General features: G+C 38.0%; 53 protein-coding genes and 2 pseudogenes. 28 read left to right on the forward strand and 27 right to left on the reverse strand.

Annotation, left to right across the window (positions count from 1 at the left end; all coding sequences use genetic code 11):
- Window positions 1–266: 266 nt before the first annotated feature.
- The 10 genes from GAB14E_RS18310 to GAB14E_RS18270 all read right to left on the reverse strand — a co-directional run bounded on the left by GAB14E_RS18310 (window position 267) and on the right by GAB14E_RS18270 (window position 9231).
- Window positions 267–608: a hypothetical protein gene (locus GAB14E_RS18310; RefSeq protein WP_033081010.1), complete on the reverse strand. Its 342-nt coding sequence runs from the start codon at window positions 606–608 to the stop codon at window positions 267–269.
- A 103-nt stretch (window positions 609–711) separates the two neighbouring features.
- Entirely contained in the window at window positions 712–1224 is a 513-nt protein-coding gene (locus tag GAB14E_RS18305; RefSeq protein WP_156115660.1) for a hypothetical protein, read from the reverse strand.
- Between the two features lie 129 nt (window positions 1225–1353).
- Window positions 1354–1881, reverse strand: coding sequence for a hypothetical protein (locus GAB14E_RS18300; protein ID WP_033081012.1), 528 nt, complete (start codon window positions 1879–1881; stop codon window positions 1354–1356).
- Between the two features lie 403 nt (window positions 1882–2284).
- Window positions 2285–3184: a DNA-binding transcriptional regulator OxyR gene (oxyR, locus tag GAB14E_RS18295; RefSeq protein WP_052093472.1), complete on the reverse strand. Its 900-nt coding sequence runs from the start codon at window positions 3182–3184 to the stop codon at window positions 2285–2287.
- A 68-nt stretch (window positions 3185–3252) separates the two neighbouring features.
- Window positions 3253–3870 (reverse strand): LysE family translocator, encoded by a 618-nt coding sequence (locus GAB14E_RS18290; protein ID WP_033081013.1) that lies wholly within the window; start codon window positions 3868–3870, stop codon window positions 3253–3255.
- A 271-nt stretch (window positions 3871–4141) separates the two neighbouring features.
- A complete protein-coding gene (locus tag GAB14E_RS25450) occupies window positions 4142–4267 on the reverse strand; it encodes a hypothetical protein (RefSeq protein ID WP_269429098.1) in 126 nt (41 codons plus the stop codon).
- 170 nt (window positions 4268–4437) lie between these two features.
- Window positions 4438–5919, reverse strand: a complete 1482-nt coding sequence (locus GAB14E_RS18285; protein WP_033081014.1) for a Na+/H+ antiporter NhaC family protein — start codon at window positions 5917–5919, stop codon at window positions 4438–4440.
- 183 nt (window positions 5920–6102) lie between these two features.
- On the reverse strand, window positions 6103–6294 hold the full coding sequence (locus GAB14E_RS18280) for a hypothetical protein (RefSeq protein WP_033081015.1): 192 nt from the start codon (window positions 6292–6294) through the stop codon (window positions 6103–6105).
- Window positions 6295–6551: 257 nt separating this feature from the next.
- Window positions 6552–7727, reverse strand: a complete 1176-nt coding sequence (locus tag GAB14E_RS18275; RefSeq protein ID WP_033081016.1) for an anhydro-N-acetylmuramic acid kinase — start codon at window positions 7725–7727, stop codon at window positions 6552–6554.
- Window positions 7720–9231 carry a peptidoglycan DD-metalloendopeptidase family protein gene (locus GAB14E_RS18270; protein WP_033081017.1) on the reverse strand — a complete coding sequence of 504 codons (1512 nt, stop codon included), beginning with the start codon at window positions 9229–9231 and terminating at the stop codon, window positions 7720–7722. Before GAB14E_RS18270 ends, GAB14E_RS18275 begins: the two co-directional genes overlap by 8 nt.
- A gap of 387 nt (window positions 9232–9618) precedes the next feature.
- On the opposite strand from GAB14E_RS18270, the gene tyrS reads away from it, so the two are divergent.
- The 12 genes from tyrS to GAB14E_RS24430 all read left to right on the forward strand — a co-directional run bounded on the left by tyrS (window position 9619) and on the right by GAB14E_RS24430 (window position 18301).
- Window positions 9619–10818 (forward strand): tyrosine--tRNA ligase, encoded by a 1200-nt coding sequence (gene tyrS / locus GAB14E_RS18265; RefSeq protein WP_033081018.1) that lies wholly within the window; start codon window positions 9619–9621, stop codon window positions 10816–10818.
- Between the two features lie 196 nt (window positions 10819–11014).
- Window positions 11015–11461 carry a hypothetical protein gene (locus GAB14E_RS18260; RefSeq protein WP_033081019.1) on the forward strand — a complete coding sequence of 149 codons (447 nt, stop codon included), beginning with the start codon at window positions 11015–11017 and terminating at the stop codon, window positions 11459–11461.
- Window positions 11458–12378, forward strand: a complete 921-nt coding sequence (locus tag GAB14E_RS18255) for a histone deacetylase family protein (RefSeq protein WP_033081020.1) — start codon at window positions 11458–11460, stop codon at window positions 12376–12378. The genes GAB14E_RS18260 and GAB14E_RS18255 overlap by 4 nt, the downstream gene beginning before the upstream one ends.
- Window positions 12379–12795: 417 nt before the next feature.
- On the forward strand, window positions 12796–13797 hold the full coding sequence (glsA, locus tag GAB14E_RS18250; RefSeq protein ID WP_033081021.1) for a glutaminase A: 1002 nt from the start codon (window positions 12796–12798) through the stop codon (window positions 13795–13797).
- Window positions 13798–14080: 283 nt separating this feature from the next.
- Window positions 14081–15484, forward strand: coding sequence for a nitrous oxide reductase family maturation protein NosD (locus tag GAB14E_RS18245; RefSeq protein WP_081967714.1), 1404 nt, complete (start codon window positions 14081–14083; stop codon window positions 15482–15484).
- Window positions 15485–15487: 3 nt separating this feature from the next.
- Window positions 15488–16444 carry an ABC transporter ATP-binding protein gene (locus GAB14E_RS18240; protein ID WP_033081023.1) on the forward strand — a complete coding sequence of 319 codons (957 nt, stop codon included), beginning with the start codon at window positions 15488–15490 and terminating at the stop codon, window positions 16442–16444.
- Entirely contained in the window at window positions 16444–17262 is an 819-nt protein-coding gene (locus tag GAB14E_RS18235; RefSeq protein WP_033081024.1) for an ABC transporter permease, read from the forward strand. Before GAB14E_RS18240 ends, GAB14E_RS18235 begins: the two co-directional genes overlap by 1 nt.
- The gene (locus GAB14E_RS18230) at window positions 17262–17765 is read left to right on the forward strand and encodes a nitrous oxide reductase accessory protein NosL (RefSeq protein ID WP_052093473.1); all 504 of its coding nucleotides are present in this window, start codon (window positions 17262–17264) and stop codon (window positions 17763–17765) included. Before GAB14E_RS18235 ends, GAB14E_RS18230 begins: the two co-directional genes overlap by 1 nt.
- On the forward strand, window positions 17759–17899 hold the full coding sequence (locus GAB14E_RS25455; RefSeq protein ID WP_081967707.1) for a nitrous oxide reductase accessory protein NosL: 141 nt from the start codon (window positions 17759–17761) through the stop codon (window positions 17897–17899). Before GAB14E_RS18230 ends, GAB14E_RS25455 begins: the two co-directional genes overlap by 7 nt.
- The gene (locus GAB14E_RS24420) at window positions 17893–18033 is read left to right on the forward strand and encodes a nitrous oxide reductase accessory protein NosL (RefSeq protein WP_081967708.1); all 141 of its coding nucleotides are present in this window, start codon (window positions 17893–17895) and stop codon (window positions 18031–18033) included. The genes GAB14E_RS25455 and GAB14E_RS24420 overlap by 7 nt, the downstream gene beginning before the upstream one ends.
- The gene (locus GAB14E_RS24425) at window positions 18027–18167 is read left to right on the forward strand and encodes a nitrous oxide reductase accessory protein NosL (protein ID WP_081967709.1); all 141 of its coding nucleotides are present in this window, start codon (window positions 18027–18029) and stop codon (window positions 18165–18167) included. The genes GAB14E_RS24420 and GAB14E_RS24425 overlap by 7 nt, the downstream gene beginning before the upstream one ends.
- Window positions 18161–18301 carry a nitrous oxide reductase accessory protein NosL gene (locus GAB14E_RS24430; RefSeq protein WP_081967710.1) on the forward strand — a complete coding sequence of 47 codons (141 nt, stop codon included), beginning with the start codon at window positions 18161–18163 and terminating at the stop codon, window positions 18299–18301. Before GAB14E_RS24425 ends, GAB14E_RS24430 begins: the two co-directional genes overlap by 7 nt.
- A 98-nt stretch (window positions 18302–18399) precedes the next feature.
- Here GAB14E_RS24430 and GAB14E_RS18225 read toward each other — a convergent pair whose 3' ends face one another.
- Entirely contained in the window at window positions 18400–19284 is an 885-nt protein-coding gene (locus GAB14E_RS18225; RefSeq protein ID WP_081967711.1) for a TraB/GumN family protein, read from the reverse strand.
- 253 nt (window positions 19285–19537) lie between these two features.
- Between GAB14E_RS18225 and GAB14E_RS18220 the strand changes: the two genes are divergently transcribed.
- From GAB14E_RS18220 to GAB14E_RS18205, 4 genes are all read left to right on the forward strand, one after another.
- Window positions 19538–20095, forward strand: a complete 558-nt coding sequence (locus tag GAB14E_RS18220) for a DUF4136 domain-containing protein (RefSeq protein WP_033081025.1) — start codon at window positions 19538–19540, stop codon at window positions 20093–20095.
- A gap of 100 nt (window positions 20096–20195) precedes the next feature.
- Window positions 20196–20519 carry a ribonuclease E inhibitor RraB gene (locus GAB14E_RS18215; RefSeq protein WP_033081026.1) on the forward strand — a complete coding sequence of 108 codons (324 nt, stop codon included), beginning with the start codon at window positions 20196–20198 and terminating at the stop codon, window positions 20517–20519.
- A gap of 125 nt (window positions 20520–20644) precedes the next feature.
- The gene (locus GAB14E_RS18210; RefSeq protein ID WP_231561981.1) at window positions 20645–21199 is read left to right on the forward strand and encodes a lysophospholipid acyltransferase family protein; all 555 of its coding nucleotides are present in this window, start codon (window positions 20645–20647) and stop codon (window positions 21197–21199) included.
- A 290-nt stretch (window positions 21200–21489) separates the two neighbouring features.
- Complete coding sequence (locus tag GAB14E_RS18205; RefSeq protein ID WP_033081028.1) at window positions 21490–22086, forward strand: outer membrane beta-barrel protein; 597 nt, start codon at window positions 21490–21492, stop codon at window positions 22084–22086.
- A 51-nt stretch (window positions 22087–22137) separates the two neighbouring features.
- Here the strand turns inward: GAB14E_RS18205 and GAB14E_RS18200 are convergent, their stop codons facing one another.
- From GAB14E_RS18200 to GAB14E_RS25460, 8 genes and pseudogenes are all read right to left on the reverse strand, one after another.
- Window positions 22138–22797, reverse strand: coding sequence for a trimeric intracellular cation channel family protein (locus GAB14E_RS18200; protein ID WP_033081029.1), 660 nt, complete (start codon window positions 22795–22797; stop codon window positions 22138–22140).
- Between the two features lie 151 nt (window positions 22798–22948).
- Complete coding sequence (locus GAB14E_RS18195) at window positions 22949–23914, reverse strand: cobalamin biosynthesis protein CobD/CbiB (protein ID WP_033081030.1); 966 nt, start codon at window positions 23912–23914, stop codon at window positions 22949–22951.
- Between the two features lie 30 nt (window positions 23915–23944).
- A complete protein-coding gene (mtnN, locus tag GAB14E_RS18190) occupies window positions 23945–24673 on the reverse strand; it encodes a 5'-methylthioadenosine/S-adenosylhomocysteine nucleosidase (protein ID WP_033081031.1) in 729 nt (242 codons plus the stop codon).
- 130 nt (window positions 24674–24803) lie between these two features.
- A complete protein-coding gene (locus tag GAB14E_RS18185) occupies window positions 24804–25553 on the reverse strand; it encodes a pantothenate kinase (protein ID WP_033081032.1) in 750 nt (249 codons plus the stop codon).
- The gene (gene birA, locus GAB14E_RS18180; RefSeq protein WP_033081033.1) at window positions 25550–26551 is read right to left on the reverse strand and encodes a bifunctional biotin--[acetyl-CoA-carboxylase] ligase/biotin operon repressor BirA; all 1002 of its coding nucleotides are present in this window, start codon (window positions 26549–26551) and stop codon (window positions 25550–25552) included. Before birA ends, GAB14E_RS18185 begins: the two co-directional genes overlap by 4 nt.
- Entirely contained in the window at window positions 26544–27677 is a 1134-nt protein-coding gene (gene murB / locus GAB14E_RS18175) for a UDP-N-acetylmuramate dehydrogenase (protein ID WP_231561982.1), read from the reverse strand. The genes birA and murB overlap by 8 nt, the downstream gene beginning before the upstream one ends.
- A 123-nt stretch (window positions 27678–27800) precedes the next feature.
- Window positions 27801–28457 (reverse strand): nitroreductase family protein, encoded by a 657-nt coding sequence (locus tag GAB14E_RS18170; protein ID WP_033081034.1) that lies wholly within the window; start codon window positions 28455–28457, stop codon window positions 27801–27803.
- A gap of 122 nt (window positions 28458–28579) precedes the next feature.
- Window positions 28580–28884, reverse strand: a pseudogene (locus tag GAB14E_RS25460) (oxidoreductase); the annotation flags it as partial.
- A 251-nt stretch (window positions 28885–29135) separates the two neighbouring features.
- Between GAB14E_RS25460 and GAB14E_RS18165 the strand changes: the two are divergent.
- From GAB14E_RS18165 to GAB14E_RS18155, 4 genes are all read left to right on the forward strand, one after another.
- Entirely contained in the window at window positions 29136–29516 is a 381-nt protein-coding gene (locus GAB14E_RS18165; protein WP_033081035.1) for a hypothetical protein, read from the forward strand.
- An 84-nt stretch (window positions 29517–29600) separates the two neighbouring features.
- Entirely contained in the window at window positions 29601–30263 is a 663-nt protein-coding gene (gene pspA, locus GAB14E_RS18160) for a phage shock protein PspA (protein ID WP_033081036.1), read from the forward strand.
- An 84-nt stretch (window positions 30264–30347) separates the two neighbouring features.
- Window positions 30348–30578 carry a PspC domain-containing protein gene (locus GAB14E_RS0122545; RefSeq protein WP_052093474.1) on the forward strand — a complete coding sequence of 77 codons (231 nt, stop codon included), beginning with the start codon at window positions 30348–30350 and terminating at the stop codon, window positions 30576–30578.
- A 38-nt stretch (window positions 30579–30616) separates the two neighbouring features.
- Window positions 30617–30958, forward strand: a complete 342-nt coding sequence (locus GAB14E_RS18155; protein ID WP_033081037.1) for a hypothetical protein — start codon at window positions 30617–30619, stop codon at window positions 30956–30958.
- A gap of 90 nt (window positions 30959–31048) precedes the next feature.
- Here the strand turns inward: GAB14E_RS18155 and GAB14E_RS18150 are convergent, their stop codons facing one another.
- Window positions 31049–31786, reverse strand: a complete 738-nt coding sequence (locus tag GAB14E_RS18150; RefSeq protein WP_033081038.1) for an enoyl-CoA hydratase-related protein — start codon at window positions 31784–31786, stop codon at window positions 31049–31051.
- Between the two features lie 92 nt (window positions 31787–31878).
- Here GAB14E_RS18150 and GAB14E_RS18145 point away from each other — a divergent pair, with 92 nt between their 5' ends.
- From GAB14E_RS18145 to GAB14E_RS18130, 4 genes are all read left to right on the forward strand, one after another.
- Window positions 31879–32322: a copper chaperone PCu(A)C gene (locus tag GAB14E_RS18145; protein ID WP_052093475.1), complete on the forward strand. Its 444-nt coding sequence runs from the start codon at window positions 31879–31881 to the stop codon at window positions 32320–32322.
- 34 nt (window positions 32323–32356) lie between these two features.
- Window positions 32357–33352, forward strand: a complete 996-nt coding sequence (locus tag GAB14E_RS18140; protein WP_033081039.1) for a DUF2333 family protein — start codon at window positions 32357–32359, stop codon at window positions 33350–33352.
- 4 nt (window positions 33353–33356) lie between these two features.
- Window positions 33357–34112: a TIGR04219 family outer membrane beta-barrel protein gene (locus tag GAB14E_RS18135; protein ID WP_033081040.1), complete on the forward strand. Its 756-nt coding sequence runs from the start codon at window positions 33357–33359 to the stop codon at window positions 34110–34112.
- A 248-nt stretch (window positions 34113–34360) separates the two neighbouring features.
- Window positions 34361–34903 (forward strand): PEP-CTERM sorting domain-containing protein, encoded by a 543-nt coding sequence (locus tag GAB14E_RS18130; protein WP_033081041.1) that lies wholly within the window; start codon window positions 34361–34363, stop codon window positions 34901–34903.
- Window positions 34904–35005: 102 nt separating this feature from the next.
- On the opposite strand, the gene GAB14E_RS18125 is transcribed toward GAB14E_RS18130, so the two are convergent.
- On the reverse strand, window positions 35006–35662 hold the full coding sequence (locus tag GAB14E_RS18125) for a lytic transglycosylase domain-containing protein (RefSeq protein WP_033081042.1): 657 nt from the start codon (window positions 35660–35662) through the stop codon (window positions 35006–35008).
- Between the two features lie 149 nt (window positions 35663–35811).
- Here GAB14E_RS18125 and GAB14E_RS18120 point away from each other — a divergent pair, with 149 nt between their 5' ends.
- Genes GAB14E_RS18120 through GAB14E_RS18110 form a run of 3 tightly spaced genes read left to right on the forward strand, consistent with a single transcriptional unit; the run spans window position 35812 to window position 40164 of the window.
- Complete coding sequence (locus GAB14E_RS18120; RefSeq protein ID WP_033081043.1) at window positions 35812–37656, forward strand: assimilatory sulfite reductase (NADPH) flavoprotein subunit; 1845 nt, start codon at window positions 35812–35814, stop codon at window positions 37654–37656.
- Window positions 37656–39410, forward strand: coding sequence for an assimilatory sulfite reductase (NADPH) hemoprotein subunit (gene cysI / locus GAB14E_RS18115; RefSeq protein ID WP_033081044.1), 1755 nt, complete (start codon window positions 37656–37658; stop codon window positions 39408–39410). Before GAB14E_RS18120 ends, cysI begins: the two co-directional genes overlap by 1 nt.
- On the forward strand, window positions 39403–40164 hold the full coding sequence (locus tag GAB14E_RS18110) for a phosphoadenylyl-sulfate reductase (RefSeq protein WP_033081045.1): 762 nt from the start codon (window positions 39403–39405) through the stop codon (window positions 40162–40164). Before cysI ends, GAB14E_RS18110 begins: the two co-directional genes overlap by 8 nt.
- Before the next feature lie 413 nt (window positions 40165–40577).
- On the opposite strand, the gene GAB14E_RS18105 is transcribed toward GAB14E_RS18110, so the two are convergent.
- On the reverse strand, window positions 40578–41486 hold the full coding sequence (locus GAB14E_RS18105) for a hypothetical protein (RefSeq protein ID WP_033081046.1): 909 nt from the start codon (window positions 41484–41486) through the stop codon (window positions 40578–40580).
- Between the two features lie 575 nt (window positions 41487–42061).
- Window positions 42062–43036 carry a transposase gene (locus GAB14E_RS18100; RefSeq protein WP_033081047.1) on the reverse strand — a complete coding sequence of 325 codons (975 nt, stop codon included), beginning with the start codon at window positions 43034–43036 and terminating at the stop codon, window positions 42062–42064.
- A gap of 268 nt (window positions 43037–43304) precedes the next feature.
- Between GAB14E_RS18100 and GAB14E_RS24710 the strand changes: the two are divergent.
- Window positions 43305–43451, forward strand: a pseudogene (locus tag GAB14E_RS24710) (phosphoadenosine phosphosulfate reductase); the annotation flags it as partial.
- Between the two features lie 697 nt (window positions 43452–44148).
- Here GAB14E_RS24710 and GAB14E_RS18095 read toward each other — a convergent pair.
- The 4 genes from GAB14E_RS18095 to tuf form a co-directional block, all read right to left on the reverse strand.
- The gene (locus tag GAB14E_RS18095; RefSeq protein ID WP_033081048.1) at window positions 44149–44595 is read right to left on the reverse strand and encodes a hypothetical protein; all 447 of its coding nucleotides are present in this window, start codon (window positions 44593–44595) and stop codon (window positions 44149–44151) included.
- Between the two features lies 1 nt (window position 44596).
- Window positions 44597–45040 (reverse strand): hypothetical protein, encoded by a 444-nt coding sequence (locus GAB14E_RS18090; RefSeq protein ID WP_033081049.1) that lies wholly within the window; start codon window positions 45038–45040, stop codon window positions 44597–44599.
- Between the two features lie 207 nt (window positions 45041–45247).
- Entirely contained in the window at window positions 45248–46225 is a 978-nt protein-coding gene (epmA, locus tag GAB14E_RS18085; protein ID WP_033081050.1) for an elongation factor P--(R)-beta-lysine ligase, read from the reverse strand.
- A 317-nt stretch (window positions 46226–46542) separates the two neighbouring features.
- The coding region (gene tuf / locus GAB14E_RS18080; protein ID WP_033081051.1) for an elongation factor Tu at window positions 46543–47607 on the reverse strand (1065 nt) is incomplete at its 5' end.

Below are 47607 nucleotides of genomic sequence, written 5' to 3' on the forward strand. Positions count from 1 at the left end.
GTTTCTGCACCTTCAAGTGAATTAAACTTGACTAAAACCGTAGTTTTTTGAATTTGTAAATGTTTCACAGAATAATTTTCACATTCTAGTGCCATTACAGGGCTGGCTAAGGTAATAAATAAAATAATTGTATATATTTTGTTTTTCATTTTCATTTTCATTTTCCATAAATATTTTAAAACGCCCGTTTAATGGGCAAATAATAGTTGGTTAAAATAGCGACGCAGGAGCAAAACCAACTGTTATTTGTCCTGTTAAAACGCTTGTTATGTGGTAGTTGGACTCGGTAGTTGCCTTACTGCTAGTCCATTACTCTCAAATTCAATTGACCCATTCTCTGTAAAATCAAAAACAACCTTCCACCTTTTATTTGGTAAACCTTCGAAAATTACTTCCCAAGTTAATAGCGGATTCACGTGTTTTTTGTAGTCTAGATTAACTTTTAAGTTAGTCGCCCAATTACATACTAACTCTTGAATCGGAGAATTAGCTGGTGCGATGCGAATTATGAGCGTTGGGTCGGTGAATTGGGTATCCCAATAATAGCCAAAATAATTAGCGTCTCCCCATCTAAGTTCATTAACCTGTGTTTCGGATAACTCAAGCATTCGTATCTACCACATAACGCCACGTTAAGCGGCAAAAAATTGTTGGCTAAAATTGTGAACGGAGTGAAACAGCCAACTGTTTTTTGTCCGTTTGAACGCCTTGTTAGGCATCGATTTCATCTTCACTATCGTCTATCTGATCTAACGCATAATCGAGTTCAAATTTGACTTCACTCTCAATACGTATGGCAAGCAATATAACCATTACTACTAGTTTTTCTTTGATAGATAACCGCGAATATTTGTCAGCTAGCCCAGTAGGTCGGTCTGGGTTATTAGAAATAATGTCCTGAATACCATCACGATCCTCTGCTACAAAACTATCATAAAAACTTTTAACATCCGATGAATCGAGTTTGAAATTAGCTCTATGAGCAAATTTGTTTCTTATACTTGTTATAGAATTTATAGGTTTATATATTTCTTCATCTAAACCCATTGCAACGGCAAGTTTTACTTTATTAGAAAAATCTATACTCATCTTATCTAGGTAGTCATGATTAGGAACGACTAGCGATAAAAAATGATCTACATATTGCTCAATAAGGATATGTGCTCTTACAACTGCACCAAGCTCATCTTCATTTAATAAAATATTCAACATTTTATCGAGCAACGCCGATTCTCCTCAAGATGCCTAACGCCTCATTAAGAGGCTAAAAATAGTTGGTTAAAATAAGCGACGAAGGAGCAAAACCAACTGTTTTTTGTCCTTTTAAATGACTTGTTATATGCACAATGCCACCTAATAACTTTCTGATATATATTGAATTAGTTTATTTAAATTTATTCTTCGAGCTTTATAATCAGTTAATTCACCGCACCGTTCTGGGTAAAAATACTCCGTTATTGATTCTGGAGTATCTTGAACCATAGCCAAAGAACCAAATAGATTAATATAGCTATTTTCTCTCTTTGAATAATCAATATTGATCTTCCAAAAAGATCTTCCGTAGGAAGTACCAACATATTTTCCTTGAGAATCTTTTTTAACAAAAAGTACACTACTAGTATTAAGTTCATAAACTCTTTGGTCATGAAATTCTGACGACCAATGCACCGTAATGTATTTCTCGTTATATTTACCCTTGACACTTTTTATAACTTTGAACTTAGCCTGACCAGTTCCTAAATCAGTTATTTTAATTTCTTGAGCGATTCCGTAAACAATAAACTCTGAATCATGAATTAACTCACTCCATTTAGATGGTGCAAGTTTAGCTAGAGTCACATTTGAAAATAGGATTAAGAACGCTAATGTTAAAAATTTCACCAGACCTCCCTGTGCATATAACAGCTTATTATGTAGACGTCTCAGTAACTCCCATCTACTTGATTGTGAATAAAGTAACTCAATATTCTTTGATTTCAAAGTCTTATTGTATTGTTATAGGTGTTTTTTATAGGCAGATAAGGTTATTACTGAGACGTCTCAGTAATAACTTGATAGAAATAACACGTTAATTTCATTATTTTCATATACTTAAAGAAAAAACCATACTGGTTGATGTGTGTTACTAAGACTTCTCAGTAACACACATGATGTATTCATTAGAAAATATATGTCAAAAACTCAATAGCTAATGTCTCCAATGCGCACAAAGTGTTCTTCAAAATTGCTGATTTAGTCTCAGGTATTATGACTAATCGGGAGCTTGAAGGTGCCTTTAAAAAATTTAGCTGATGATATCGCTAAGAGACTTTCGAACACTGGCTACTATAGCTCTAACACACTGCATACGTGAGTAGTTTGGCCTAATCACCAGGGAGATTCCACGTATTGGCACTGGTGCTTGAAATTTACCATAATGAATAGTATCACTGGCTAGATTGCCTTGCGCAGCCAGCGCTGGTAGTAAAGTTATGCCCATGCCACTCGCCACCATATGCCTTAATGTCTCTAAACTTGTCGCTTGAAAGCTAATATCTTCTTTAGCACCGGCAGAAAAACAATAACCCATCGCTTGATCTTTAAGGCAATGGCCATCAGCCAAGGTAAGGATTTTTTCATCTTGTAAATCAGCTAATGAAAGAGATTTTTTATTGGCGAGCCGATGACTTTTAGGCGTGGCCAACATCAAAGGTTCATCAAACAGTTGGTATGATTCGAACTTTTCCATTTCGACAAGGTAAGGTAAAATTAGCACATCTAATTTACCTTCATCTAACTGTTGCAACAATACTTTGGTTTGGTTTTCATGTAAGAAGAAATTGATGTTTGGCAGAGTAGTATTTAAGTCAGCCATAATATGTGGCAATAAATACGGCGCTAATGTCGGGATCAAACCTAAGTGTAAATCGCCGGCAAAAGGATCAAGCAAGGCTTTGGCACAAGACTCAAACTGCCCTGCCGCTTGTAATACTTTACGTGCTTCTTCAACGAGCTGATCGCCAGCTGGCGTTAACATTACATTGCGGCGATGACGCTCTACCAGTTGTAAACCAAGCTGCTCTTCTAACTTCATTAATTGCCCACTCAAGGTCGGCTGACTAACAAAGCAAGATTGTGCCGCTTTACCGAAGTGTTTGTGTTTATCTATGGCTGTTAAATATTCTAAATCGCGTAACTTAATCATAGTTAAAGCCTATCAATTAATAAGAAAAAATAGTAATAGGCTATGGTATTAGGTTAATGCGATGAAAGCTAGCCAAGCGCTAGCCAAAAACCAACACCTACCATCAAGCTACCCGCTATACGGTTCATCCATTTAATATTATTACCGCGACTTAAAAATATTCGTAAGCTTTTACCACCCGTAGCGTAAGCCATCATACTGGTAAATTCTGTTAGCATAATAACACCTAATAACACCATAAGTTGAGGTGCTACATCACGGTCAACACTGATAAAAGGCGGCAGTAGAGAGATCATAAAAGCCCAACCCTTGGGATTGGCAATGGCCGTCACGAAGCCTTGCGAGAATAACGTTTGTCGACTTACATCGCTTAATTCGTTTTCGCCTACTGACATTTTACCTTTTTCCCGCCACATATTAATGCCTATATAGGCTAAATAAGCGCCGCCTAGCCATTTTAAAACTTCAAATATATCTGGGTAGTTAAGCATAATGCCGGCAACGCCAAGCACAGCAGCTATAGCAACAATGGCCACGCCAATGAGTTCTCCAATCATCATCCACATAGTTCGTCGTACACCAATGCTCATGCCTAACGTCATAGCTAACGTCATGCACATCCCTGGGGTAATAGAGACAAAAAAGAATGTTGGTATAAATACCGCAAGAACGGCTAAATCAGGCATTCATTGAACCTTAATATTTGAACGATATAATTTCGCCAACACTTTAACAAAGATGTGTGTTGTGAATGATAAAATAGCGATGAATTATAGAATAAAACAGTCTAAATGCGAAATAATGTACTGACCAACAGTTTCAGCCGAGTGGCTTTTGAGTAAAAAAATGTCTAAAAGTGGTGATTTTGAGAAGAGCTAATTTTGAAAGGAGTAACAGTGAGTTAATAATAATCACTGGCAAGAGCGAATACTCCTCACCAGCAATAATTAAGATTGCTTAACGCAACATAGTAAACCAACCCATAAGCATAGGTAATAACGGCATGGCAACCATTGCCACAATAACCATTAGCACATTGATGGTTGAGGTAGTGTCTTTAAAGTCTTCTTCGTGGTGTGTCATGATCTAGTATCCTGTACAACAAGTAATCAACTAAAATATGGCGCGCATTTTAGCCGATATTGTTAACTATAGACAGAAAAACTTGATCTAGATCAATAAATATCACTCTTAATCTGTTTACTACAACAATAATAAAAAACATTACTTCTCAGGTCATATCTATATTTTTTCTATATCATCACAAGACTAGCAATGAAATAGGCGACTAATGTTAATGCGCCGCCAAAAAGTGCATAAGGCATTTGAGTTTTAACATGTTCAAGTAAATCACACCCTGAAGCGATAGATGATACAGCTGTAGTATCTGAAATAGGTGAACAATGGTCACCAAAAACTCCACCTCCTAAAATCGCAGCAATAACCAATGATGGCGGTAATCCTAGTGCTTGAATTAAGGGCACACCAATTGGAATTAAGATGGCAAAAGTTCCCCACGAGGTACCTGTGCTAAATGAAATAATGCCGCCAGCTAAAAATAGCATAGGTACAATAAACACTATAGGTAAATACTCACCAACAACACCGGCGATAAAAATACCTGTGCCAAGTTCTTTTAAACTAGCTCCCAACGTGAGAGACATTAGTACTATAGTCACTAAAGGTAAAAGTTCGGCAATACCTTTAAAACCTATATCAACTAATTCTTTATGTTCAAAGCGCTTAGAAAATTTCAATAAAAAGTAACTAACTGCCAGCGCTAAACACGTAGCATAAAGTACTGATTTACTACCACTACCCTGCGTAATGTCACCATTACCGCTCCAATACATAAAGAAGAACATACCTAAAATCATGCTCATCAGCGGTATTAACATAAAGCGTGCTTTGGTAGCAGGCACCATGCTTTCTTCTAAGATATCTTTAGTTAATGTGCCTTGGATAACCTGTTCTTGGTTCGTCGGTTTTTGCCTAGTGTTTGCTGGAGAAGCTACTGCGTGTTGGATTTGTTGCGGCTCTACAGATTGTGTCTTGTTTAATGCTTTTTCTGTCGCCTTTAGCGGACCATGCACTCTATCGGTAACTACCGTATAAACCACCATAAGTAACGCAATAATGGCATAAAAATTAAACGCGACTGAGCCCCATAAAATAGAGACAGAAGATTCTCCTAGATCATAATTGTTTAGCAGGGCTAAAACGTACGCTCCCCAACCATTGAGTAATACTAAAATACATACTGGCGCACTGGTACTATCAATAATATAAGCTAAACGAGCTCGGCTCATTTTAAATTTATCAAATAAATCGCGAGATAAAATACCCGCAGTAAGTACACTAAGATTTGATTCAATAAAGATAACCATGCCAGTAAACATGGTTAAACCACCTACTTGCCTTTTACTTTTGGCAATACCGTTATTCACTAACTTTTCTACGGTTGCGGTAACGCCGCCAGACTCTCGAATATAAGCCAGTAAGGCGCCGATAAGTAAACTAAAGATCAAAATTCGTGCATTGCCAGCAGAGCTAACCACACTAATAATACGTTCAATGAAGCCGAGAAAGGCATGAAAAGGCGCGTTGCTATGATGTTGTGCTGCTAATAATAACTCAGCGGTGAACACCGCTGAAAGTAAGGCGAGAATGACTTCTTTTTTCCAAACAACTATAACAATAGCCACCAAAGGGGGTAGCACTGACAACCATTCCATAAAACACCTTACCCTGTAAATTTAATAATAATACCAAGACTTTAATCAATAGTAACAGGGCTCAGTTTGTCAAATAGCTAGAAGAGATTCAATCTATCACTCAGCTAATAACAATAAAAAACCCGACAATGTGTAAACTTATCGGGCTTTAACTCTCTTTTATAAGAAGATATTGAAAACTAATTAATAGTAATCATCCTCTTTATTGTGTGCTTGTGGATCTTCAATAATATCGCTGATGTTTACTTCAAAATTATTATTATTTTTACAATCAACCATATAAATAGTATGTGTTGAACCATCAACCCAGGTGACTGTACCACTGCCTTTTTTACTGCCACATTTCATACCAATATGAATATCTTTAAATTCCATAAGCCCTCCCCTCACTTAACAAGGTGTGCTGAGTTAGAACTCTACACCAACAATCAGTTCATTTTTTGAACAGCCTATTTTTAAGTATAGTGCTGAAGTAATGAAATGCGAGTAGATTATTACTTTGTTTTTTTCGGATAAATGAGTAAATTGAGCTAACTGACTCTAAAGTATGAAAAACGTTAAAGTAAAAAGACTAGTAATTAAAAAGAATAAATTCCCGACAATATAGCTCGGAATCATGGGTAAGATATGGGTTAAGGTAAAAACTCATTACCTAAAGTACACGTTGCGCTGGCACCAGTTACCGCAGGCATATTACTGACTAAGCCTTGATCAAAAGCATACGCTAACCATGCAAATGCCATGGCTTCGAGAATATCGCCATCTACGTTCAAAGCTTGCATACTATCTACAGTATAAGCTGATTCAGAGTTATTCAAACTGTGCTTAAGTGCAGCAACTAGAGCGTTATTGTGCACCCCGCCGCCACATAAATAGACTTTACCTTGCTTAGCCAATGACATAACTTCCGCACTAATACTTTGTGCAGTAAAAGCCAATAACGTTGCTTGAATATCTTCAGCACTAAGAAACAAGTTACTCTTTTCATAAAAAGTAGTTAATTGCTGCTCAAGCCAATCAAGGTTAAAGTATTCTCGCCCAGTACTTTTAGGGGCTACAGCTTTAATATAAGCATCTTGCATTAGTTGCATTAGTAACGCTTGGTTTATGTTGCCAGTAGCAGCCCAAAGGCCGGATTTATCAAATTTATCATGACTTGCTTGATGATGTTTAAGAAACCAATCATCAAGTAAAGCATTGCCTGGACCGGTATCAAAGCCTAATACTGTTTTATCCGACCCCTGCTCTGGCAAAAAAGTAATATTAGCAATGCCACCAATGTTGACAACAAAGTTGGCATTCATAGAGTCAGCAAACAATTGTTGATGAAAAATGGGCACTAAAGGCGCACCTTGACCACCTAACGCCATATCTTTACGGCGAAATTGACCGACAACGCGGATATTTGTCAAAGTAGCTAATGTCTGGCAGCAGCCTATTTGTAAGGTAAAAGGGTTATCATCGCTTGGCCGATGGCGAATGGTTTGTCCGTGGTTGCCAATAGCAATAATATCGCTGGCGCTGAGATTTTCTTGCTTAAGCAGCGCGATAATTGCTTGAGAAAACAAATGCGCTAATTCCACATCGAGATGAAAAGCGCGATCTATTTCATTAGTGCCCTGCTGATAAAGTGAAGTGATTTTTTTGGCTGTTGTACAGTTATAATCTTGATAAAAACTAGCGATTAATCTCGACTTTTGCTGTGAATCACTAAAATCGACCAGTGCTAAATCAATACCATCAGCGCTGGTACCTGACATTAAGCCAATATAATATTTCCCTTGTACTTTACTTTCTTTGTCAGTCATTAGTCGCTAGTTCACTGGCTTCGATTGAAGGCTGTGTTGAAAGTAAAGCATTTTTAGCACCCGATAAATTCTCTAACCGCTTAGCTGCTAACAATAAAAAATCTTTTTTATATTTTTTAGCAATAGGTCTAGCATCGGGTAGTTTTACCGTACGCGGATTACGATGCACACCATGAAGTAAAAATTCATAATGTAAATGTGGTCCTGCTGCTAAGCCAGTGGCACCGACATAACCTATAGTTTGGTTTTGCTTAACACGTTGACCTTTTTTTACTGACGGCCGCTTATAGAAGTGTAAGTACTTAGTCACTATGCCATTACCATGCTGAATAAACACGTAATAACCATTGTACTTACTATAACCAGCACGGGTAACCGTACCATTACCGGCCGCAACCACTGGCGTACCTTGTTTCGCTGCGTAATCTATACCATTATGTGATTGCACACGTTTTGTTACTGGGTGACGGCGATTACGCTTAAAGCTTGAACTGATGTATTTAAAGCTAACTGGTGCACGTAAAAAAGCTTTACGCATGCTCCTGCCATCTGGACTGTAATATTCATCATCAGTAAAACGTACGGCTTGAAACACTTCACCTTGGTTGGTTATCTCTGCCGCTAAAATATTACCAGTACCAATGTATTCACCTTCAACATATTTTTTCTCAAAGGTAATATGGAAACTATCCCCTTCGCGTATATCTAGGCCAAAATCGATATCCCAACCGAAAATATTGGCAAAATTAATAATTTGGCTATCATTCAATCCTGCAGTAACACCAGCATGCCAAAAACTAGAGTTGATGGTACCGTAACTAAAGCTCTCTCTTATTTCTACTTGCTTAGTTTCTCGGTGTGATTGATAGCTATCGCCGACTAAATTAATAAAAAGCGTATCTGTTTTAGAGAGGGGGTACTCAAGCGCGGCCAATTGTTCCGCTTCATTACTGGCGACACGTAATTTATCACCAACATTCAACCTTTTTAATAATTTGCTGTCTTCACCTTTCGCTGTACTCACTGCATAGGTTGTTTGCGCACTAAAACCTAAGCGCTTCAAAATTAATGCTAATGAGTCACCACTGCGCACTTTCACCGTTTGCCAGCTTAAACTAGCAAGCTCGTCTAAAGAATCTTGTATTTTAACTTTAGCTTTTAATTTACCGCTAGCTAAACTGCCATCTTGCAGAGTACTTTGGTTGTTAACTAACGAAGGTAGTTGTTCAGTTGCGGTATTTTTAGAGGCTTTAGACGTACTGCGTTGCGGTAACACACTTTGCCTTGGCGTCGAACTTGCCGGTACTATATCTTCAGGTAGTGTCAATTGAATACGCTGACCCACTTGGATATCTTCGCTATCAGCATTGTCACTGCTGGAAGGTAGAATAAGTAATAGTAATAAAAAAACGCTACTGCCGATGATTATCAAACGATGTAACTTAGGCAAATTTTGGAATATTTCTAATAATTTTTTAAACAAAGTACGACTCGAAACTTTCATAGCAGGAAAAGGATAAATACAAAAAAAACACAGGTAATCTACTGACTATATCAAAACTCACCCTAAACTACAGAAAAAATGCCCCGATAACTCACGGTAACAATTTTTCGCATCAAAATATCATGCCCGATCTGCCCCATTTCGAACTGTTTAGCCTAAGAGATTACAACTTTACTGACTTAATCAATGATTCTTTATTAAAAAAGCCATTATAAGGTTTTATCCCACTGGCAAAGTGCAGTAGAATTCGACCATTAAATAAACTTTACCTAGTCAATATAACCACTCGTTTTAATAAAATAGTGTGCGCCCTATTTTCAGTGCAACAACTCAGTAGTTATCACTTATTAAGAGACTAAGTATCAATGCCAGTCAGTGGAGTCCTAGATGACCGATGTTAACCAAGCATTTGCCGAACTAAAACGCGGCGCAGAAGAAATATTAGTAGAAGAAGAGTTATTAGCAAAACTTAAAACCGGTAAGCGACTAAAGATTAAAGCCGGCTTTGATCCAACTGCGCCTGATTTGCATTTAGGGCACACAGTTCTTATTAATAAACTAAGAACTTTCCAAGAACTTGGCCATGAAGTTATTTTCTTGATTGGTGACTTTACTGGCATGATTGGTGATCCTACTGGTAAAAATGTTACTCGTAAGCCATTAACCAAAGAAGATGTCTTAGCCAACGCTGAAACTTATAAAGAACAAGTATTTAAGATTCTTGATCCCGCTAAAACCACAGTAGCGTTTAACTCTACTTGGATGGATAAATTAGGCGCTGCAGGCATGTTAAAACTTGCTTCTCGTCAAACAGTTGCTCGTATGATGGAACGTGATGACTTTAAAAAGCGTTACGCCAATGGTCAAGCGATTGCCATTCATGAGTTTATGTACCCGTTAGTACAGGGCTGGGATTCAGTTGCCTTAGAAGCAGATGTTGAACTTGGCGGTACCGATCAAAAATTCAATTTATTAATGGGCCGTGAATTACAAAAATCTGAAGGGCAACGTCCACAAACAGTATTAATGATGCCATTACTTGAAGGTTTAGACGGCGTACAAAAAATGTCTAAATCATTAGGCAACTACATTGGTATTACAGATAGCCCTACAGAAATGTTTGGCAAAATCATGTCGATTTCTGATGTATTAATGTGGCGCTATTACGAATTATTGAGCTTTAAACCACTTAGCGAAATTGAAGGCTATAAAACCGATATTGAAAACGGTAAAAACCCACGTGATGTTAAAATCGATTTGGCTAAAGAATTAATTGCCCGTTTTCACGATGAAGCCGCAGCACAAGCTGCCCATGATGAATTTATCAATCGCTTCCAAAAAGGCGCTTTACCTGATGATATGCCTGAGCTGGAAATTACAGCTGAAGGCGGCGAAATAGCCATTGCTAACTTGCTTAAAGAGGCAGGTTTAGTCGGTAGTACTTCTGATGCTTATAGAATGATCAAACAAGGCGCGGCTAAAATTGATAGCGAAAAAGTTACCGAGAAAAGCCTAGTTATTAAAGCCGGCACTACTGCGGTTTACCAAGTAGGTAAACGTAAATTTGCTCGTATCACGGTAAAATAAATACCTTAAAATCATAGTTAATAATTAAGTAGTACTTATTGTAGGTACTACTTAATTACAACAATTGAATAAAACTCTTACCGAAACTAGCACTATACAAAACTATACATTTCCACAAAAGGCAGCTACAACGATTAACTTTCAAATAAAACTACATAAATACTAAATAAACACTAGATTCAAGGATGATGAAATAATGGTAAAAGTACACATATGGACAAAAAATTCGACTCATGTCGGTCATGCAGCCCTAACGATTGGCAGTACGTACATAAGTTTCTGGCCTGATGGTGAGGCAGGTAAAAAAGATTTAAAAATTAAAACTAGTCAACCCGGTTCATTCATGACTAACTTGGCTACTGATATTAAGAACGAGGGAAATAGACAGCCAATCACAGTAACCCTAAATGACTTAGAAGAAAAAGAAATATTACTTTTTATACGAGGAATCCAACTGAACATTCCTAGATATCAGCTAGCACGTAACAATTGCTCTCATATTGTGGCGCAATGTTTACAGGCTGGTGCAAAAAAACCAAGCTTTACCCCTAGCGCAAAAGAATATGGCAAATTAGGCTCTATTTTAGGTTATGGAATTTGGACTCCAGAACAAGTATTAAGATACGCGAGAGAATTAGCATGATACATATATTTTATAGTGAAAATTTCAATATAGATTTAGGCTTACTACGCTATTTGCATCCTTTTGACGGTATGAAATTTCAAAAGGTTTTTGATGATATCCAATCCAACTCCAACATAAAATTTCACTCTCCTGAAAATCCTATTTCGTTAACACTTGTGAATGAATTTGTTAACGAGTTGATAGAGTTGCTTATTATTGAGAAAGTGACAATTCTAAGAGCATTAGAAGTACCTAACATACCTTTTGTTGGGTTTAGTTACTTAGATAAAAAAATATTATCGCCAATGCGTTATGGTGTAAGCGCTACTTTGCAAGCAACCAAGTTAGCCTTAACGGGAAAGAATTGCTGGAACTTAGCTGGTGGCTATCATCATGCTAGTCAGCATAATATGGAAGGCTTCTGTATTTATAATGATATCGGCATTACCTACCAAGAGCTGATTAAAAGCGGTGAACTAATAAATACCGATCAAGTTTTAATTATTGATACCGATGCTCATCATGGTAATGGTAATGCTAGAACTTTTCTCGATAACGATAAAGTAAAAATATTGGATGTATATAATAGTGATATCTATCCTCAAAGTGAGTTTACTCGAGAGCGTATAGATTTTCCTGTACCCGTAAGTTCAGGCATCTCAGGTGATGAGTATTTAGCAAAATACCAAAAAGCATTAAATACGCTATCGAGTGATTATAAAGTCGCCTTTGTTGTTGCCGGTACCGATGTGCTTGCCAGTGATAAACTTGGACACATGAAATTAACGATAGATGATGTGGTCGAAAGAGAAAAAATAACACTAGAGCGCCTTAAAGCGCTAGATATTCCTGTTGTTTTTCTAGGTGGTGGTGGCTATTCAAAAGAAAGTGCACAAGCCATCTCTGCGGCAATTAATCGGATAAGTGAATTATAATAGAGAGGATTAATGAGCAAAGTTGGTACTACTGCGGTTTACCAAGTGGGTAAACGTAAATTTTCTGGTATCACTGTAAGTTAAAATACACAACTAAATTAGTTTATCCGTTATCAAGCCAGTAATAATGTTACTGGCTTTTTCATTGCTATTTTATCGCCTAGTCTCACCTTTAAATAATAATGAACAAGTGTAATAACAAGTTGTTTTCTGCTGTGATTGGAATAACCTAGAGCACATTAATCATGCAAATGGATGGTACTTAAATGACTTACCTGCACGGTTCAAAAAGCCTAGGCCATTAAAAACAGGGGTAAAACGGCAATACAGTTATGTATAAAGTACATAAAACTTTGACGCTGACAACTTTAGCTTGCAAACCTCGGCCTGTTTTAAATATTAATAAGGATATATTTAATGAAATTAACTCACTACACAATAATTCTGCTGCAAGTTGTCGTGTTTACCTGTGCCAGCCCAGCATTGGCAAAGTCTCCACAAAAAGCTGCCATACAAATCATATTGGATAATGCTTATCATAAATTTAAAAAGCAAAATCCGGGTGAAAATGCTGACTATATTCCTGCATTAGCCAAGGTAGACCCTACTTACTTTGGTTTAGCGTTAGTCACCACTGATGGAAAAATTTATAGCGCGGGTGATGTGAGTCAGCCATTTTCTATACAATCCATTTCAAAAGTATTCACTTTATCATTGGCGATGGAACAAAATGGTCCACAAGTTATTGTTGATAAAATTGGCGTTAATGCCACAGGTTTAGCCTTTAATTCAGTGACGGCCATAGAGCAAAATAAGGCCCGCAGTGTTAACCCTTTAGTGAATGCAGGCGCAATAGCAGCGGTTAGCTTATTGGATGGTAAGAACGAAAAAGCTAAGTGGTCAGGACTTTCTGCTTGGTACAATAAATTTGCCAATCGCAAGTTAAACGTTTTGGAAGATGTTTATCAATCTGAGACTGACACTAACGGCCATAATCGCGCTATAGCTGAGCTATTAACTTCTTATGACAGATTTTATGGTGATGTAGATACCAATCTTGCGGTATATACCCGTCAATGTTCTGTAGCCGTTACCGCCAAAGATCTTGCTGTGATGGCATCTGTATTTGCTAATAATGGTATCCACCCCTTAACAAAAAAACGTTTGATGAGCAGTGACAATGTCTCACGCGTATTAGCAGTAATGACCACGGCAGGACTTTATGAAAATAGTGGTCAATGGGCTTATCAAGTAGGATTACCAGCAAAAAGTGGTGTTGGTGGCGGTATCATTGCCGTTTCCCCAGGCCAATTTTCCGTAGCTGTTTTTTCACCAAGACTTGATTCTGCCGGTAATAGCATACGCGCTCAACAAGCTATAGACTTTATAGCTGAACAATTAAACGCTAATATTTTTTAGTGAGCGTTATGAAGCTTAATTTATTAAGTTTTAATTAACGACCACAATTCGCTAGAATACTGAATTCAAAGCCCGTTATTTTATAACGGGCTTTTTTTTTCATAGCGACTATTTCACTAGGAAAATGTAATCCTACCTTTCTGTCTTACTATTATGAGTAGCGACATAAAGCTGTTGAATAATTAAAATAAGCCGTTAATAGTTAATCGAGATCAACTGATTTTCATCTAATAATGTTATTCTAGCTGTAGTTACCATTTTTAAATTTACTACTTTGCTTCGTATCACAAAAATACTTACCCTATTGTTAGTTTTATCCTGTTTTTACGGCCAACAATTAAACGCGCAAGAAATTCAATTATCTGCCAGTGATAACTTACAGTTGACTCTAGATAACAGCCAAGATGGCGATGTGATTACTTTAACTGCCGGCCAGTATTTCGGTAATTTCATTATCAGTAAAAAAATCATTCTACGTGGCACTAACGTAAGAGGCGAAGTCGCTATTATTGATGCCCAAGGCAAGGGCCATGCTTTATGGCTAAAAAATTCTCATATCACCATAGAAAACCTTACCATTATCAATTGGGGTGACGACTTAACCAATCAAAATTCAGGCATTTATTCTCACGATAAAGTAGATAATAAAAAAGTTCTTAATTTGACCATTAAAAATAATATCTTAATGGGTGATGGTTTTGGCATCTGGATTAACCAAGCAGATAAAATCATAGTTAGTCATAACCGTGTTAGGGGTAATTTAGCACTGCGCTCTGCTGATAGGGGCAACGGCATTCAGATCGCTAATGTCACTAACAGCCATGTTTTTCACAATGAAGTCAGTGAAACGCGTGATGGTATTTATGTTATTTCTAGTCAAAATAATATTATTGAACAAAATACCATGCACCATTTACGTTATGGTATTCATTATATGTATTCTTACGATAATACCATCAAAGATAATACCGCCTATTCTACTCGGGCAGGTTATGCCCTGATGAGTTCGCGTCGTTTAACTATTACAGGCAACAAAACTACAGATAGTGAAGATTACGGATTTTTACTCAATTTTATTACCCAATCAACTTTTAGTAATAACTATATCAAAAATGTTTGGACCAAGCCTGAAAACAAAGTACTTGGCCGTGATGGTAAAGGTTTATTTATTTATAACTCCGGTTATAACACGCTGAAAAACAATATTATTGATACCGCAGAAATTGGTATTCATTTAACTGCCGGCTCAGAAAATATCAAAATATACGGTAATAGCTTCATCAACAATCCCACGCAAGTAAAATATGTTGCCAATAAAAAACAAGAATGGAGCAAAGACGGTCAAGGTAATTACTGGAGTAACTATTTAGGCTGGGACATGGATAATGACGGCATTGGCGATACTATTTTTGAACCAAACTACGGTATAGATAAACTTATATGGCAGTACCCTGAAATGAAAATGATCATGGACAGCCCTGCTATTTTAATTTTACGTTGGGTGCAAAGACAATTTCCGGTATTAAAACCACCCGGCATCAAGGACAGCTTCCCGTTGATGACTGCACCAAACTTAATAAGCTCAGTAAATATTGCCAACAGTGAAAAATCAGTTACATCACTTACGCTTACAAAAGACAATGTTACACCGTCGACAACAGCAACTAGCGTAAGCTTGAAGGAATAATTTATGAATATACCAATAGTATCCCTCTCTGATGCAGGTAAAAGCTATAACGATCTCGACGTATTAAAGTCTGTAACCATGCAATTGAACCAAGGCGAGGTGATGGGTTTATTTGGCCATAATGGCGCAGGTAAAACCACAATAATGAAACTCATCTTAGGTGTTATTTCACCAAGCCGTGGCAAGGTTGAAGTAATGGGTATGGCACCCGATTCAAAAGAAGCTTGGCATAGCCGGAGTAAAGTCGGTTATTTACCGGAAAATGTTAGCTTTTATGAACAACTGACTGGCTTAGAAGTATTAAGCTATTTTACCAAGTTAAAAGGTTTTACTAATAAGAAAGCCAAGAAGCAAGCGATAGATTTACTTGAGCAAGTAGGCATTACTCATGCAATGAAAAGACAAGTAAAAACATACTCAAAAGGTATGCGCCAACGCTTAGGTTTAGCACAAGCATTTATTGGCGAGCCAAAATTATTATTGCTTGATGAACCCACAGTCGGTTTAGACCCGATTGCTACTCGTGATTTTTACAAAACTGTTGATCAGTTAAAATCCAACGGCTCTAGTGTCATATTATGTTCGCATGTTTTACCCGGCGTCGAGCAACACATTGACCGCGCGATGATTTTATCAACAGGGCAATTATTAGCCATGGGCACGTTAGCAGAGTTACGTCAGCAAGCGGCTTTACCTGTTGCTATCAAACCCTCAGGTCTAAACGGCTCAGTAGCAAACGACAATAAACTTAATAGATTTTTAACGGCTAACTGCCCAGACACTTTAATGGTGCCGGAACAGGAAAAACTTACAGTATTAAGTCAGTTACTTAACCATGAAGGTTTAGCAGACTTGCATGTTGAGTCGGCTAATTTAGAACAAGTTTATCAGCACTTTCTTTCTCTAACTGAAAATTCTCTGCAAGAACCTTTGCTGCAAGTAAAGGGAGCTACCAGCTAATGAGACAAATATTTACAGTAGCCAATAAAGAGTTTCATGATGGTTTAAGAAATCGTTGGTTGATTTCTATCACACTAATTTTTGCTTTACTCTCTATTGGTTTAACCTATTTTGGCGCCGCCGCATCTGGTGCTGTTGGTGTAGCTTCACTTTCAACCACAGTTGCCAGTTTAGCCAGTTTGTCTGTTTTTCTTATACCATTAATTGCCTTATTACTGAGTTATGACAGTTTTGTTGGTGAACAAGAAAGTGGCACCTTATTACTGCTATTGACCTACCCGTTAAGTAAAAGCCAACTACTACTGGGTAAGTTTATCGGCCAAGGCAGTATTATCGCCCTCGCCACTCTATTAGGCTTTGGCGCTTCAGCAGTATTACTCTATTTCCAACTGGGTGATATTGAAGTATTAACTAGCTTCTCAATTTTTATCTTCAGTGCGATTTTATTGGGCTTAAGCTTTACTGCAATTTCTTATTTAATTAGTTTGTCGGTCAGTGAAAAATCAAAAGCGGCAGGTTTTGCCCTCATTACTTGGTTCTTATTTGCTCTTGCTTTTGATTTGGCGTTATTAGCTTTACTGGTTGGTGTTGAACAAGGCATCAGTCAAAATGGTTTAACACAATTAATGATGCTTAACCCTACTGATATCTTTCGTTTGGTGAATCTCGCAGGACTTGATAACAGCGATGTGAATGGCGTCTTAAGTGTTGCCATCAATGCCAGTTTACCGCAAGAACAGTTAATTGCCGCTTTATTGGCTTGGGTAGTATTACCTTTAACCCTTGCCATTTTTATCTTCAAAAGGAAAAAACTTTAATGACTCATTTAATAAAAGCCACGCTATTAATATGCTTATTATTAGCCGCTAGTGCTTGTTCTGATAATTCAGCACAACAAGCCGTTATTCATAGGGCAGTTGCCATGGAAAACAACGATGAATGTCATTTATGTGGCATGTTAATCACTCACTTTGATGGCCCTAAAGGTGAACTATTTAGGAAAGAGCAAGGCGATAGAGTTTTTAAGTTTTGCTCAACTCGGGACATGTTTAGCTACTACCTTGATCCAGAAAACACCCGCAATATCAGCCAAATATTAGTGCACGATATGAGTAAAATGCCTTGGGGCAGTAATAGCATAAATGATAAATACTTTATTGATGCCAAGCAGGCTTGGTTTGTCACTGGCTCTGAAAAAACAGGCGCTATGGGTAAAACTTTAGCCAGCTTTAGTTTACAAAATGATGCCCAAGCGTTCGCTACAGAGTTTGGTGGTAAGGTGATTAGCTTCAAAGATGTTAACCAAGACAGTCTTTGGTAGAAATAAAACAGGGTGACTATTGGGGGAAAACCCTAGCCAGCTTTAGTTTACAAAATGATGCCCAAGCGTTCGCTACAGAGTTTGGTGGTAAGGTATTAAGCTTTAGTGAAGTAAATCAAGACAGCCTTTGGTAGAAATAAAACAGGGTAACTATTGGGGTAAAACCCTAGCCAGCTTTAGCCTTCAAACTGATGCGCAAGCTTTTGCTGCTAAGTTTGGTGGTAAAGTACTTAGCTTTACAGAGGTCAATCAAGACAGCCTTTGGTAGAAATAAAACAGGGTGACTATTGGGGTAAAACCCTAGCCAGCTTTAGTTTACAAAATGATGCCCAAGCGTTCGCTACAGAGTTTGGTGGTAAGGTATTAAGCTTGAGTGAAGTAAATCAAGACAGCCTTTGGTAGAAATAAAACAGGGTAACTATTGGGGTAAAACCCTAGCCAGCTTTAGTTTACAAACTGATGCCCAAGCGTTCGCTACAGAGTTTGGTGGTAAGGTGATTAGCTTCAAAGATGTTAACCAAGACAGTCTTTGGTAGAAGTTGACTATTTACTTTGCTGACCCGATTATTATCAAGTCAGCAGATTTACATTACTTACTTTACTATTTCACTCCTTTACGGTTTTCCATCGAAAATTATAACTTCTCAACCCGATAACCTTTCGCTTTTAATAAAGCTAACACACTATTATTTCCGGCTAGATGCGCCACTCCCACTAGAACAAGTTCTTTATCGCTGCGATTACCAGAAAACATTTGTTCAATATGCGGAATCCAATTTTTGTTTCTATCAGTAAGCAGGGTCTTGATGGTATTAGGGTCATCTTTCATTGGCTCAATGGCTAACGTATTTAGTTGCTTTTCATCCCCTGCGCGCCAAGCTTTCAATAAACCTAAAAACATGCTTTTAAAATCTTTCATCTGTTCAAGGTTAGACTTAACAAATTTTTCTTCATTACCCACACCCATATTAGCAATCATATTCATTTGAAATTCAGCGATTTCTAAATAGGCTAATTTCTTGTTATCTTTTTTTGCTTTATTACTATAGAAAATATCAACGCCTTCTCCTGACAAACCTGCCTTTTGTGCTTCCAATAGCGCTAACATAGTCATTAAGAAACCTGGTTTAAAACGTTCAAACATCATTAAATCAACCCCTAAAGCAGAAATATACTGACTTAGATTTTGTTTAGTTTTAGCTGATAAAAAATCACCAATGGTTTTATTTTGGCCGTAAGCCATTTGTTGCATCATTTTCATTTGAAAATCGGTATCGCTAGCGTCAGGTAGCTTAGCTTCTAAAACAATGATATTGCTCTTTTGATAGGCTTGCTCAAATTCAGCAGGCAACGGAAATTCAGAGGCTGGTAAAATATGCACTGTGCCACCGATAAAAATATGGTCATTGCCTTTACTTACTTTCCAAACTGATGATTCAGCTAGAGCCGTTAACGAGGTAATACTCGCTGCTATGCATAATGCTCCGAGAAATAATTGCTTAGCTGTATTTTTAATCATGTATATATCCTTATCTTTACTTTAGTCAAATAACAAAACTGCCAATACGCAGGTCCGAATAAGCACTATTTATAACTTATCACCGCTATGCCTGTAAACGTCTGCCTAGGTTGAACACATTATTTAGTATTAATTCGGCTAAAAATTAGAAGTTTACTGCCGATGAAAGGTTTATCTGTTCAAAACTAAGTTCAATTGTTAGGCTAGGGTTTTCCTATTACTGTGTTAAGACCCTGTGTTAAAAGAACTGATTATGACAATAACTTCGCTAATGAAATTAGTACTAAGCTCTTTAGTAATAGTGCTTTTATCAGGCTGTGGCTCAATGAAAAACCCCGTAATTTATTATGATAAATTTGACTTTACTCAGGTCAAATCCTACAGTTTTTATAGCAGTGGCTCTACATTTTTTGATAGCCAAAACTTACCGCACTCACAACGCAGTAGCATTGAACTTGCTATTGAAAGAAGCTTAGATGCACAGAATTTTCACTACAGTGAGCTCGACAAAGCAGACATTATAGTCACGTACCATCTAGTAAAAAAACAAACTCAAGACTACGTAAACTATAACAAGGCAGTATTATTTTGTTCTTATTGTCTTAGAGCCAATGCTTGGCGAAAAAACAGCAGTGATTGGCGCGTTTATCCCGGCGGTTTAATCATTGATTTGGTCGACCCGAAAAGAAACCGCTCAGTTTGGCGTAGTATTTATCCGCTAGACTTTGAAGCAAAAGACAATAGTAAGCAGCTAAACGAAAAAATAATTGAAGCGGTTAATTCCATGTTAACTCAGTACCCTGACAAATAAATAATCACTACTGCAATATTTATTTACTTAGTACTCTATTCAAGTCGCTTTTACCACCTTATAATAGCCGCTTCTAATTGCATAACTATATTATTTTTATATGAACTTTCCAGATGATGAAACAGGCCAAGTATTAGCCGAAATGCACCAAGCAGGTATCGACTTAAGCCAATCACACGATGTGGTATTTTTTCATTTGTTCGAACAAGAAAGCCAAGCACAAGCCATGGTTGAACATATAAAAGAGCACCTACCTGCAGTAAAATGCAACTTACATCCTGATGAAACCCCTAATGTTTGGGATTTAGATTGTACTGTGGTGATGACACCCTCACATGAAGCTATTGTTACCCAAGAAGAGGTTTTAGAAAAAATTGCTACCAGTTTTTCTGGTTATAACGATGGCTGGGGGATTGAAGCCTAGTTTAGCGCTTCTGCATTAGATTCATGTTTGCTTTCTTTTTAAAAAAATACAAAATGTATGTCGCTATCGCGGCCCAATCTGTTGCATTGTCTTTATGTAGACGCCATGGAGATAGGTTCAATCGTTTGCGTCGAATTTTTACCGATCTGATTGTGCGCAGTGTTGGCGCGCGAATAAACCTCACTGGTACTATTGATGCTGATACTGACATTCTAATTATTAACCATCAAAGCATGTTTGATATCTTCTCTCTTGAGCAAGCAATAGGTAATGATACTCGCTTTATTGGCCGCACTGGAATTATGGACAAGTGGCCTGTTTCTCGCATTGTCGATAGAGTTGGTCACATTACAGTCGATCAAAAAGATCGCCGTGCCATCATAAAATTATTAAAAGACGTAAAACTTTGCAAAGGAAAAAAAGTAATTATTTTTCCTGAAGGAACTCGCTCACAATCTGGTAAAATTGAACCGTTTGAAGCGGGCGCTAAGTTGTTAGTTGAAAAGCTTAAACTTAAAGCGCAACCCGTTGTCATCAAAAATATTTTAGATGTTTACAACGAGTCAAATAAAACCGCAACTTCAGGCACTATTGAGATAGAAGTGTTACCAGCAATTATCATTACAGATGGTTGGTATGAAAAAATTCACCAACAAATGAATGAAGTATTCAATCAATAGCCTTATCACATTGGCTGTATTCGTCAGCAGATAAAGAATACTCCCGCTACCTGTCCTTTAATATGTCTAATATAGATAAAATTAGACATATTCAACACACCTCTTAATGCTATCGCTTGTCTCGAATTCTCTTTTATGTTTGTCTATAATCCAAGATTCTAGCAATCGATAGCTGAAGACTTTACAGAAACTTACATTATCATTACATTTATCAAACGGTAATTTTAAGTCCTTTTTTTAATAATACTCTTAGTTTGTATTTTATTAATATTTCGCATAGGACGCTACCCATGAAGTTATCTCCCTTAATAACGACCTCGTTACTTTCACTGTCTTTACTTAGTATATTTAGCCATGCACAAGGTCATCAGCATAGCTATGGCGTAACAATTGGTGCTGGTGGTGGAGAATACAAGCATTCAACTCAGGATGGTGACGGCTTTGCTCAAGCCTACATTTTTTATAACTATCAAGCCCTAGAGCACTTCTCAATTGAAGTTGCTTATAATTCTGCTATAGAACTTGATAGCTGGGATTGTGAAGAAAAATATGACGATAAGTGGACATGTCAAACAAATAATAAACCCATGTTTGGTTTGCTCGCTAATGAGTTTGAATTGGATGGTTTTGTTGTAGCTATTAAAGGCCAAGTTCCTATTTCACAACGTAATAGTTTATATGGAAAATTAGGCGCTCAATATTATGATTATGCATTTAGCCGTAACGGCTACACTGTTGAAAGTGAAGATGGTACGGGTGTTTTATTCGAGGCTGGTTGGCAGTATCAATGGGATATGGGCATTGGCATGAACGTAGGTCTACGTTACCAAGATTTGGGTGATTTAACGCTGAAATCACAAAATATCGGTATCAGTTACGCTTTTTAATACTTCTGTTTTAGCTGAACAGGCAAAGGCTTAAGAGTTAGACAAGTGTCATTATTCTCTATATTTGCTTTTGTCTTTACTGTTATCTTTATGCGGCTTTTCAACAATATGAAAAGCCGGTAACGATACATGCCAATAGATAGCTGCTAAACGTAAAATAAGCGCCGCGGAGATCGCAGTAACAATAGCACTGGTATCAGACCAATTCAGCCATTGTAACAAGATAAATAATGCCCCACCTAGCATTGCTGCTAACGCATAAATTTCTTCACGTAAAATCATTGGAATTACGTTACATAAAACATCTCGGATCATACCGCCAGCCACACCAGTAATAGTACCTAGCACAACAGCTACAGGAACAGGCGCCCCCAAAACTAACGCTTTTTGCGTACCGAGCACAGCAAATAATGCTAAACCTAAAGCATCGGCAATCAATAAAAAACGTTTTGGAATTCGTTTTGGCTGCCTGATAAATATTATGGTAAGTATTGCTGTAGCTAAAATAACATAAAGATAATAAGGCTTAACGACCCAAAACACTGGTGTTTGTAAAATAACATCACGAATAGTACCGCCACCTACGGCGGTCACTGATGCCAACACCACAACACCAAATGGGTCAAGCTGATACCGGCCAGCCATGAGCGCACCTGATAAGGCAAAAACAATAATGCCAAAAATATCTAAATAAAATAAAAGTTCTGTCATGTAAATACCAATTTAACTTAAGCGTTAACTGCCTTCGACCATTTGCAATTGCTTAACCGCTAGTTACAGAGTTAACACGTACTAATAACCCGCTGTAAATATCTAATAAAAATAAAGTTCAGTCACAGAAATAGCTATTTAATTTACCAGTTTAGCTGAATGCAACGAGTTGCCAGCCTATTGCGAAGAAAACCAGCAAAACTAAACTGCTATAAATAGCAAAACCCACCTTGCTGCTTGCTTTGATAATATCTCGTGGCTCAGGTTGCTTGCCGAGATCATTAAAAGCGACTTTACGTAACTTCTCATTTTGATACATGGCAACACCACCCAATCTTACTGAAAGTGAAAAAGCAAAAACGGCGATAATAAAATCATTATTGAGTTTAAAAAAGTGGCCTCGTGTTAATCGCCAAGATAATGAGCTACCTTGCCCAACAGAGCTCAATAATATTAATAAAGCCATTAAACGGCTTGGTAACCATTGTAATAGTTGAATAAACAACTGGCTATAAAAACCAAAATGTTTGAACTGCACTAACTTGCTGTTCCAGCAATAATGCATTTCCAGTATCAACCGATAACTCAGCGCAGCTAATGGGCCTAAAGTAATAAAGAGGAAACTAACCACATATATTTGCTGGGTACTACGTAATAACTGCATTTCAATAGCTGCTTTACTGAGACCAACTTGAGACAGTTGCTCAGTTTCTCGTAATAACCAAGGTTTAAGTGTTTTTTTGGCTTGGTAGTTTTGTTTAGCCACTAAAGCTCGCGCGATAACTGTATTGATTTGTCCTAGGTTAAGGCAGCCCAAGGCCAAATAAAGTAGTAAACCTTGCCATAAATAATCAACAGCGACAAAGTCAGCAAATAGCCACAAAATAATGCTGATAGGTACTAAGGTCACTAATAGTGACAATAAACCAGCAATAGTTTGGTGTTGAATGCTATTTTTACTGTTGTTAACTTTATTGCCGAGCTGTAAACAATAAAACTGAAAAAAACGTAACGGCTCATGAGCTATATAGTGACTAATTACAGACTTAATGATCAGTACTACCATGAGGATTAACACATGATAAGTAAACGGTGTTAACTGGGTGAGTACTGTCATTAATTATCCCTTTTAATTTGTACTAAAGACTTAAAGGCTAAGTGTTTTACCTTGAAGTTGCGCTAACATATTCACTACTAACTGCGAGGAGTTAACCGCCGCTGTTTCTAAATACTCTTCAAAGGTATGTGGTGATTCTTTACCAGCAATATCTGACAATGAACGAATTATAACAAAGGGTGTTTTAAGCTGTAAGCACGCTTGTGCAACTGCAGCACCTTCCATTTCAACCGCAGCCATAGTCGGAAAATTAGCGCGAGCTTTAGCAACATCTTCTTCTTTAGTCATAAAGGTATCACCTGTGGTGATTAAACCAGTAATTGCCTGAATATTTTCTTCATTTGACTCACTTAATTTCTCAATACCTTTTTTGGCTGCTGCCACTAACTCTTCATGTGGGTTAAATGCCGCAGGATTAGCTGGAAGTTGTCCTATTTCATAACCAAATGCAGTTAAATCAACATCGTGATAGCGCACTTCTAAACTGACCACAATATCGCCCACTTTTAATGAGGGATCAAAACCACCTGCGGAGCCGGTATTCACCACGTAATCTACATGAAAACGATCAATCAATATTGCAGTTGCTAACGCAGCCGCAACTTTGCCAATACCTGATTGCACAATGACCACATCACTGCCATCTAATTGACCTTGATGAAAGACATAACCTGCATGTTCAGTGGTTGTTGCCTCGGTTAACTTTGCTTTTAAAATGGCAACTTCTGGCTCCATTGCGCCAATAATTCCTGCTTTCATGATAATTCCTACTGTGTTTAATTTAATATTATCGATTGAATATAAATTTATTAAAAAATTATATTCAATCATTGATAACTGTTTATTCAAATCTGCTACTAGCTTGCAAGACCAAGAAGAAAGCTAATTATTAGCAGTATTCTTGTAATCCGTAGAAAATAAGGTTATCGATAAATTGAATATTTTCTACGGCAATAATTTTTTCACTGGTCTGTGCTAATAATAACGTGGTTAAAACCTTACCATCGCCCCCAGTTAAAATGATGCGGTCAAGGTCACTTAATTGCTGTGCTTGGCTAATTGCCTGTTCAACCATACCTAAGGTAGCCGCCCAACAAGCATTATTTACATTATCGCTAGTGTTACTGCCAAACGCTAAGCTTGGCACGGCAGTACTTTTGGCATGAACCAAGGTACTATTACTTACAATACTATTAAATAGCGCCTTAATGCCTGCTAATATCCAGCCTCCTTGGTGCTGACCGCTACCTGCCACTAAATCTATGGTGGTTGCGGTGCCTGCATCTATGATTAGCACATTTTCATTGGGGTAAAGGTGTATCGTACCCAATAGCGCCAGCCAACGATCAATACCCAAGGTTGTTGGCTGCTGATAAGCCGACTGCAAAGCATTTTTTTGTTGTTCGCTATGCACTTGTCTAAAACTAATATTTTGTTCTGTACACCAAGTCGACAGCTCACTGCTTAATGAAGATGATGCAACATTGGCAACAACGACTTGACTAGCATGGCTAAAGTGCTTAGCAAAATACGCTAAGGTAAAGTCTTGATTATTAAGTTGAGCAATTGCTGACAGTCTACCTTCGACTAGTTGCGTATATTTTGTGCGACTATTACCAATATCAATTAATACTATCATTCATCCATCCTTAGACTCACTTCACCACCGTAAACGGGTTTGATTTGACCATTTACTTCTAACAGTAAAGCCCCTTGATTATTAACACCTCGGCATATGCCATGCGTAGTGCGTTCGCCTGTAATCAATTTTACTCGTTTATTTAAAAAGGCATCATTTGCATGCCACTCATCTAGCATCGGCGCTAAACCGGTTTGCTGATATTGGCCCAAGCGTCGTCGTAAACAATGGATTAATTGTGCGCTGAGTGCATTCCTATCAATTTCTACCTGGCTGTGTGATTGTAAATCTGTCCATTTTTGTTCAATTAATTTACCTGCTTCTTCCGGCATATGCAGATTTAAACCAATGCCAATAACGCTATGACTTGGCTCTAACGCTTGCCCCTCAAGCTCAATTAAAATACCTGCGAGCTTTACGCCTTCAAGATAAATATCATTGGGCCATTTCAGCTGAACTTGTATATTACTGTGGGCTTTTATCGCATCACTTACCGCTAATGCCGTGACTAAACTCAGTCCCATCGCCGCCGATAGTCCTTGCTCTAAATACCAATACATAGACAAATAAATTTGTGAACCAAACTGGGAAATCCACTTCCTACCACGACGACCTCGGCCAGCACTTTGGTATTCAGCTAAACACACCTGCCCTGGAGATAGTTGATTGGGCAAACGTCTCATTAAATAGTCATTTGTTGAGTCAATTAAGCTATGTACTTCAACCAATGGCAAGTCGCTTGGCTTATCAGTGTGTTTGTTCTCTTCATTTGCTAATAAGCCGGTTATTTTTTCTTTGTCTAATAAGTACAGAGGTTGGGCTAACTTATAGCCTTTGCCAGTGACACTGTATATATCTAGGCCGATATCAGTGAGTACTTTAATATGCTTAGCGATGGCAGTTCGGCTAATACCTAACTGCTCACCCAATAATTGCCCGGAAACAAACTTTCCTTGTGCTAATGATTTTATCAAATGTTCTTTTACTGTTTTAGTCATTATCAATTCCGTTTGTAATACTGGCGCTAGTAACACTGGCGTTAGAACTAATACTCTCTATCGGCTTTGTATCCGATAAGGATAAAAATGATGTTTCGCCTTGCTCGGTGATCATGCGAACTTCCGGTATCAAAGAAACTAAGAATTTTTCAACTACTTTTCGCTGGACATATTTAGCTAAGCGAATAATATCAGCACCAAAATCACTGCCATAATTAACTAAAACCAAAGCTTGTTGCTGATGCACGCCAACAAACTGATAACGAAAACCTTTTAATCCGGCTTGATCTATTAACCAGCCTGCTGCCAGTTTTATTTGTCCATTTTGCAGTGGGTAATGTGGCATGTTTGGATATTGTTGTAATAACAAAGCAAAATCAGCTGCACTTACCACTGGGTTTTTAAAAAAACTACCTGCATTAGGTAATTCCTTAGGGTCGGGTAACTTACTACTGCGCAGTGTTATAACTTTTTCCATCACCTGTTTGGCAGTGCTACCTTTTGCTAAACCACCTAACCCAGCATAAGAGAGGTTTGCTTGCCATACTTTAGGAAACTTAAAAGTCACTTGGGTAATTAAGCCTTGGTTATAACGTGCTTGCTTAAAAACACTGTCACGATAGGCAAAGTCACACTCTTGATTAGTGAGTGAATGCAGTGTTTTACTTGAAAATTCATACCATTGAACTTCTTGACAGTAATCCGCAAATTCAACGCCATAAGCACCAATATTTTGCACTGGTGCGGCGCCCACACTACCAGGAATCAAAGCTAAGTTCTCTAAGCCGTAAATTCCTTGCTCAAGACAAAAGCAGACTAACCTATGCCAATTTTCGGCCGCACCCACAGTCACTATGTAATAATCATCCTGCTCAACAATGTTGATACCAATAAATTTTGGTTGAATAATAGTTGGCGCTTGCTCTTCAACAAACAAGGTATTACTGCCTTCACCTAGGATATAAAAAGGCCTTGCCGCTAAGTCAGGAAGTTGCTGTAATTCAACCAAGGTACTGGGAAAATAAATATGTGAACAACTCGCCTTGATGTTAAAGCTGTTACTGCTTTGTAGGGAATAATCTAGGTTTGAATGCATGGCCATAATGATTGAAGCTGAAAGAACCATTATTGTACTGAAAAATCGGCTGAACACCAATTATTAGCTGCGATTAGCTATGAAGATGCAGCAAGCATTATCTTACTGCATTATTCTGTTTTCCCATTGATGTGATTCTGTGGTTAATTCACCTTAGAGGCGGACTAAAACATCATTAAGTGCTAAGCGAGATTTTGGTAATTTAGCATTAAAATCTTGCTCAGGATGATGGTAACCAATCGCTAAGGCGACATCACATTGATAACCGTCGAGCTCCTCGCTAAATTCTTTATTCACCAACTCAATATCAATGCCCTCCATGGGCGTTGAATCAATTTTTAACCGCGCAAGTACATGTAAAGTATTACCTAAGGCAAGATAGGTTTGTGCTTTGGTCCAAGTACTGGTATCACCATCTTCAGCTGTATTAAGATCTGCAAACAGGTAAACGCCAAATGCTGCTTCTCTATTTTCTAAAGGTGTTCGTTTATCGGCAATACCTTTGTCAACTACCTTGGCGTAATCATCACGGGTATATTTTGGATTATGAGCAAAAAGAATCACCTGTGAGCTATCGAAAACATGCTTTTTATTATACTCATGCATATTGACGAAGGTATTTTTTAAGCGCGATTTTGCTGCATCACTTTCGAGTGCGATGAATTTCCACGGCTGAGAGTTAATAGACGAAGCAGAAAGACGCATTGCTTCAAATAATATATCTAAATCTGCCGCTGGAATTTTTCTGCTGGCATCGTATTTTTTTACTGTATGACGGTTTGTTAGATCTTCGATAATTGGGTGAGTCATGATGAATCCATCTAAGTTACGAGTATGCACATAAGGTAATGGCTATTACTTTGATATTCAATGCCGCTAAGGTTAATTCTTTCATTAACGGTATCGGCTAATTTCATTACCCTGAAGCATAGCTACTTATTTACATCAACACGATCAGTAACATCCTCATTGAGTAACTTGCCTGCCACATCAATAGAGGATTCTAAACTAATCACTTCTCCTATCGATCGCATTTGGGTTTCAGGTAATATTTCCATGCAGCTACTCTATCGGCTCTAGGGCGCATCACGCTATCTATGCCTAATAAAGAAACCCCACGCAAGATAAAAGGAGCCACGGAGGCGGGTAAATCCATACCTTGTGCTAAGCCACAGGCGGCAACTGCGCCACCTTATTGGATACTGGCACAAACGTTAGCAAGGATATGACTGCCAACCTAATCAACCGCAGATGGTCAAATTGACTAAAACACTAGCTAATTTAACTAAAAAGTTAATTATGTATTATTGATAATATTTATCAAAAACAAGCACAACCAAATAAATCATTACATATCATATAGTTATATTATTTTTAATTTATGGCACAGCACTTGTAATACTAAGTTCATGCAAGACGATGTTAGATAACGACATCGACAAATAGCACAACATATAGCCAACAAATTGAAACAAGAAGGAATTTATTATGAGCACATTTAACATGACTAAAAATACTAACAGCATAATTAAAGATGTAAGCCTTACCTTAGTACTTATCGGATCTTTATTGGCTGCATTAACAGTAAGCGCTCGTGTTAATGCAGCGCCAGCAACAATTGTTGAAAATGCAGTTAGTAACTTTGTTGTTGCCCAAGGAGAAAAAATGATTGTTGAGCTAAATAGCCAATTACAGCAGTCAATTGATGAAGAAATTAAAGCGTTTTCTGCCAACTTCTCACTAAATAGTGCGACAACTTGGTTAGCCGCAGAACAAACGATTAATACAAAAATAGAACAAGCGCCACTAACATTGAATAGCGAAAGTACAGTAACGACGACAGTGACTAACAAAGAAAATAGCCAATAATTGAAAAATATCACAACTAGATTTCCAAAATAAGTTTCAACATTAAACATAAAAATTTACTTTAAAATAAGCAGGAGAAAAATTATGGGATTATTTAGCCGCTTTACCGACATTGTTAATGCAAATTTAAACAGCATGTTAGACAAAGCCGAACATCCAGAAAAAATGATTCGTTTGATCATTGGCGAGATGGAAGAAACATTAGTTGAAATACGATCAACTGCTGCCAAAAATATTGCTGAACAAAAAACCTTAGCAAGAAAAGTAAAAGCGGCAAATGAAGGCTTAGCTAACTGGCATGACAAAGCAGAGTTAGCCTTAAATAAAGGCCGTGAAGACTTAGCTAAATCAGCGCTGACACAAAAACATAAATGCCAAGCTGAACTAACACTACTAGAGGGTGAGAATGCACAATTAACTGATTTGTTAACTGCCATTCAAGAAGATGCTCAGCGCTTACAAGACAAACTAAATGAAGCTAAACGTCGTCAAGAAGCATTACTGCTTCGTCAAGAATCTGCTGAAGTAAGATTAAAAGTACGTGAAACAGCTGTTATTCATAACATTGATGAAGCAATGGCCAAGTTTGAGCGTTATCAACAAAAGATTGACCAGCTTGAAGCGCAAGTAGAATCTTATGATATTACCGAAAATAAAGATTTATCAACACAGATAGCTGAACTAGAGCAAGACGATAGCGTTGAAGCTGAGTTAGCAGAAATGAAAAAGAAGGTTGTTAACGGTTAAAGTATTACCTAAGTAAAAACCGACAGCATTCACCTAAAGTCCCTCGTCAAGATGCGAGGGCAACGTTTATCCAAGGAGTTAACCATGAGATACGACAGAGAATATTCAACCATAAAAAATGTTCGCCAAACATTGTGTAAAGACTTAGTAAATAAAAAATTGACCGGTGTCTGTGCTGGCATTGCTAAACATTATAACTTTCCACGCTTAGCTGTGCGTATCGCTGCGATTGCGGCACTGATTATGTTACCCGTAGTCACCGGTGTAGCATATGTGGTCGCAAGCATGTTGTTACCCAACAGCAAATATTACTAAGCAAAGTAACTGTTTATCACTATTAAAATGAGGAAACTATGAGCTTCTTTAAATCCCTAACCCTAGCTATTTTGGCGACCATCTTTTTGACTTATGTTTTTGGTGTTGGCATGTTGGAGCTAATGAACCTTCATGTGATGATGGACGGTGAAGTCATTGAGCCATTAAAAGCCATAGGTGTTTCAGCATTAGTGGTAGTGCTATTAGTGGTTATGGCCTTAGCGATAGTGCTGAGTGTTTTTGGTAGTTTAATTTTTATTGGACTGGTTTTATTTGGTAGCATTGCCATGGTCACTATAGGCGTATTTTGGCCAATACTATTAATGGCTGTCGTTATCTGGCTATTTAGTCGCAATAAACAACCCAGACAATATGTTTAATGAATATTGCAGCAATGAATGCACAGAGAAGTTATTTTTATTCTGTGCATAGCTCAACCCGCCATTGCTACTTGTGATTAAGTGCTCTGTTTATTTAAAAAATTTAGCCAAAATATTTTTACATTCATCGGTATTAACCAAACGAACAAACTCTTGGCCCTCATCAACAATAACTTGGCTTAGCGCTAATTGATTTCCTTGTCGAATTAAACGCCTACTAGTCATTACTGACTCAACTGGTAAACGAGCAATTGCTAGAGCTATCTCATTTGTTTTAGTGAGTAGCTCTTCAGGCTGACAAGTTTGATTGGCAATACCAAAATTTAAGGCTTGTTCAGCGTTAAAAGAAGTACCAAGTACCATTAATTCAAAGGCTTTATTTTGCCCGACTTTTTGAGTTAATAATAAACTTGAACCTGCTTCAGGGCATAAACCAAGTTGAGTAAATGGCAGTTTAAATAGACTATTATTGGCCGCAATGACCATATCGCAATGTAATAACAAGGTTGTGCCTATACCAACAGCAACGCCAGCAACACCAGCAACAAGCGGTTTAGTAAATTCTGAAAGTACTTTAACAAACTCAAGGGCAGCTAAATCATCATCCTTTGAGCACTGCATAAAGTCATGTAAGTCATTGCCGGCACAAAAGCAGTTTTCATTGCCTTGAATAACTAAACAATGGACACTTGGTGTTTCGTTGGCATAAGCAAAATGTCGACAAAGCTCTTGATACATAGCATTGGTTAAGGCATTTTTTTTATCAGTACGATTCAAGGTAATAGTAAAAACACCTTGTTTTTCTGTTGTTAAAATCAAGTTACTCATTTGTCACCAGTTTAGTTACGTGGGCTTACCAATACGATTGGTATAAGTTATAGTCAAACCTTAATATTTGTTAGCAGGGATGTATAGTTACAATGAAAAATATTCACTATGGAAAATTCGTTATCCTTTTCGTTTTATTGCTTAGCATTACCAATAATGCCTATGCGGTAAACTTAGTTACTGTTGAAGATGGTTACATTAAAGCAAGCATACCTGGCAGCGACATCACCGCCGCTTTTATGACTATTAACAACTCTAGTGATAAGGCAATCACTTTACAAAAGATCAGTGGCTCGCTATCTGATCGTATTGAGATTCATGAACACAGCATGACGGGTGGCATGATGCGTATGCGTCAAGTAGATAACATCACTGTTGACCCTCATAGCAAAATTATCTTGCAACCTTCAGGATTACATCTGATGATTTTCGCATTAAAAAAGCCGATAACTGAGAAAGAGATTATGCCGTTAACATTATACTTCTCAAATGGCACAAAAATTAATATTCAATTACCTGTTCGTCGATTTAAATAGTACAATAATCAACAATTTCATCCTTGGAGTGGCTATGAAAACAATGTTCTCTACAAAAACTATTGTCTGGACTTTTACCGGCATATTTTTTCTTTTATACGGCGTAGGTGTTTATTGGAGTAGCGAACCTGCCTCAATCAATATTCATGCAGAGGTAACCCAAGCCGCCAAAGCTGAAAACGTTGCTCCTGTAGTGGGATATACCACGACAACAGCTTTAATCAAAGTCAGCGAAGTGTTATTAAATAAACCAGGTGGTTATCTATCAAATGACATTATGCCACCGTCATTATTCTTAGATAATATGCCTGCCTGGGAGTTTGGGGTATTAGAGATGGTACGTGACATGGCTTTAGTGATGCGCAAAGACTTTAGTCGTTCACAGTCGCAATCTTTAGTAAATATACATTTAAAAGAAGCGCAACCGCGCTTTAATATTGATAGTGAAAGTTGGGCGGTACCCAGTGCAGAATCTGAGTATGGTGAAGCGATCAAACAACTTTATTTATACCGTAGTGCGCTCGTTAGTAGTAATGGTGCGAATAAGGCACAATTTTACGCCCGTGCTGATAACTTACGTGCTTATATAGAAGAAGTTCAAAAACGTTTAGGCAGCTACTCGCACCGGTTAAGTTTAAGTGTCGGCCGTGAACAAGTGAATACTGATTTGGCTGGTGATAACCGTGCTGAACAATCAAGCGCTGGCGTTAGTTACTTACAACTTAAAACGAGCTGGTGGAAGCTTGATGATATTTTCTATGAAGCCAGAGGCGCTACCTGGGCTTTATTGCAGTTACTTAGAGCGATTGAAATAGACTTTAATAGCGTTTTAGAAAATAAAAATGCAAAAATTAGCTTACAACAAATTATTCGTGAGCTAGAAGCCAGTCAGGAATCTTTATGGAGTCCAATGATATTAAATGGCAGTGGTTTTGGTTTACTGGCCAATCACTCACTTGTTATGGCTAATTATATTTCTCGCGCTAATGCTGCTTTAATAGATTTGAACGAACTTTTAACCAAAGGATAACAACATGAAAAAAACTTTATTAGCTGCCAGCGTAGCAGCTTTAATGTGTGGCAGTGCCCAAGCCGATACTTTATTAGGTTTATATATAGGTGGCCAAATCTGGGCTAACGAAGCCAGCGGTAGCTTTGGTGAAGGTTTAGATAATCAATCAGTTTTTGAATTTGATGATGAAAATCAAGGCAGTTTTTATGTTGCTTTTGAACACCCTATTCCATTAATTCCTAATATAAAAATAGCCTCAACAACACTTGATACGGTTGGTGGTACTCAAATATCCAGTAGTTTTAAATTTAATGACGTTATTTACAGCGCTGAATCAACATTAGATACTACACTAGACGCTAGTTTTGTAGATTACACCCTTTATTATGAAGTTTTTGACAACGACTTGTTAACCTTTGATTTTGGCTTAACTGCACGAGATTTGGATGCAAGCATTAATGTTATTGAACCTATGACTCAATTGCAAAGTGATTTAGATGTCTCCGGCATTATTCCTATGGCATATTTATCTACTATCATTGGTTTACCTTTTACAGGTTTCAATGTATTCGCTGAAGCAAACTTTATTAGTTATGACGATCAAACCGTTTATGATGCTCAAATTGGTGTCAGTTATGCCATTTTAGATAACGTAGCGGTAGATTTTGACGTAACCCTAGGTTATCGCACAGTTAAGATGGAATTAAATGATTTAGATGACTTTTACAGTGATTTAACTTATGACGGGTTCTTTGCTGGTGCCATTGTTCACTTCTAAGCTATCTCCTATTTACTAGAGCATGACCAGGTTTATTTATTAATATAAAAGCCGTGATTATATAAATAATCACAGCTTTTTACTTTCTTTGTTATCAAGATAGACTGAAATGGCAACTATGTCAGTTTTCTTTACAATAACTTATCACCACCTCCCAGAAACCAAATAACTCATTGTAAACATTGAACCTTACGTTCTGGATCGTTTTTTGCTTACTAGCCAGTAATAATGATTAAAAAGGATATTTAATGAAGTTTACTGCACTATTAGTTTTTTCCCTGTCTCTTATGGTTTCTACTAACACAAATGCCACGCTAATTAGCACCCTTGGTGGTGTTGATGAATTTATTGCTAGTACAACATTAGCTAATAGCGGTGATAATGCCGAATTAAGCTGGGTCCGAGATATATTACAAGACCAATCAATAACGCTAGATGAAAAATATAACTCTTCAGGTAGTGACTGGTCATTAGTAACTAATGAAGCTGATGTCTACTCCACCGCACTTATCAATACCCCTGGCTATTTCTTGCTAAAGTTTGGTGTAGGTCAAACGGGCGTTAACTCTCATTTTTTATTTAAAAATGTTGGTGATATGGCGTTTGGTGTCATTGATTTTTCACTTGCTGGTATTGTTCCTAATGGCAAAAAATTTACTATTGACCGCATTAGCCATGTTGATGAATTCACTGCGACACCACCACAAACAAGCATTCCTGAGCCGATGACAATCTCTTTGTTTGCTTTAGGGGTACTAGGCTTAGCTCGACGTAAACGTCTCATTAATTAGCACTACGCTAACTAACTATAAAGCCGGAGGTATCATTGATACTTCCGGCTTTATAGTATCCAAACTAAATACGACTTCTTCGACAAAGAGTTGTAACCTACATTATTTATTTAGATGAGAGAAGCGCCCGTACCTTTGATGTAAAATACCCACTCGCTCTACATACACTTGTGTTTCTTTATAAGGGGGAATACCGCCATGCCTTTTAACCGCACCCTCGCCAGCATTATAAGCTGCTGAGGCTAATTCATTATCACCTTTATATTTTCTGAGTAAACGAGCCAAATGCTTAACACCACCTTTAATGTTTTGCTCAGCACTCAAAGAGTTCTTAACCCCTAACTCTTTTGCAGTAGCTGGCATTAATTGCATTAGCCCTTGGGCACCCTGCTTTGATACGGCTTGTGGATTAAAGTGAGACTCGGCATGGATAACAGCTCGAACAAAGGCAGGATCAATACCATACATTAATGCAGCTTGATTTATATCATCTCTATAAGGGTGTAGGTAAAGCTTTGCTCGGCGCCAGTCAATTAATGAATCAACTTTACAAGCGTAACAATCAAAGCGATAGCGACTGAAATCTACATCAAGGGGTTCAATATCAGAGAAAGAAATAACCCCTGAAGATGATTTATAAGTATAAATGTTTGCTAATTTTTTATCCGAGGCATAACTATCACTAACAGTAAGCATCAGCATTATACCTATACTTAAGCTAAGTATATTTTGCCAATTGCTAGATACAAATATTTTCATGCCGCCTTTATTCCCTTACATTTAAGAGTTTTAAATAACTTTCTACTATCTATATTCCATTTTGGAATAAAAAATCGCTATCTATTCTTTTTGATCTGACTGTAATTTGTCTATTCTTGCTTCATCAATTGTCATGGGTGAAAATAGTTATGTTGCCAGAGCAGCGCTTATTAAATCAAAATACATCAAATTCAGCAAACAATAGTAGTGCCTTAAATGCTAATCAACTGGCCTCACTACAACAAAGCGTTGCTGATTACTCATCACTGCAACTTGCCTGGGCAAGTGGCTATTTAGCGGCAAAAAGCGAACAAGGCCAAAATGCTCAGCTGGCACCAGCTCCTGTTGCCGCAGCCGTTGCTGCCAAAACCTTAACTATTTTATACGCATCACAAACCGGTAATGCTAAAGGTGTTGCTGGTCAGCTACAAAAAAGCGCTAAAGCGGCAGGTATCAATGTTGTGCTTAAAAATATTGCCGACTATAAAGCTAAAGCAATAAAAAATGAAACACATCTATTAATTGTAGCCAGTACTAATGGTGAAGGCGAGCCACCTGATGATGCCATTGAATTTCATGAATTCTTATTAGGTAAGAAGGCACCTAAATTACCAAACCTAAGCTACAGTGTTTTAGCCTTAGGCGACAGCAGCTATGAATTTTTCTGTAAAACAGGTCAAGATTTTGATGAGCGTTTACAAGCGTTAGGTGCTAAACAAGTTAGCCCACGTGTTGACTGTGATGTTGATTACGATAGTGACAGTGAAAGCTGGACCTTAAGTATTGTTGAATCACTTAAAGACGAACTAACTCAAGCGGATGCAACTTTAGCAACTGTTATTGATTTACCAACGGCAGGTGCAGCTAGCCAGTATTCAAAGCAAAATCCATTGTCCGCTGAGTTCTCACTAAGTCAAAAAATCACTGGCCGAGATTCAGCTAAAGATGTTCGTCACATTGAAATTGATCTAGGTGAATCTGGTTTAACTTATCAAGTCGGTGACGCTTTAGGTGTTTGGTTTGAAAATGATGAAGCATTGGTAGCAAAACTACTTGCTGAATTAAACTTCTCTGGCGATGAAAAGGTTAACCTTAAAGTTTCAGGTGAAGTGCAAGAGCTTTCACTAAAAGAAACGCTAATTAGCCAATTAGAAATTACTCAAACAGCACCTTCATTTATTGAGTTTTGGGCACAAGTATCTAAAGACAGTAAATTAGTTACTGTGGCTAGTGATAAAAACACCGCACGTGAATTTGCAGGTGAACATCAAATTATTGATGTTGTTAGCTTGGCAAAGGCTGATATAGATGCACAAACTTTTGTTGATGCCTTACGTAAAATAACCCCACGTTTATATTCAATTGCTTCGGCTCAAGCTGAAGTTGAAGAAGAAGTACATTTAACCGTTGGCTTGGTCAGTTATGAAGCCAATGGCGATACGCGTACTGGCGGTGCTTCAGGCTTTCTAGCCGAGCGTTTAGCTGAAGGTCAAAAAGTACGTGTATTTGTTGAGCATAATGATAACTTTCGTTTACCACAATCAGACGATACTCCTGTAATCATGATTGGACCTGGTACTGGTGTTGCACCATTTAGAGCCTTTATGCAAGAACGTGAAGCACGTGATGCTGGTGGCGACAACTGGATGTTCTTTGGTGATCAAACTTTCACGCAAGACTTCTTATACCAAACTGAATGGCAGAATTATTTAAAGTCAGGTTTATTAACGCGTATGGACGTAGCATTTTCTCGTGATCAAGCTGAGAAAATCTATGTGCAAGACAGATTAAAAGAACAAGCAAGCGAAGTGTTCGCTTGGTTAGAACGTGGCGCTCACCTATATATTTGTGGTGATGCAAATCGTATGGCGAAAGATGTTCATCAAACTCTTAATGAGATAATTCAAGAGCACGGACAATTAAGCGCTGAACAAGCTGAAGACTATTTAAAATCACTACGATCAAACAAGCGTTACCAGAAGGATGTTTACTAATGAGCAGCAATTTTACTAAAGTTGAAAACCCAGTATTGGTTGTTGAAGGTAAACAGGCCGATAATGAACGCATGAAAGCAGAGAGTGACTACCTTCGTGGTACGATCACAACAGATCTTGCCGACAGAATGACTGGTGGCTTCAGTAGCGATAATTCGCAGTTAATTCGTACTCACGGTATGTATCAACAAGATGATCGTGATATCCGCGCCGAACGTCAAAAACAAAAGCTTGAACCATTACATAATGTCATGCTTAGAGCACGTTTACCCGGCGGCATTATCAATCCAACACAATGGTTGGCTATTGATAAGTTTGCTGATGATTACACTTCATACGGCAGTATTCGCTTAACCACACGTCAAACGTTTCAGTTTCACGGAGTATTGAAGCCAAATATTAAATTGATGCACCAAACACTTAACAGTGTCGGTCTTGACTCTATTGCTACTGCAGGTGATGTAAACCGTAACGTACTTTGTACTTCTAATCCAGTTGAATCAACGCTGCATCAAGAGGCCTATGAGTGGGCAACTAAGCTCAGTGAACATTTATTACCAAAGACTCGTGCCTATGCCGAAATTTGGTTAGATGAAGAAAAAGTTGAAACCACTGAAGCTAATGAAATTGAGCCAATTTTAGGTAGCAATTATTTACCACGTAAATTTAAAACAACTGTAGTTATTCCACCAAATAACGATATCGATGTGCATGCCAACGACTTAAACTTTGTTGCTATTAGCGAAGGTGGTGAATTAATCGGTTTTAACGTACTTGTTGGTGGCGGTTTAGCCATGACTCATGGCGATAATGCAACCTACCCACGTTGTGCTGATGATTTCGGTTTCATCCCAAAAGAACATACTTTAGCGGTTGCTGCTGCAGTGGTAACTACTCAACGTGATTGGGGTAATCGTGTTAACCGTAAAAATGCTAAAACTAAATATACTTTAGACCGAGTTGGTGTTGATACTTTTAAAGCCGAAGTTGAAAAACGTGCTGGTGTTGAATTTTCAGAATCACGTTCATATGAATTTACTCACCGTGGCGATAGCTTTGGTTGGGTTGCCGGTATTGATGGTAAACACCACTTAACCTTGTTTATTGAGAATGGTCGTATTCTTGATTCACAACGATCAGACCTTGCCGGAAAAACATTAAAAACTGGTATGCGTGAGATTGCCAAAATTCATCAAGGCGACTTCCGTTTAACCGCTAACCAAAATTTAATTGTGGCTGGTGTAGCTGAAGCTGATAAAGCAGCCATTGAGCAACTTGCTCGTGAGCATGGTTTATTAAACGACGGTGTTTCTAACCAGCGTAAAAACTCTATGGCTTGTGTGGCTTTTCCAACTTGTCCATTGGCTATGGCTGAAGCAGAGCGTTATTTACCAACGTTAGTAGACGACGTTGAGACCATTTTAGAGAAAAATGGCTTGAAAGATGAAAGTATCATCTTACGTGTTACCGGCTGTCCAAACGGCTGTGGCCGTGCCATGCTTGCTGAAATAGGCCTAGTGGGTAAAGGTCCAGGTAAATACAACATGTACCTTGGCAGTGATGTTGCAGGCTCTCGTGTACCAAAATTATATAAAGAAAATGTTGATGAAGCTGGCGTATTAAGTGAGATTGATACCTTAAGTGCTCGCTGGTCTGCCGAACGTAATGACAATGAAGCCTTTGGGGATTTTGTTGTTCGTGCTGGCATCGTAGATAAAGTTGTTATTAGCTTCAAGGATTTCCATCATGCCTAATACCGCGACAGACGTTGCAGAGAAAGAGCTTAACAGCTCATTTGAACTCGCTTTTCCTAACCCTTTGTTAGGTGAGTGGAATCAATCTCTGGAAAAACAAGCAGCAATAGCTCGTGCAGAGTGGGCGATGGAAAACTTGCCAGGCAAGTTTGTTTTATCGTCTAGTTTTGGTATTCAGTCTGCCGTAATGTTGCACTTGCTAACCCAAGTAAATAGCAACATTCCTGTGTTAATAACTGACACCGGTCATTTGTTTCCAGAAACATATCAATTTATTGAACAGTTAACTGAGCGCTTAGACTTAAATTTACATGTTTATCAAGCCAAAGAAAGCGCGGCATGGCAACAAGCAAAATACGGAGAAGAATGGGCGACAAGTGACGATACACTTAAAGCCTATAACCGCCGTAATAAAGTTGAACCACTAGAGCGTGGATTATCTGAATTGGGTGCAAGTACTTGGTTTTCTGGGGTGCGTCGTCAGCAATCAGCTCACCGAGAAAGTTTAGGTGTTGTCAGTACGCTTCGTGGCCGTTATAAAGTACATCCAATCATTGATTGGACTAATAAAGAAGTACATGAGTACTTAACTAAACATAACTTGCCGTATCACCCACTTTGGGATGAAGGTTATGTATCAGTTGGTGATGTGCACAGTACTAGACCACTGACTTTAGGTATGACTGAAGAAGAAACACGTTTTGGTGCTGGTCAACGTGAGTGTGGTTTGCATACTGATGGTGATGGTATTTAATATCACTAACTCTGTGATCATTGTTACTGATTAAAAAAAGCTAAAAGATATTCATCTTTTAGCTTTTTTTGTAAAATATAAGACACCCATCTCTAAATACTTGACCTCCTACCCCCCAATTTGGCGCCCTAGAATGTGGCACGATAGTGACAGTATATTTATCTGGCTTCACTATTATGGGCGGCAAATGAACCTAGATTTCCTATCATCTCTGTCCCAGGCAAAAAATCAAACTCTTTGTCAATCGTTTCTCGTCGTAACTTATACAGCTCAAAAAGTGGTGTCACAATCAGTCTATACTTATTCATTTGCTGAATTCACATAATGATTGCGTTTCACCGGTATATTTTGATTGAGCGCAGCGATTGAAAAATGTGCCCGAGCGCAACCAGCAAAAAATAGAAATAATGAAACTAAAATTTGTTCACTGGTTCAATACTTCCGTGAATCAAATAAATCTCGTCCGTCCTGGGCTTACGTTTAACTTGTTTATTAAACTGATCTTGCATCGTGGCTAAATAACCTGCTATTTGAAATTCACTGGTATGTCCAGTAGGTCTTCCACCATATTGACTCAACCACACTTTGGGATTGGTCATATCGGTTGAATTATGATTTCCAATGCACTTACCACTACCAATAGATATAACATAATGTAGACCTAACGGCGGACGGAAATAACGAATAACATTTCCAGCTGGAATTCTACTAGCATCAGTAGCAGAGGCAACCTTTACTGGGCCAAACCTCCATACGCTACTAGGCACAGCTTTACCCTGTGGTTGCGTACCAAACTTTTTAAGCCATCGTAATGACACAAGACCAGAGGTATACATCCAAAACGTAACACTTTCATAACACGCCAGAGAAAATTTTTGCCGCCCAGCAAGAATTTCGGCGCGAGAGACTTTATAAAAGTTATTATCATTAAATGAAGAATTGGGGCCCGCATTTGGCTTAATTATACCAGTTTTTGCAGCTAGCACCACATCTTGCTTAGTTTTGCCTTGTAGTGGGAAAAAACTTTTAACAGCTTCAACAATCTCATTTTCAGTTTTATTCTTATAATAACTCTTGGCATCAGATATTTTGTTGGCCGCACCGTACCAATTCATGCACAAAAATAATGCTCGTCCGGCATGACGCTTATTTTTCTGATTATCGCCACGCGTCCAACTTCCGTCAATACTAATGAGTGCCGAAACAGTTGCGTCCTTCTGGTATTTAATTTTTAACTCACTCAAATGAGTTTTTGAAATTCCCTGAATCTTTTCAAGGTATTTGAAAGTATCATCTAACCTGGTTTGTGCAGTCTTACTCATAATGTCCTTTCTCCAATAAATTACTGTCTGTACGCAGAAATAATATAAAATTAACAAATCCAACCATAAAACTTTATTAATATAGACCACTGCTATTCAGCTAACAACTTATTATATTCAGTAAACGCCATGAATGTTCGTGAAAGTGCGTTTACAAATTAATTCCTAATTGAATCGTAAGGTTACAGCAACCTAGCAACTCAACCAACTATTACTAATTACTTTTACTAACTATATAACTGGATTTGTTTTACTGAAGGTATTACAAAGAGAAAAACTTAGAAAACTTAGGGACATCCAATAACTTTTCTCAAACTTAAAAATATAAAAACACAAAAAATATTAGGCTTAATTAGAGAAATATAAAAAAATAGAATACACCCTCTCTAAATAATCACCATAGGTTATCACAAGCCCGTTATTTTTTAATCAGTAAATCTACCTTACACTTGGCTTTTTTAGGTAAAATAAAATGAATGATTGGGTCGTTATAAGAATTAGTAATTTTGGTTAATTTCAGGCGTGTTTAAGCTTTAATACTCAATTAACAGGATAAATTTGTTATGAAGTGGTCGCTAAGCGAATAGCTTGTGACAAACAGATACAGCGGCACGTTTTTTAAGGTGTTGATGTTTGCAAAATTCAGTTAAGGCTTCAGGGTTGCCTACCGCGCCATGAAATACCTTTCTAAATTGTGTCGTTAATATTAACCAGTTTTCTGCACTGATGTTTAATCGCGTTAATATGTTGGGTAGGTTACTGTCAATATAACCTCGTTTATCTTCTCTAATGCAACGACCGGTTAAGTCTACCAGCTCAATATAATCTTTTAGCTCAAACGCTAAGCCTTTAGGCAAATTTTGTCGGGGGTTACCGACAAAGGGGCAAAGTAACGTGGGTTGTTTTTCTTTTTTAGCGGCTCTTATACGCTGTTGAATACTGGTGTGATTTGAGCTCTCAGGGGTTTCTGCTATTTTGGCTCTTATTGGATTTAAATCAACATACGCCATGCAAGCAATAACGGCGGCTTCATCTAATAAGGCTTGAGATTTAAAACGGCCTTCCCAGAACCTCCCTGTGCATTTATCTTCTTTATTGGCTTGTATGGCAATGCTTTCATTTAGAATGCGCATAAGCCAACTAATGTCGGTTAACCGTGCTCGATACACTTGTGCAGTTTCTTCCAATATTTGTTGTAGAGATTTAATCAGTTTATCGCCACGTAGATATTGTTGGGTAATGAGTGTTCCTTTAAATAATTGATGCCAACGGGTGACGACTTCATGCAGTGACCATTTTTTGGCTTGTTCAACATCAACACACAACACAATATGGGTATGATTACTCATTACCGCATAAGCACATACCTCAATAGCAAACGTTTGGCTTAACGCTAATAATTTTTCTTCAACCCAACCTCGCCTATGCTCAAAGCTTTGTCCTGTGACTTTATCTTCGCCACATAAAAAAGCACGGCGAACACAACGGGAAATACAGTGATAATAAGGCGTATCAATTAAACTGACTTGCTGTTTTCTTGCCGTTGCCATAGTAACCTCCACTAGTATATTTGCTGATTAAATAAGCATAGTTGAGGTGACTATTTATTTCAATTGAGAAGGGTGTCTGCTATTTTCTGTTCTGATTAAATAAGCATAGTTGAGGTGACTATTTATTTCCATTGAGAAGGGTGTCTGCTATTTTATTTGCTATTTTATTCTAGAGAAGGGTGTCTGCTATTTTATGTCTTATTGAGAAGGGTGTCTGCTATTTTTTATTGAGAAGGGTGTCTGCTATTTTTTATCTGCTATTTTTTAGTATCATCCACTTTGGGACGAAGGTTATGTTTCAGTTGGTGATGTACACAGTACTCGCCCACTAACGTTAGGTATGACAGAAGAAGATACTCGTTTTGGTGGTAGCCAACGAGAGTGTGGTTTGCATACTGATGGTGATGGGATTTAATTTTTACTCACATATAGTAAATAATTAGATAGTCATAAAAGCTAAAAGATAAAACTCTTTTAGCTTTTTTTGTGCCTGAAATTTCTGGTGATTAATTTATAAGCTTGGAGCTTTGTTTCTCTGCTTGGCGTCGCAGTGGCGACCACACCCAAGGGGCGACGTACCGCCGCGCCTCCCCTTGGAACCCCTGCGACGCCCTACTCAGCATAACATTCAATCAACAACTAGCGTAAACCACGATTCCTGCCGATTTATCGTCCATGAACAACGGCAGCCCTCGACGTCCTGTCTCGGGTCGAGGTCTACCTTTGCTAGTTGGAGCTTGAATTGCTGAGAAGGGATTTGGAGTGTTTGGTAACAGCAAAGTGTAATAACAAGCAAAGAGCTTTTGACTGTCAGATATGACCATAGATGAAACAAGTACCAAATCTGCTTGAACAAACACTGAAATGAATGAATGTGTTCACGTATGTTCATCATGGATGATGAACAAAGCGCTGTCGGCACATGGATGTGCCATCAGCGCTGATACGTCGAAACACTTGAGTGAATTGAAGAATACGTTTGTTAGCAGCGCCGAGGGAGTCCAGAGGGAGGTCGGCGTCAGCCTCCCTTTGGGTGTCGTCGCCACCGCGACTAATTAATTAATTTACTCAAATTCCCATTTATTTTTCCGTTTACGTAGCTAATTAAACAATTATGCACCTATACCAATCATCACTTTTGCACCAATAATTGAATTTCCTGACATTTTGGTTCCCATGACACAAAATGAACCATCTTCTAGAAATACATTTAAACCAAATGGACGTAGATTTAATTTAGTTATCTCCGCTTTAGACTTTGAACTTGCCTTTACTTCTAGAACTACTCCATCAGGTGTATTAACTGTAACTAATGATTTTGACACATTTACAGTAACTGAATCGTGCAAAGATCTATTTTTCCTAACCAGTGGTTGCCATTCTAGCCCTTTGGGATCTGATGGTATATTTATCCATACTTCAGGCTGCTCGCTATTCCCTATAATAAACGGGACAAAATCATTAACGGAAATTAAAGCAATACCATCCGTTAGTTTGTTTCTAGCAATTTCAACTACTTTATAAGGTTTAAACTGCGTAGGAAGTGAATCTATTTTCATATTACTTCCCTCTCTTAGGGGTTACATGGATATTTCTATTTGGATTTCGAGAAAACCAGTCGTCTACGTCCTTGACTAGATTCAATTGCTCTGTTTCATCTTCCGTTATTTTCGGTTCTCGTAACAACCAGGATGTCAAAGCACCTACAAATATGACAATGAGTTCATATAATTCAAACTCAAAAGGTTGCTGGTTAATTGCTAACTGAATCATTTTTGCTAATAAAAGAATAATGAAACCCGCTGTAGCACCAATAGAGGCATTAAAGTACATTGATTTGTTTTCAAATTTCTTTTTTAGAACACTAAATTCATATTTATCGAGTTCATATGGTTTTACAGCTAAATATTTTACTGGCTCACCTTCAACTCCACCTTTTACATATAAAGGTTCATGACTAATGACCTCTTCTGGTGGTTGCTCTGATAAGTTATTTGGGCACATCTGAACTCCTTGCTTGATGCCAACAGTGTACTATGTAGGTCTATCAGTAATTACACTTTACGTTGATAACCTATAACCTACCTTAATAGTTCTAAATATCAAGGTATTAAAAATAAAATGGTAATGTTCCTAATATACAGAAAACTGTCTTACAAAGAGCTAGAGTAAGCTCAACAAGGCCGCATCTTGGTTCTGTATTATTTACCATTAAGCTCGCTCTATCGAGAAACTCTGCACTTCACTTATATTTTTGACATCAATCGCTAGCATCACCAGTCTATCAATTCCCAAAGCAACGCCTGAGCATTGAGGTAGTCCATGCGTTAACGCATCAATAAAGTTTTTATCTATGGATTTAACTGGCAAACCTTGAACTGCTCTTTTAGCATTATCTTCTTCGAATCTAACTTGCTGTTCATTAGCATCAGTTAATTCATTAAAGCCATTCACTAACTCAATACCACGGTAATAACATTCAAATCGTTGTGCTACCCGAGGATCATCAGTTGATCTTTTAGCCAGTGATGCTTGTGCTATCGGAAAGTCATAGATAAATTGCGGCTGATCAAGACCAATGGTTGGTTCAATAATTTCAGTAAAAATGAATTGCAGCAACAAATCAGCATCATTCATGTCAATTAACCAGTCCGCACTTTTATCGTACTTATTTAATACCTCAGCGAGCTCAGAAAAACTTGCTGTTAATGGGTCAATAGAGACTTTTTGCATGAAGATATCTTGGTAACTTGAAAATAACGCCTTATTTCCACCTAAAACGACTTGTAGCAACTCGGCCACCTCAGACATCAAGTCAAACTGATCAAAACCAATACGATACCATTCAAGCATCGTGAACTCAGGATTATGAAAGCGACCCGCCTCTTCGTGACGAAATGCTTTTGCAATGGAATAAATACAGCCGTAACCTGAAGCCAATAAACGCTTCATATGAAATTCTGGTGAGGTTTGTAGAAACAACTCGGTTGAGTGATCCGCAGGGCTATCAGCTAAAAAATCATATTTACAAGAGATAGCATCTAAGTAAACATCTGTCACTGTGCTTTGTGATAAGGCAGGTGTTTCCACTTCAACGACATTGCGCTCAGCAAAAAACTGTCTAATTTTCTGTAATATTTTTGCTCTTTTTTGAGCGTTCTGCCAAGTTAGCGTACTTTGCCAAGTCATGTTAATTCCTGCGTATTCTCTAGTAGTAAATTTAAAGACTGGAAAGCCCAGACAATGGATTTCCGATAAAGAACCTCGGAAATGACGTTTGATATTTTAATGCCTATTGAGAACTTATCAATAAAATCACTCATTAATTCATTTATAACTTTCTCAAATTCCAGGCACAAAAAAGGTCGCGTTAGCGACCTTCTTTATTCAATATTATTTCTAATATGGATTTGTTGTTATTCAACGGACTAACAAGGCGGTAGGCACGGAGTTGACGTGAGTCAATGAGTACCTACAACGCGGTTAATCCTAAGAAAAACTACAAATTAATCCATAATCTTAGAAACAACACCAGCACCAACAGTACGACCACCTTCACGGATAGCGAAGCGTAAACCTTCGTCCATCGCTACTGGGTTGATTAGCTCAACAACAAACTTAAGGTTGTCGCCAGGCATTACCATTTCAACACCTTCAGGAAGCTCTACAGCACCTGTGATATCTGTTGTACGGAAGTAAAACTGTGGACGGTATCCTTTAAAGAATGGAGTATGACGACCACCTTCATCTTTAGAAAGTACGTATACTTCTGATTCGAATTTAGTGTGAGGTAAGATTGAACCAGGAGCACATAGTACTTGACCACGTTCAACATCTTCACGCTTAAGACCACGTAGAAGAACACCACAGTTCTCGCCAGCACGACCTTCGTCAAGAAGCTTACGGAACATTTCAACACCTGTACAAGTTGATTTTTGTGTATCACGGATACCAACAACTTCTACTTCTTCACCAACTTTGATGATACCACGTTCAACACGACCAGTTACAACAGTACCACGGCCTGAGATTGAAAATACATCTTCGATAGGCATGATGAATGCACCATCAATAGCACGCTCTGGCTCTGGGATGTAAGTATCTAAATGATCAGCAAGTTCAATAACTTTCGCTTCCCATTTTTCTTCACCGTTAAGTGCGCCTAAAGCTGAACCTTGGATAACTGGTAAGTCATCACCTGGGAAATCATATTCAGAAAGAAGTTCACGAACTTCCATTTCTACTAATTCTAATAACTCTTCGTCATCTACCATGTCACATTTGTTCATGAACACGATGATGTAAGGAACACCAACTTGACGAGAAAGTAAGATATGCTCACGTGTTTGTGGCATAGGACCATCTGTAGCAGCAACTACTAAGATAGCGCCATCCATTTGTGCAGCACCAGTGATCATGTTTTTGATGTAATCAGCATGGCCAGGACAATCTACGTGAGCGTAGTGACGTGATTCAGTATCGTACTCGATGTGAGAAGTATTGATTGTAATACCACGTTCACGTTCTTCAGGAGCGTTATCGATTTGTGCGAAATCTTTAACTTCACCACC

It is taken from the genome of Colwellia psychrerythraea (assembly GCF_000764185.1).
Classification (GTDB): Bacteria; Pseudomonadota; Gammaproteobacteria; order Enterobacterales; family Alteromonadaceae; genus Colwellia; species Colwellia psychrerythraea_B.

Bases quoted from the DNA above. Each gene is read 5' to 3' on its own strand.
- pspA (WP_033081036.1), top strand. From the start codon at position 29,601: ATGGGATTATTTAGCCGCTTTACCGACATTGTTAATGCAAATTTAAAC.
- GAB14E_RS18235 (WP_033081024.1), top strand. From the start codon at position 16,444: ATGAGACAAATATTTACAGTAGCCAATAAAGAGTTTCATGATGGTTTA.
- GAB14E_RS18205 (WP_033081028.1), top strand. From the start codon at position 21,490: ATGAAGTTATCTCCCTTAATAACGACCTCGTTACTTTCACTGTCTTTA.
- GAB14E_RS18170 (WP_033081034.1), bottom strand. From the start codon at position 28,457: ATGACTCACCCAATTATCGAAGATCTAACAAACCGTCATACAGTAAAA.
- GAB14E_RS18200 (WP_033081029.1), bottom strand. From the start codon at position 22,797: ATGACAGAACTTTTATTTTATTTAGATATTTTTGGCATTATTGTTTTT.
- GAB14E_RS18135 (WP_033081040.1), top strand. From the start codon at position 33,357: ATGAAAAAAACTTTATTAGCTGCCAGCGTAGCAGCTTTAATGTGTGGC.
- GAB14E_RS18310 (WP_033081010.1), bottom strand. From the start codon at position 608: ATGCTTGAGTTATCCGAAACACAGGTTAATGAACTTAGATGGGGAGAC.
- GAB14E_RS18150 (WP_033081038.1), bottom strand. From the start codon at position 31,786: ATGAGTAACTTGATTTTAACAACAGAAAAACAAGGTGTTTTTACTATT.
- GAB14E_RS18130 (WP_033081041.1), top strand. From the start codon at position 34,361: ATGAAGTTTACTGCACTATTAGTTTTTTCCCTGTCTCTTATGGTTTCT.
- GAB14E_RS18195 (WP_033081030.1), bottom strand. From the start codon at position 23,914: ATGACAGTACTCACCCAGTTAACACCGTTTACTTATCATGTGTTAATC.
- GAB14E_RS0122545 (WP_052093474.1), top strand. From the start codon at position 30,348: ATGAGATACGACAGAGAATATTCAACCATAAAAAATGTTCGCCAAACA.
- GAB14E_RS18255 (WP_033081020.1), top strand. From the start codon at position 11,458: ATGATACATATATTTTATAGTGAAAATTTCAATATAGATTTAGGCTTA.
- GAB14E_RS18185 (WP_033081032.1), bottom strand. From the start codon at position 25,553: ATGATAGTATTAATTGATATTGGTAATAGTCGCACAAAATATACGCAA.
- mtnN (WP_033081031.1), bottom strand. From the start codon at position 24,673: ATGAAAGCAGGAATTATTGGCGCAATGGAGCCAGAAGTTGCCATTTTA.
- GAB14E_RS18120 (WP_033081043.1), top strand. From the start codon at position 35,812: ATGTTGCCAGAGCAGCGCTTATTAAATCAAAATACATCAAATTCAGCA.
- epmA (WP_033081050.1), bottom strand. From the start codon at position 46,225: ATGACTTGGCAAAGTACGCTAACTTGGCAGAACGCTCAAAAAAGAGCA.
- GAB14E_RS18215 (WP_033081026.1), top strand. From the start codon at position 20,196: ATGAACTTTCCAGATGATGAAACAGGCCAAGTATTAGCCGAAATGCAC.
- GAB14E_RS18240 (WP_033081023.1), top strand. From the start codon at position 15,488: ATGAATATACCAATAGTATCCCTCTCTGATGCAGGTAAAAGCTATAAC.
- GAB14E_RS18100 (WP_033081047.1), bottom strand. From the start codon at position 43,036: ATGGCAACGGCAAGAAAACAGCAAGTCAGTTTAATTGATACGCCTTAT.
- glsA (WP_033081021.1), top strand. From the start codon at position 12,796: ATGAAATTAACTCACTACACAATAATTCTGCTGCAAGTTGTCGTGTTT.
- GAB14E_RS18105 (WP_033081046.1), bottom strand. From the start codon at position 41,486: ATGAGTAAGACTGCACAAACCAGGTTAGATGATACTTTCAAATACCTT.
- oxyR (WP_052093472.1), bottom strand. From the start codon at position 3,184: ATGATTAAGTTACGCGATTTAGAATATTTAACAGCCATAGATAAACAC.
- GAB14E_RS18275 (WP_033081016.1), bottom strand. From the start codon at position 7,727: ATGACTGACAAAGAAAGTAAAGTACAAGGGAAATATTATATTGGCTTA.
- GAB14E_RS18125 (WP_033081042.1), bottom strand. From the start codon at position 35,662: ATGAAAATATTTGTATCTAGCAATTGGCAAAATATACTTAGCTTAAGT.
- GAB14E_RS18290 (WP_033081013.1), bottom strand. From the start codon at position 3,870: ATGCCTGATTTAGCCGTTCTTGCGGTATTTATACCAACATTCTTTTTT.
- GAB14E_RS18145 (WP_052093475.1), top strand. From the start codon at position 31,879: ATGAAAAATATTCACTATGGAAAATTCGTTATCCTTTTCGTTTTATTG.
- GAB14E_RS18140 (WP_033081039.1), top strand. From the start codon at position 32,357: ATGAAAACAATGTTCTCTACAAAAACTATTGTCTGGACTTTTACCGGC.
- GAB14E_RS18090 (WP_033081049.1), bottom strand. From the start codon at position 45,040: ATGTGCCCAAATAACTTATCAGAGCAACCACCAGAAGAGGTCATTAGT.
- GAB14E_RS18225 (WP_081967711.1), bottom strand. From the start codon at position 19,284: ATGATTAAAAATACAGCTAAGCAATTATTTCTCGGAGCATTATGCATA.
- GAB14E_RS18270 (WP_033081017.1), bottom strand. From the start codon at position 9,231: ATGAAAGTTTCGAGTCGTACTTTGTTTAAAAAATTATTAGAAATATTC.
- tyrS (WP_033081018.1), top strand. From the start codon at position 9,619: ATGACCGATGTTAACCAAGCATTTGCCGAACTAAAACGCGGCGCAGAA.
- GAB14E_RS18285 (WP_033081014.1), bottom strand. From the start codon at position 5,919: ATGGAATGGTTGTCAGTGCTACCCCCTTTGGTGGCTATTGTTATAGTT.
- GAB14E_RS18230 (WP_052093473.1), top strand. From the start codon at position 17,262: ATGACTCATTTAATAAAAGCCACGCTATTAATATGCTTATTATTAGCC.
- cysI (WP_033081044.1), top strand. From the start codon at position 37,656: ATGAGCAGCAATTTTACTAAAGTTGAAAACCCAGTATTGGTTGTTGAA.
- GAB14E_RS18110 (WP_033081045.1), top strand. From the start codon at position 39,403: ATGCCTAATACCGCGACAGACGTTGCAGAGAAAGAGCTTAACAGCTCA.
- GAB14E_RS18280 (WP_033081015.1), bottom strand. From the start codon at position 6,294: ATGGAATTTAAAGATATTCATATTGGTATGAAATGTGGCAGTAAAAAA.
- GAB14E_RS25450 (WP_269429098.1), bottom strand. From the start codon at position 4,267: ATGACACACCACGAAGAAGACTTTAAAGACACTACCTCAACCATCAAT.
- GAB14E_RS18155 (WP_033081037.1), top strand. From the start codon at position 30,617: ATGAGCTTCTTTAAATCCCTAACCCTAGCTATTTTGGCGACCATCTTT.
- GAB14E_RS18260 (WP_033081019.1), top strand. From the start codon at position 11,015: ATGGTAAAAGTACACATATGGACAAAAAATTCGACTCATGTCGGTCAT.
- GAB14E_RS18165 (WP_033081035.1), top strand. From the start codon at position 29,136: ATGAGCACATTTAACATGACTAAAAATACTAACAGCATAATTAAAGAT.
- birA (WP_033081033.1), bottom strand. From the start codon at position 26,551: ATGACTAAAACAGTAAAAGAACATTTGATAAAATCATTAGCACAAGGA.
- murB (WP_231561982.1), bottom strand. From the start codon at position 27,677: ATGGTTCTTTCAGCTTCAATCATTATGGCCATGCATTCAAACCTAGAT.
- GAB14E_RS18095 (WP_033081048.1), bottom strand. From the start codon at position 44,595: ATGAAAATAGATTCACTTCCTACGCAGTTTAAACCTTATAAAGTAGTT.
- GAB14E_RS18220 (WP_033081025.1), top strand. From the start codon at position 19,538: ATGACAATAACTTCGCTAATGAAATTAGTACTAAGCTCTTTAGTAATA.